Source organism: Vagococcus sp. WN80Y (assembly GCF_059621045.1).
Genome location: NZ_JCAQHY010000159.1, coordinates 1 through 57,671, shown reverse-complemented (window position 1 = coordinate 57,671; position 57,671 = coordinate 1). Strand labels below are relative to the sequence as shown.

The 57,671-nt window shown below is 36.5% G+C and carries 54 protein-coding genes (1 of these 54 running past the window's edge); 7 read left to right on the top strand and 47 right to left on the bottom strand.

What is annotated here, in order from left to right:
- The 10 genes from dnaI to AC5KOD_RS13745 form a co-directional block, all read right to left on the bottom strand.
- Window positions 1–267: the 5' portion of a primosomal protein DnaI gene (gene dnaI, locus AC5KOD_RS13790; RefSeq protein WP_496915145.1), read on the bottom strand. It extends 663 nt beyond the left edge of the window; only the first 267 of its 930 coding nucleotides appear in the window; the start codon lies at window positions 265–267; its stop codon lies beyond the left edge, outside the window.
- A complete protein-coding gene (locus AC5KOD_RS13785; protein WP_496915144.1) occupies window positions 267–1,679 on the bottom strand; it encodes a replication initiation and membrane attachment family protein in 1,413 nt (470 codons plus the stop codon). Before AC5KOD_RS13785 ends, dnaI begins: the two co-directional genes overlap by 1 nt.
- A gap of 20 nt (window positions 1,680–1,699) precedes the next feature.
- Window positions 1,700–2,173, bottom strand: coding sequence for a transcriptional regulator NrdR (nrdR, locus tag AC5KOD_RS13780; protein WP_496915143.1), 474 nt, complete (start codon window positions 2,171–2,173; stop codon window positions 1,700–1,702).
- Between the two features lie 158 nt (window positions 2,174–2,331).
- A complete protein-coding gene (gene coaE, locus AC5KOD_RS13775; RefSeq protein WP_496915142.1) occupies window positions 2,332–2,931 on the bottom strand; it encodes a dephospho-CoA kinase in 600 nt (199 codons plus the stop codon).
- Between the two features lie 5 nt (window positions 2,932–2,936).
- Entirely contained in the window at window positions 2,937–3,779 is an 843-nt protein-coding gene (gene mutM, locus AC5KOD_RS13770; protein ID WP_496915141.1) for a DNA-formamidopyrimidine glycosylase, read from the bottom strand.
- 114 nt (window positions 3,780–3,893) lie between these two features.
- Window positions 3,894–6,542 (bottom strand): DNA polymerase I, encoded by a 2,649-nt coding sequence (gene polA / locus AC5KOD_RS13765; RefSeq protein WP_496915140.1) that lies wholly within the window; start codon window positions 6,540–6,542, stop codon window positions 3,894–3,896.
- A gap of 164 nt (window positions 6,543–6,706) precedes the next feature.
- Window positions 6,707–7,408, bottom strand: a complete 702-nt coding sequence (locus tag AC5KOD_RS13760; RefSeq protein WP_496915139.1) for a Bax inhibitor-1/YccA family protein — start codon at window positions 7,406–7,408, stop codon at window positions 6,707–6,709.
- Between the two features lie 2 nt (window positions 7,409–7,410).
- Window positions 7,411–7,875 (bottom strand): MaoC family dehydratase, encoded by a 465-nt coding sequence (locus AC5KOD_RS13755; protein ID WP_496915138.1) that lies wholly within the window; start codon window positions 7,873–7,875, stop codon window positions 7,411–7,413.
- A 143-nt stretch (window positions 7,876–8,018) separates the two neighbouring features.
- Window positions 8,019–9,356 (bottom strand): UDP-N-acetylmuramate--L-alanine ligase, encoded by a 1,338-nt coding sequence (gene murC, locus AC5KOD_RS13750; protein WP_496915137.1) that lies wholly within the window; start codon window positions 9,354–9,356, stop codon window positions 8,019–8,021.
- A 187-nt stretch (window positions 9,357–9,543) separates the two neighbouring features.
- Complete coding sequence (locus AC5KOD_RS13745) at window positions 9,544–10,380, bottom strand: hypothetical protein (RefSeq protein WP_496915136.1); 837 nt, start codon at window positions 10,378–10,380, stop codon at window positions 9,544–9,546.
- 165 nt (window positions 10,381–10,545) lie between these two features.
- Here AC5KOD_RS13745 and AC5KOD_RS13740 point away from each other — a divergent pair, with 165 nt between their 5' ends.
- Entirely contained in the window at window positions 10,546–11,361 is an 816-nt protein-coding gene (locus AC5KOD_RS13740; RefSeq protein WP_496915135.1) for a Cof-type HAD-IIB family hydrolase, read from the top strand.
- Window positions 11,362–11,418: 57 nt separating this feature from the next.
- Here AC5KOD_RS13740 and AC5KOD_RS13735 read toward each other — a convergent pair whose 3' ends face one another.
- Window positions 11,419–11,949, bottom strand: coding sequence for a GNAT family N-acetyltransferase (locus tag AC5KOD_RS13735; RefSeq protein WP_496915134.1), 531 nt, complete (start codon window positions 11,947–11,949; stop codon window positions 11,419–11,421).
- A 188-nt stretch (window positions 11,950–12,137) separates the two neighbouring features.
- Entirely contained in the window at window positions 12,138–14,774 is a 2,637-nt protein-coding gene (alaS, locus tag AC5KOD_RS13730) for an alanine--tRNA ligase (protein ID WP_496915133.1), read from the bottom strand.
- Between the two features lie 384 nt (window positions 14,775–15,158).
- Between alaS and AC5KOD_RS13725 the strand changes: the two genes are divergently transcribed.
- Window positions 15,159–15,515 (top strand): iron chaperone, encoded by a 357-nt coding sequence (locus tag AC5KOD_RS13725; RefSeq protein ID WP_496915132.1) that lies wholly within the window; start codon window positions 15,159–15,161, stop codon window positions 15,513–15,515.
- Window positions 15,516–15,557: 42 nt separating this feature from the next.
- Here AC5KOD_RS13725 and AC5KOD_RS13720 read toward each other — a convergent pair whose 3' ends face one another.
- Both AC5KOD_RS13720 and AC5KOD_RS13715 read right to left on the bottom strand, forming a co-directional pair.
- The gene (locus AC5KOD_RS13720) at window positions 15,558–16,679 is read right to left on the bottom strand and encodes a DUF7278 family profilin-like fold-containing protein (RefSeq protein WP_496915131.1); all 1,122 of its coding nucleotides are present in this window, start codon (window positions 16,677–16,679) and stop codon (window positions 15,558–15,560) included.
- Between the two features lie 13 nt (window positions 16,680–16,692).
- Window positions 16,693–17,625 (bottom strand): alpha/beta hydrolase, encoded by a 933-nt coding sequence (locus AC5KOD_RS13715; protein ID WP_496915130.1) that lies wholly within the window; start codon window positions 17,623–17,625, stop codon window positions 16,693–16,695.
- Window positions 17,626–17,700: 75 nt separating this feature from the next.
- On the opposite strand from AC5KOD_RS13715, the gene AC5KOD_RS13710 reads away from it, so the two are divergent.
- The gene (locus AC5KOD_RS13710; protein WP_496915129.1) at window positions 17,701–18,144 is read left to right on the top strand and encodes a GNAT family N-acetyltransferase; all 444 of its coding nucleotides are present in this window, start codon (window positions 17,701–17,703) and stop codon (window positions 18,142–18,144) included.
- Window positions 18,145–18,166: 22 nt separating this feature from the next.
- Here the strand turns inward: AC5KOD_RS13710 and AC5KOD_RS13705 are convergent, their stop codons facing one another.
- From AC5KOD_RS13705 to nox, 7 genes are all read right to left on the bottom strand, one after another.
- Window positions 18,167–19,516: a DEAD/DEAH box helicase gene (locus AC5KOD_RS13705; protein ID WP_496915128.1), complete on the bottom strand. Its 1,350-nt coding sequence runs from the start codon at window positions 19,514–19,516 to the stop codon at window positions 18,167–18,169.
- 101 nt (window positions 19,517–19,617) lie between these two features.
- Complete coding sequence (locus AC5KOD_RS13700; RefSeq protein ID WP_496915155.1) at window positions 19,618–20,559, bottom strand: AEC family transporter; 942 nt, start codon at window positions 20,557–20,559, stop codon at window positions 19,618–19,620.
- 123 nt (window positions 20,560–20,682) lie between these two features.
- The gene (locus AC5KOD_RS13695) at window positions 20,683–21,870 is read right to left on the bottom strand and encodes an amidohydrolase (protein ID WP_496915127.1); all 1,188 of its coding nucleotides are present in this window, start codon (window positions 21,868–21,870) and stop codon (window positions 20,683–20,685) included.
- Window positions 21,871–21,904: 34 nt separating this feature from the next.
- Complete coding sequence (locus AC5KOD_RS13690) at window positions 21,905–22,723, bottom strand: MetQ/NlpA family ABC transporter substrate-binding protein (RefSeq protein ID WP_496915126.1); 819 nt, start codon at window positions 22,721–22,723, stop codon at window positions 21,905–21,907.
- Window positions 22,724–22,776: 53 nt separating this feature from the next.
- Window positions 22,777–23,460, bottom strand: a complete 684-nt coding sequence (locus tag AC5KOD_RS13685; RefSeq protein ID WP_496915125.1) for a methionine ABC transporter permease — start codon at window positions 23,458–23,460, stop codon at window positions 22,777–22,779.
- A 38-nt stretch (window positions 23,461–23,498) separates the two neighbouring features.
- The gene (locus AC5KOD_RS13680) at window positions 23,499–24,572 is read right to left on the bottom strand and encodes a methionine ABC transporter ATP-binding protein (protein WP_496915124.1); all 1,074 of its coding nucleotides are present in this window, start codon (window positions 24,570–24,572) and stop codon (window positions 23,499–23,501) included.
- Between the two features lie 751 nt (window positions 24,573–25,323).
- Complete coding sequence (gene nox / locus AC5KOD_RS13675; protein ID WP_496915123.1) at window positions 25,324–26,658, bottom strand: H2O-forming NADH oxidase; 1,335 nt, start codon at window positions 26,656–26,658, stop codon at window positions 25,324–25,326.
- A gap of 241 nt (window positions 26,659–26,899) precedes the next feature.
- On the opposite strand from nox, the gene AC5KOD_RS13670 reads away from it, so the two are divergent.
- Window positions 26,900–27,655 carry an alpha/beta fold hydrolase gene (locus tag AC5KOD_RS13670; protein ID WP_496915122.1) on the top strand — a complete coding sequence of 252 codons (756 nt, stop codon included), beginning with the start codon at window positions 26,900–26,902 and terminating at the stop codon, window positions 27,653–27,655.
- Window positions 27,656–27,706: 51 nt separating this feature from the next.
- Here AC5KOD_RS13670 and AC5KOD_RS13665 read toward each other — a convergent pair whose 3' ends face one another.
- The 7 genes from AC5KOD_RS13665 to AC5KOD_RS13635 form a co-directional block, all read right to left on the bottom strand.
- A complete protein-coding gene (locus AC5KOD_RS13665) occupies window positions 27,707–29,101 on the bottom strand; it encodes a 6-phospho-beta-glucosidase (protein ID WP_496915121.1) in 1,395 nt (464 codons plus the stop codon).
- Between the two features lie 233 nt (window positions 29,102–29,334).
- Window positions 29,335–30,099 carry a hypothetical protein gene (locus AC5KOD_RS13660; protein WP_496915120.1) on the bottom strand — a complete coding sequence of 255 codons (765 nt, stop codon included), beginning with the start codon at window positions 30,097–30,099 and terminating at the stop codon, window positions 29,335–29,337.
- A 13-nt stretch (window positions 30,100–30,112) separates the two neighbouring features.
- A complete protein-coding gene (locus AC5KOD_RS13655; RefSeq protein ID WP_496915119.1) occupies window positions 30,113–30,979 on the bottom strand; it encodes an ABC transporter ATP-binding protein in 867 nt (288 codons plus the stop codon).
- A gap of 86 nt (window positions 30,980–31,065) precedes the next feature.
- Window positions 31,066–31,512, bottom strand: coding sequence for a class Ib ribonucleoside-diphosphate reductase assembly flavoprotein NrdI (nrdI, locus tag AC5KOD_RS13650; RefSeq protein ID WP_496915154.1), 447 nt, complete (start codon window positions 31,510–31,512; stop codon window positions 31,066–31,068).
- Window positions 31,513–31,623: 111 nt separating this feature from the next.
- Window positions 31,624–33,948 (bottom strand): cation-translocating P-type ATPase, encoded by a 2,325-nt coding sequence (locus AC5KOD_RS13645; RefSeq protein ID WP_496915118.1) that lies wholly within the window; start codon window positions 33,946–33,948, stop codon window positions 31,624–31,626.
- Between the two features lie 35 nt (window positions 33,949–33,983).
- Window positions 33,984–34,616 (bottom strand): lysozyme family protein, encoded by a 633-nt coding sequence (locus AC5KOD_RS13640; RefSeq protein ID WP_496915117.1) that lies wholly within the window; start codon window positions 34,614–34,616, stop codon window positions 33,984–33,986.
- A gap of 200 nt (window positions 34,617–34,816) precedes the next feature.
- Window positions 34,817–35,779 (bottom strand): alpha/beta fold hydrolase, encoded by a 963-nt coding sequence (locus tag AC5KOD_RS13635; RefSeq protein ID WP_496915116.1) that lies wholly within the window; start codon window positions 35,777–35,779, stop codon window positions 34,817–34,819.
- Window positions 35,780–36,125: 346 nt separating this feature from the next.
- On the opposite strand from AC5KOD_RS13635, the gene AC5KOD_RS13630 reads away from it, so the two are divergent.
- Window positions 36,126–36,338: a hypothetical protein gene (locus AC5KOD_RS13630; protein ID WP_496915115.1), complete on the top strand. Its 213-nt coding sequence runs from the start codon at window positions 36,126–36,128 to the stop codon at window positions 36,336–36,338.
- Window positions 36,339–36,600: 262 nt separating this feature from the next.
- Here the strand turns inward: AC5KOD_RS13630 and AC5KOD_RS13625 are convergent, their stop codons facing one another.
- From AC5KOD_RS13625 to AC5KOD_RS13615, 3 genes are read right to left on the bottom strand one after another with little or no spacing between them, the layout of a single operon-like run.
- Window positions 36,601–37,242, bottom strand: coding sequence for an ABC-2 transporter permease (locus AC5KOD_RS13625; RefSeq protein WP_496915114.1), 642 nt, complete (start codon window positions 37,240–37,242; stop codon window positions 36,601–36,603).
- Complete coding sequence (locus AC5KOD_RS13620; protein WP_496915113.1) at window positions 37,239–38,093, bottom strand: ABC transporter ATP-binding protein; 855 nt, start codon at window positions 38,091–38,093, stop codon at window positions 37,239–37,241. Before AC5KOD_RS13620 ends, AC5KOD_RS13625 begins: the two co-directional genes overlap by 4 nt.
- 46 nt (window positions 38,094–38,139) lie before the next feature.
- A complete protein-coding gene (locus AC5KOD_RS13615) occupies window positions 38,140–38,511 on the bottom strand; it encodes a GntR family transcriptional regulator (protein WP_496915112.1) in 372 nt (123 codons plus the stop codon).
- Between the two features lie 187 nt (window positions 38,512–38,698).
- Here AC5KOD_RS13615 and AC5KOD_RS13610 point away from each other — a divergent pair, with 187 nt between their 5' ends.
- The gene (locus AC5KOD_RS13610; RefSeq protein ID WP_496915111.1) at window positions 38,699–39,313 is read left to right on the top strand and encodes an acetate uptake transporter; all 615 of its coding nucleotides are present in this window, start codon (window positions 38,699–38,701) and stop codon (window positions 39,311–39,313) included.
- Between the two features lie 44 nt (window positions 39,314–39,357).
- Here the strand turns inward: AC5KOD_RS13610 and AC5KOD_RS13605 are convergent, their stop codons facing one another.
- The 16 genes from AC5KOD_RS13605 to AC5KOD_RS13530 form a co-directional block, all read right to left on the bottom strand.
- Complete coding sequence (locus AC5KOD_RS13605; RefSeq protein WP_496915110.1) at window positions 39,358–39,831, bottom strand: GNAT family N-acetyltransferase; 474 nt, start codon at window positions 39,829–39,831, stop codon at window positions 39,358–39,360.
- Between the two features lie 79 nt (window positions 39,832–39,910).
- A complete protein-coding gene (locus tag AC5KOD_RS13600) occupies window positions 39,911–40,423 on the bottom strand; it encodes an adenine phosphoribosyltransferase (RefSeq protein WP_496915109.1) in 513 nt (170 codons plus the stop codon).
- The gene (recJ, locus tag AC5KOD_RS13595) at window positions 40,420–42,744 is read right to left on the bottom strand and encodes a single-stranded-DNA-specific exonuclease RecJ (RefSeq protein ID WP_496915108.1); all 2,325 of its coding nucleotides are present in this window, start codon (window positions 42,742–42,744) and stop codon (window positions 40,420–40,422) included. Before recJ ends, AC5KOD_RS13600 begins: the two co-directional genes overlap by 4 nt.
- A 275-nt stretch (window positions 42,745–43,019) precedes the next feature.
- Entirely contained in the window at window positions 43,020–43,439 is a 420-nt protein-coding gene (locus AC5KOD_RS13590) for a LapA family protein (RefSeq protein ID WP_496915107.1), read from the bottom strand.
- Window positions 43,440–43,453: 14 nt separating this feature from the next.
- Entirely contained in the window at window positions 43,454–44,257 is an 804-nt protein-coding gene (locus AC5KOD_RS13585; protein ID WP_496915106.1) for an SDR family NAD(P)-dependent oxidoreductase, read from the bottom strand.
- Window positions 44,258–44,318: 61 nt separating this feature from the next.
- Complete coding sequence (gene rnz, locus AC5KOD_RS13580) at window positions 44,319–45,263, bottom strand: ribonuclease Z (protein WP_496915105.1); 945 nt, start codon at window positions 45,261–45,263, stop codon at window positions 44,319–44,321.
- 70 nt (window positions 45,264–45,333) lie between these two features.
- The gene (locus AC5KOD_RS13575) at window positions 45,334–45,891 is read right to left on the bottom strand and encodes a DUF1269 domain-containing protein (protein ID WP_496915104.1); all 558 of its coding nucleotides are present in this window, start codon (window positions 45,889–45,891) and stop codon (window positions 45,334–45,336) included.
- A gap of 177 nt (window positions 45,892–46,068) precedes the next feature.
- Entirely contained in the window at window positions 46,069–47,382 is a 1,314-nt protein-coding gene (obgE, locus tag AC5KOD_RS13570; RefSeq protein WP_496915103.1) for a GTPase ObgE, read from the bottom strand.
- Window positions 47,383–47,573: 191 nt separating this feature from the next.
- Window positions 47,574–48,239, bottom strand: a complete 666-nt coding sequence (locus tag AC5KOD_RS13565) for a 3D domain-containing protein (protein WP_496915102.1) — start codon at window positions 48,237–48,239, stop codon at window positions 47,574–47,576.
- A 563-nt stretch (window positions 48,240–48,802) separates the two neighbouring features.
- The gene (locus tag AC5KOD_RS13560; RefSeq protein ID WP_496915101.1) at window positions 48,803–49,570 is read right to left on the bottom strand and encodes an ABC transporter ATP-binding protein; all 768 of its coding nucleotides are present in this window, start codon (window positions 49,568–49,570) and stop codon (window positions 48,803–48,805) included.
- Complete coding sequence (locus AC5KOD_RS13555) at window positions 49,571–50,455, bottom strand: ABC transporter permease (protein WP_496915100.1); 885 nt, start codon at window positions 50,453–50,455, stop codon at window positions 49,571–49,573.
- A gap of 6 nt (window positions 50,456–50,461) precedes the next feature.
- A complete protein-coding gene (gene trpX, locus AC5KOD_RS13550) occupies window positions 50,462–51,472 on the bottom strand; it encodes a tryptophan ABC transporter substrate-binding protein (protein WP_496915099.1) in 1,011 nt (336 codons plus the stop codon).
- A gap of 499 nt (window positions 51,473–51,971) precedes the next feature.
- On the bottom strand, window positions 51,972–53,423 hold the full coding sequence (locus AC5KOD_RS13545) for a D-alanyl-D-alanine carboxypeptidase (protein ID WP_496915098.1): 1,452 nt from the start codon (window positions 53,421–53,423) through the stop codon (window positions 51,972–51,974).
- A 456-nt stretch (window positions 53,424–53,879) separates the two neighbouring features.
- Complete coding sequence (locus AC5KOD_RS13540; RefSeq protein ID WP_496915097.1) at window positions 53,880–54,368, bottom strand: AraC family transcriptional regulator; 489 nt, start codon at window positions 54,366–54,368, stop codon at window positions 53,880–53,882.
- Window positions 54,369–54,409: 41 nt separating this feature from the next.
- On the bottom strand, window positions 54,410–54,802 hold the full coding sequence (locus tag AC5KOD_RS13535; protein WP_496915096.1) for a helix-turn-helix domain-containing protein: 393 nt from the start codon (window positions 54,800–54,802) through the stop codon (window positions 54,410–54,412).
- A 77-nt stretch (window positions 54,803–54,879) separates the two neighbouring features.
- Window positions 54,880–55,569 carry a hypothetical protein gene (locus AC5KOD_RS13530; RefSeq protein WP_496915095.1) on the bottom strand — a complete coding sequence of 230 codons (690 nt, stop codon included), beginning with the start codon at window positions 55,567–55,569 and terminating at the stop codon, window positions 54,880–54,882.
- 129 nt (window positions 55,570–55,698) lie between these two features.
- Here AC5KOD_RS13530 and AC5KOD_RS13525 point away from each other — a divergent pair, with 129 nt between their 5' ends.
- On the top strand, window positions 55,699–57,399 hold the full coding sequence (locus tag AC5KOD_RS13525; protein WP_496915094.1) for an NFACT RNA binding domain-containing protein: 1,701 nt from the start codon (window positions 55,699–55,701) through the stop codon (window positions 57,397–57,399).
- Window positions 57,400–57,671 lie beyond the last annotated feature (272 nt).

The window sequence follows — 57,671 nt, the reverse complement described above, 5'->3', positions numbered from 1 at the left end:
ATAATGGAAATTCATAAACAACTTCGGTTCATATCCTGGTGCAATCATTGTTGGATCATTCAATAAAAATTTACGCTTCTCTTGAACAAACTCATAGAGTTTTGAGTAGCTTTTATCAATATCTTCCTTAGTCAACTTATCTTTATGGGCCTCAATAAAGGTAATTACATCAGAATCTTTTAAAACCTCTTGCACCAGTTTATCAAAGCGCTCAGACCAATCCCGTTGATTAATAACTTTGGTCATTTCTTTGCCTACGTCCTCCATTACGATTCACCTTCTTTCCCTTTTTCACGCATCTTGCGCAATTGCTCTTTAAAGTATGCTTCTTCTTCTTGCGATACTTTTGTCTCTACCTTAGTACTTCCTACCCATTCAGGCAAAGTTTCTTTCCGACCAGAATTTTGTTTATGGTAATTAGTCGATTTACGAGGAGTGCTCGCTTGTTTTTGAGCTGCTGCCCCAATTTCTTTCACTTTTGTTAACGCCTCTTCCGGTGAAACTATATGCGCCTGAGCCCAATCGTTCGCAATTGAATTGGCAAACTTCTGATTTAATACGGCGTTACCTTTTCCTACTAATATGTAATGAATTAACACATTAATTACTGCGTCAGGCAAACCTGATTGCTTAACCAAATTTTCGACTGCCCAACGTTCTTCGTTTGCGACAAACCCACCTTTTTGCTTCTTTATGGCACTTAAAAAAATCATGGGTGAAATACTCTCACTAGAAGTAATCACTTGAATTTCACCATCATTGTAACCTTGCAATTTTAGCGTGTTGCGACGACGAATTAGTTGATCATCTAGAGACAATTCTTTCGCTTGCTCTTCCATAGCCATAGGCGCTTGTTTTTTAGCACCATGATACTTTAAGACCACACTTTTTCTAAGTTGGTTTATAGCAACTTTATTAGTGATGAAATCAACTTCATTTTCCACTAAGTTTTTCATATCCAGTTCGTTAATACCGTAAAGCTGATGTAAGGTAAAAACTGTCTCCTTTAACTCCTGTTGAATTTGCTCTTTATCAATGTACAAGCCGTCCAAAAGACTAACAAAATATGGCCAGTCAAAACTGTCTGTCACACTCGAAATTTTCGACTTTGTACTCCCTTGAAATGCTTCCTTCGCCTGATTAATCGTCTCTTCATGGGAAGCTAAACTTTCTTGATTAAGTTGATACACATCTACAAACTTTTTAGTGACTTCTGTAAACTCAGTAACATCTACTTGCGGAATAGCAAATCGCCTGATTAAAGCTTGATAGCGTTGCTCCCCCACACTAGCAAGGAGTAAGAGTGATAAGACATCATCATTAAATAGATCATCAGCTTTTAAAGGCGACTGCAATTCATAAATGAACTGACGATGTCCTGCTTTTTCTTTAGCAAAAACTCGCAATAGCCCTATTCCTTCTAGCTTCACTCGAGCGTTAAACAAGCGAGGTAAATCAATATTTAATTGATTGAATAAATCAGAATGTCGCATCTCATAACTATCATACTCAAACTCATCAACTGCCGTCAAAAAAGTGTGATAAATGCTAAATGCATCCATACCAATAATCGGCTGGTATAAATAACTCAATAAATGTTCATCATGATTAGTAATCGGAGCTGCCAATTTGACAGTAAAACTGTCTTGCGGATGAAGTTGCTTCCACGAACTATTCAAATCGCTACCTCCTTTATTTCTTATGATGCTGGCGGTTCTTCTTCTTTATTCAAAATGTCCTGCATTTCTTTTAAGAAGACCCCCATGTCCTTGAACTGACGATAAACACTTGCAAAACGGATATAAGCTATTTCATCAAAATCAACTAAATACTCCATTACATATTCGCCAATTTTTGTCGTAGACACTTCATTTTCACCTAAACCACGGACTTGATTTTCAACCTGATCCACAATTTGTTCCATTTGTTCCATTGAAACTGGGCGTTTTTCGGCTGATCGAATCAACCCTCTTAATATTTTGTCACGATTAAATTCTTCACGTCCACCATTCTTTTTAATAACTAATAATGGTGCTGCTTCTATCCGTTCAAATGTTGTAAATCGAAACCCACATGACTCACATTCTCTTCTTCTTCTAATGGCACGGCCTTCATCAGCAGGTCTACTATCGACGACACGGGACCCGTTATATTGACACTTTGGACACTGCATCTTTTCCACCTCGTGTATTCTATCTATTTTAATAGGTAAATATCTTTTTTATACAGTTATTATAACATGAAAACTAGTGAATGGTATAGTCCTTATACACTGATTAATACAGAAAGAACGAACCTCTTGGTATTTTTCAAGAGGCTCGTTCTTTTGTTTTATTTTAGCTTAAAGGCGTCCATCCACTTCGCTAGTTGCTTCTCTGTTTCAATCACAGTACCAGAATTATCAATCACATAATCTGCAAGTTGTCGTTTCTCATCAATTGACATTTGACTCGACATCCGTTTTTCGGCTTCTACTTCCGATAACTGATCACGCTTCATTAAACGATTTAACTGAATCTGCTCTGACACATAAACCACCATCACCTTATCAACCTTTTCATCGTATTTAGCTTCATACATTAAAGGGACATCGACAACGACCAGTGGTACCTTCTTATCTACCCACTGAGCTATTTCTTTTGAAATAGCATAATCTAATTCATCATGAAGAATTTGATTCAAAAGCTTCCGTTTCTCCTCATCTGAAAAAACAAGAGCCCCCAATTTTTTTCGATTCAAGCTGCCATCCTCACTTAAGATAGTCTCACCGAAACTCTTACTAATTTTTCTCAAACCAACTGTCCCTGGCTCCACAACTTTCCTGGCAATAATATCTGAATCCACAATTGGAATATTATGACTAGCAAAATAACGAGCAACCGTTGACTTCCCTGTCGCAATACTTCCAGTTAATCCTAATACAACTGTCAACGGTCTCACCTGACCTTTCGTTGATGCAATTTTTGACAATTAGGACAGTAATGAGTTCCCCGTTGCGCCACTTTCGTTTTAATTATAGCAGTACCGCAACGTGGACAAGGGACTCCTGTTTGTCCATATACATTTAGCGACACTTGAAACTTCCCAGCCTCGCCAAGAGCATTTTTATACGTTCTAATGGTTGTTCCACCAGCTTCAACAGCCTGACCTAACACATCGATAATAGCATGATAAAGATCTTGAACCCCTTTCGCTTTCAAGCTAACTGCTGGTTGTTCCGGATGAATCTTCGCTTCATAAAGAGCCTCATCTACATAGATATTTCCTAAACCTGTCACTAGCTTTTGGTCCAATAATAGCGGTTTAATAGCTTTATTAGACTTTTTCAATCCCGCGGCAAATTCCTTTAAGAAAAACGTCTCAGGAACTGGTTCTGGACCCAATTTTAAAATTCCGCCATACTCTGATGCCAGCCCCTTTGGCAAAAGTGCCATCCGACCAAACTTTCGAACATCTAAGTAACGTAACTGAGTGCCATCAGTGAAATCAAACAATACATGAGTATGTTTGGCCAGCTCGTCCTCTTGCTGATGAAACTCATATTTGCCCTCCATTCGCAGATGAGAAATCATTTCATAATGAGTGAAGTGGATAATTAAAAATTTACCACGACGACTAATCCCCTCAACCGTTTCACCAATCAAATTACCTTTAAATGACTCCACCTCAGGACTTTCAATAATACGCGGCCAAAATACCTGTACCTGACTAATCACTTTTCCAACAATTAACTGCTCCAGACCTGTACGAACCGCTTCAACTTCTGGTAATTCAGGCATATGTCTAACCCTCCTTATAAAATAGTCATAAAATTATTGCTTTCGATTAAACGTCACGAAAAGTAGAAAGTTGGGATAAAAGTCACTATCCTCTTATCCCAACTTATCTAACGTCTATTTTGCTTCATACCATGTGTCACCATAGCTGCTGTCAGCTTTTAGTGGCACACTTAGTTCTACGGCGTTTTCCATTACCTCTTTCACAAGTTTCTCTAATTGAGGAATTTCTTCCTTTGGCGCTTCAAAGACTAGCTCATCGTGAACTTGCAATAACATTGTTGCTTCTAATTTTTCTTCTTTCAGACGCTTAGCCATTTTAATCATTGCAATTTTTAAAATGTCTGCTGCGCTCCCTTGAATCGGAGTATTTATTGCTGTTCTTTCAGCAAATGTACGCAAATTAAAATTCCGTGCGTTAATATCAGGTAGGTAACGACGACGATGCCACAGAGTTTCAACATAGCCTTTATCCTTAGCATCACGAACGATAGTTTCCATATACGTTTTAATATCAGGATACTTTTCAAAATAAGTATCAATGAACTGCTGAGCTTCCTTACGAGAAATTCCCAAGTTTTGTGACAAGCCATAATCACTAATGCCATATACAATTCCAAAATTGACCGCTTTGGCTTGTCGTCTGATATTGCCAGTCACTTCATTTTCTGACGAAATACCGAAGACACGCATTGCCGTACTGGCATGAATATCTTGACCTTCAACAAACGCCTCACGCATATGTTGATCTTTCGCTATATCAGCTAACACTCGCAACTCAATTTGAGAATAATCTGATGAAAAAATTTGCCAATCCTTTTTGCGAGGGACGAATGCTTGACGAATTTTTCGTCCCTCTTCTAAACGAATGGGGATATTCTGCAAATTCGGATCAACAGAACTAAGACGACCAGTTTGAGTAAGTGTTTGGACGTAACGAGTGTGGATTTTACCATCAGGTTGGATTACTTTGAGTAGTCCCTCAACATAAGTTGATTGGATTTTCGCTATTTGGCGGTACTCTAAAATATATTCAACAATCGGTGCTTGATCTTTCAATTGTTCCAAAACATCCACAGCTGTTGAATAACCTGTTTTAGTTTTTTTAATTACAGGCAACTGCATTTTTTCAAATAGAATAACACCTAATTGTTTGGGCGAATTAATATTAAATTCTTCTCCAGCTAATTCATAGATTCGTTCCTCAATTCCTTTAAGTTGTATCGCAAACTCTTGTTTCATCTCCTGTAGTCGTTGAGCGTTGACCTTAATGCCTTCAATTTCCATCTCTCCTAAAACATGTGACAACGGCAATTCCATGTCATAAAAAAGCTCATGCTGTTCTTTTTCAACCAACAACTCATCCAACTTAGGTTGCAAACTAGCTAATGCCTTAACTTTTCGCGCTAAATGTTTAAAAAGTAACTCATCGTCCTCTGGCAAACCTTTTTTAGCTCCTTTGCCATAGACGCTTTCATCTGTATCAATATCATAATACTCGTAATTAAAAGCAACCTCTGCTAAGTCTTCACTTTTATCATTCGTATCAATTAGATATGAGGCTAACAAAACGTCAAAAGTCACCCCCTTCAACTCACTATCATAACGCTTAAGTGCCACTTGATTTGCTTTCGCATCATAGACAATTTTAGTCAGGTTCTCATCCTCAAGCCACTCTTTAAATGACGCTTGATGCAAAATTTCATCGCCATAAGACACATACAATTTATCAGCAGTTCCCCAAGAGACACCAGAAATATCCGAAGTATGATAATTAGGTTCAAGCATCTCAACATAAAGACTCATCTGATCACTAAACATACTAGTTTCAGCATCAGTTACTACTTCATACACAACTTCAGCAAGAGGCTCACTCGTTTCAGTTAACCCTGATGTGTCTAACTTATTTAATTGTTGCTTAAATTCCATTTCACGATAAAAAGGCACTAATTTTTCTAAATTCTTACCGTTGTAGACCAATTTATCAACCGTAACCTCAATTGGCGCATCCACGTCAATTGTCGCTAATTTTTTACTTAAAAAAGCTTGCTCTTTATCATTAATTAAATTTTCTTTCATTTTGCTTGGCTTTAGCTCATCAATGTGCTCGTATAGACCTTCGACTGACCCATACTCTGCCAATAATTTTATTGCTGTTTTTTCACCAACTCGAGTGACGCCAGGGATATTATCTGAGTTATCACCAGCAAGACCTTTCATATCAATTATTTGTAAGGGCGATAAGCCGTATTTTTCCTTAATAAATTCTGGTGTATAAGTAACTAACTCACTAACTCCTTTGGCAGTCACCTCTACCCGAATATTCTCATCTGCTAGCTGAGTCAAATCCTTATCGCCAGAGATGACAACTACTTCAAAATCCTCCGCACCCACACGACGTGCTAAAGTTCCTATAATATCATCAGCTTCATAATCTGCTAATTCATAGTGTTCAATACCAAACGCCTCAATTAGTTCGCGAATATAAGGCATTTGCTCCTTAAACTCACCAGGTGTTTTAGCTCTTCCAGCTTTATAATCGTCAAAAAAAGCATGACGGAATGTCGTTTTCCCTGCATCAAACGCAATCAACACATGACTTGGTTCTTCCTTTTGCATGATATTATCTAGCATATTGTTAAAAAAAAGAATCGCGTTTGTATGTAAGCCACTTTTTGTTTTAAAGGACTCAAAGTTTTGAATAGCGTAGAATGCTCTAAAAGCCACACTATTACCATCAATCAATAACAATTTATTTTTCGTCATAACATTTCTCCATTCTTGAAACTCTTCTCTATTTTACCAAAAAACAACTTAGTTTGCGAAGTTAAGTAACTGAAACAACCATTTTTTTAGCTCATACTAATTCCTATTTCTCAAAAAAACTTCCTCTCTGCCAAATGCAAAGAGGAAGTTAATAAGTAAAATAATTAATCTCTACCAAAAATACGTAAGAAAGCTAACAGTAAGTTAATGAAATCTAAGTATAGTTGTAAAGCGCAAAAGACGGCCATCCCTTTAAGCTCTGGAGCGTCCCCTACCTGATTATAAATTGCTTTAATTCTTTGATGATCATAAGCAGTTAGTCCTGCAAAAACAAAGACTGTCACGATTGAGATGAATAACATCAAAGGCTCACTTCGCAAGAAAAAAACATTTAATAGGATTACGACAATCACACCAATCAAAGCCGTTCTCATAGCTTGTCCCATTGCACTAAGATCCTTTTGAGTACGTGTTCCAAAGACTGCCATTACTCCAAATGTTACCGCAGCTGCAATAAATGCAGAGGTTATAGTTTTTTCACTATACATATACAACGTAAAACTTATTGTAATCCCATTAATTATTGAGTAAACAATAAAGCCACCTAAAGCTAGACTTGGATTCTTTACTGCTTTAGCACTTAAAAAGATCACCAATGCTATTTCAGCCACCCATATTAAGGTTAGGCCAAACGGTATTCCACTTATAAATGAATCCACTTGATTATAGAAGACCCCTAAAACCAAATACGATGTAACTGCGCTAATCGCGATTCCCATAGCCAAATATCCATATATTCGTGCAAAAAAGGCACTTAGACCAGCATCTGATCTCTGGGAAACTTGATTAAATTGATTTTGTTCCATAATTATTGCTCCTTACTTTCTTCAACTTCTGTTACTATTGGCGGTTTAACCATCACAACTGCATCTAATACACGATCTTCGGCCTCATTAACCGCTGTAACCGAAAGAGTGACAACATCTTTCATCTTATCAACCTTGATAACTTCAAAGTCAAATGTTAATGTTTCATAATGATACACGGGTTCAATAAAGTTAATCGAGAAATTAACCACATGAGAGCCTGGCCCTGGCAAATGCTTAGAAACGGCACTTGTGATAATTCCCATAAGCATTGCTGATGGGACTATTGGTTTTTGATATTCTGTTGTTTTAGCATAATCATGCTGAATAAATAATGGATTTGCATCATTTGTAAGCCCTAAATAAAGTAACAGTCGATCATCTTCAATCGATTCTGTCACACTTAAGGACTGCCCTTCTTCAATATCCTCTATTGTCTTGCCTATTTTTCTCGGCTTTCCAATCATTTAAAACAGACACCTCCATCTTTTATGTATTAATTGTACCAAAAAAGATAAAAAGCGCAAGTTTTCAACTCGGAGCTAAGCCAAAAAGAAGACTGGAACCCCACTCTTCTTTTTGACTAAAAATTAACAAACGAGTCTATCGTCTACATTTTATTTCTACGCGTTGTCGCTAACAGATTTTCATACGCTTGTTGGAACTTTTGAACATCACCAGCGCCCATAAAGATAATTACTGCATTGTGGTAATCCAATAATGGAGAGACATTATCTTCTTTAACTACTGCGCCACCTTTAGTAATTTTATCACCTAGATCCTCAATTCGAACGTCACCTTGTTGCTCACGAGCCGAGCCGAAAATATCACATAGATACACTTCATCAGCTAGGTCTAGCGCCTCTGCAAATTCATCCAAAAGAGCGACTGTTCGTGTAAAGGTGTGAGGTTGGAAAACAGCTATTACCTCTTTATCGGGGTATTTTTGACGTGCCCCATCAATCGTTGCCCGGATCTCAGCTGGATGGTGAGCATAGTCATCAACGATGATCATGTCACTCACTTTCTTTTCACTAAATCGACGTTTCACTCCACCAAAAGTCAACATTTCTTCCGCTACTTGCTTCATGTCCAGTTCTTCTAAATACGTAATGGCAATAACACTTAATGCATTGTATACATTGTGCATACCATAAGATGGTACCGAAAATTGACCAATTAACTCACCTTGATGATAAACATCGAATTTTGAACCTGATGTAGTTCTCTCAATATTTTTAGCCTGAAAATCATCATTATCATTAATACCATAATAATAGATTGGTACATCAGTCTTTAATTTACGTAAATACTCATCATCTCCGAAAGCAATTAACCCTTTCCCAACCTGCGTAGAAAATGTTTGAAATGCATCAAAAACATCATCGATACTCTTATAGTAATCTGGATGATCAAAATCAACATTAGTAATAATTGCATAATCTGGGGCATAAGATAAGAAATGACGACGGTATTCACAGGCTTCAAAACTGAAAAATCTCGCATCGGATACCCCGTGACCAGTTCCATCACCAATTAAATAGCTAGTTGGTTCAATCCCACTCAAAACATGTGATAGTAAACCTGTCGTACTCGTTTTTCCGTGAGATCCCGTAACAGCAATACTTGTAAAACTTTTAATAAAATCTCCAATAAAGCGGTGGTAGCGAATAACTTGCAACCCTTTTTTTAATGCCTCTTGAATTTCTCTGTGACTGTCTGGAAAGGCATTACCTGCGATAATAATCATGCCATCCTTAATGTTTGCCTCGTCAAATGGCAGTATTGTCACATTGGCTTTTTCCAATTCACGTTGAGTAAATGTGTATTGCTCAATATCCGAGCCTTGGACTCGATATCCTTTTTCATGAAGAACGAGAGCTAAAGCACTCATCCCTGCACCTTTAATTCCTACAAAATGATACAATGGTTTATCTTGATTTTGCATGAAAATCCTCTTTTCTAATTGTTAAACTTTTATGTTAGGTTAGTTGTCGTTAATAAGTTTAAAGTATGAAGTAAATTGTTTTTTTACTTCACTAATCATTTTTATACCGATTACCATTATCGTACATTCTCGCCGATATTTCAACCAAAAAAACTTCCTCTGCATAGAAACAGCGGAAGCTTAATAATTAATCAAAGTATTTACTCTTTCTCATCTGAGAGGTCTCTTCTTCCATTATCCCAGATAAAGACTTCTCTAAACGCGCATTTTTACTAGATACATCTGTCTGCTCATGCTGTTTACGGGTAATTGCAGGAATCAAGTCTTCGTTTTCAGGTTTCCTTGTTCCTTTTTTCAATTGTTTAAACTCACGACGAGTAAAAGGAATTTTAACGTCTTCTTCACGAGTTTCAAATTCACTAATATCACGCTTCTCAATTTCATCATACTGAAAGCTTCTATCCTCATCGTCATCCAAAATTAAATAACTTGATTTAGGCTTTTTCATCCGCTCAATTATCTCTTGCTTAGTGTAGGTTGGTTCGACACCCACAGGCGCAACAGAGGCCGGAATATGTTTTGGCACAAAATATGAACGACCTTTATATTTTCCAGGCTGGGTATTAGTGGCACTTCGCGGATCCACTTTCTTTTCACGAGTCAATTTTTTTTCTAAGCTAGCACGATGATCGCTATAAAAAACTGGTTTTTTCACCTCAACAATTTGATCTTCAATTGGAGGACCTTGATAAGAAAAATCGGGATGACTCTCTCTATTTAAGCGCTCTGGTTTAGCAGGCACATAAGGTTCTGGCATCACTGGATCTGCTACTTCCATTTCTTGATGGTACCGTTCTTCATAAGTCGCTTCAACAGTTTCGCCTATTGATTCTGGATCAGTAAAAGGTGTATCAAACTCATCACCAAATAAATTACGGCTATTAGAGGTAGGTAATTTTACCCCCTCATTATCATCAAAAGCTGGAAACCTAAAATTTTTACGTTTATCTGCAAATTCAAGCATCAATCATCAGTCCTTTAAAGTTCTCTCTTATACAGTGTAGCATATTTCCCAAATATAAAAAACAGTTGTGTTTCTTTTCAATCGAAAGTTATGGTAATCTATATTAAATAAAGGTGAAATTTATTTAATTCTTTCACTTATTAACTAATAGAATGGATGACTCACATGTATAAACTACTCGTTAGCGATTTAGATGAAACTTTAATAGGTCTGCAAGGAACAGTCTCTCAAGAAAATTTAACCGCCATTAGCCTAGCGCAAGAACTGGGTATTAAATTTGTTCCTGCAACTGGCCGCAGTTTTAATGATTTTCAACATATTCTCAAAATGACTAATGTCCACAATAGTGAAAACGATTATTCTATTTCCTATAATGGCGGAGTAATTACTAATAATAAAGACAATCGTCTACTGACTACCACTGCTTTACCTTTTGATTTAGTACAAGAAATTTTTCAAGTGGGCGTCAAGCACGACGTGTTAATTCATCTTTTTACTCTCACTGACATTCATACTTTAAATATGAATTCTAATGAACAAAATTATCTTGATGGGCACATTAAATTAAATTTATTAAATGAACCCTGTATTAAACATTTGGCTGACTCTCCTATTCTAAAAATTAACTTTCAACACCTTAACTCAGATTTTTTACAAGAGATTGAAGCTAGTTTTTCTCCAACAATTGCTAATAGTCTTGATATTAATTACTCTTCTAATCGCTATTTGGAGTTCAATCCTCATGGAGTCAACAAAGGTAATGCTCTTCAACAGTTGATGGAACGATTAAACATTCTACCTGAAGAGGTCTTGGCAATTGGTGACAATATGAACGATCGAACAATGATTCAACTTGCTGGCACCGGGGTTGCTGTAGCGAATGCCGTACCAGAGCTAAAAGAAAAAGCCACTTTTATTTGTCGTAACGATCATAATAATCACGCAGTTGCAGAAATGATTAACCACTTTATCTTAAATTAGCTCACAAAACAGGCCGAGACAATGTAATAAACTATTGTCTCAGCCTGTTTTACCTTTTCAAACGTCAGATTCTTCAATCGTATTAACTAGGAGTTTGTCATAACCAACTCTAAGACTCCCATCTTCCAAAAATAAACGTCCCGTATTACGAAAACCAGTTTTTGTTAAAATATAGCGCATACCATCGTTAGCTTCATGAGTATCCGTGCGAATCACTTGTCGCCCATGATCAAGTGTCATTTTTTCTGCATAAGCCAATAACTCAAGAGATGTCCCTTGTCCTTGATAATCATTATTAATCGCTAAACGGTGGATTACCGTATAAGGTTCTTGGCTATTCCAAGCGCCAGCAATTAATGAGCCGTAGCTTATTTCAGGCTGTAAACTAAGTACAATAACACCGATAATAACATCTTTATTAATTGCAACATAGCACTGCTCTAATTCTATATCCTTTAATATCTCTGGAATACCTGGATACTCCCCTTGCCATTGGTCTATCTTTAATTTCTTAAAATAAGCTTTTGTCTGAGTAAAAATAGTTAAAATTTCCAATACATCGGTTTGTTTAGCTAGTCTAATAGTCACGATTATTCAGCCCCTATTAATAAATTTTCTCTCCTAATTTTATACATACCTAGCTTTCCAAGTTGAAGTAAGCTAAGTCTGTCAATAGAACTACACCCATTAACAACAATACGACAGAGAAAACCATCGAATAACCGACTGTTTATCTCTGCCTTAAACTATCCCCTTTTATCTACATGCTCATTTTACTATGCCAACCAGTTAGCAACCTCTTTTAGCGCATCTGGAATCCCAGCAGGGTTCTTACCACCGGCTTGAGCCATATTTGGGCGTCCGCCTCCGCCTCCGCCAACTTTAGGTGCAATTGATTTGATTAAATCTCCAGCTTTAAGCCCTTTTTCGTTCGCCTTTTTAGTCATCGCAACAAGTAAATTAGCTTTTTCACCTTGAGCAGTCCCTAATACAAGAACATCAGACAGATTCTTTTGCTTCCACTGATCCGCTAATTGACGCAATTGATTCATATCCTTGACATTGACTTGAGCTGCAATGAATGTAATCCCATTTACTTCTTTAATCTCTTTAAAGACATCTCCCGCTTGTTGATTAGCCAATTTAGCATTCAAGCTCTCATTCTCTTTTTGAATTTCTTTTAGCTGCTTCTGTAATTGCTCAACTTTAGTTGTAACTTCTTTAAGTTGTGGTGTTTTAAGCAGAGTCGCAACATGTTTTAATTGAGACTCTTCTTGATTTAACAATTCGTACGCTTCTTGGCTTGTTACAGCCTCAATTCGTCGGACACCAGCTCCAATACCTGATTCTGACACAATTTTAAATATCCCAATGTCAGACGTATTCGTAACATGGGTTCCCCCACATAATTCAATCGAATAATCTGCTATTTTAACTACACGTACATCATGCCCATACTTTTCACCAAAGAGAGCCATCGCTCCCATTCCTTTAGCTGTGTCAATATCCGTTTCTATTGTTTCAACTGCAATCCCTGCCCATACTTTCTCATTTACAAGTTGCTCCATCTGGACTAATTCTTCACTCATAACTTGCCCAAAATGAGTAAAGTCAAAACGTAAGTGAGTTGGAGTTACTAACGATCCTGCTTGATTCGCATGGTCGCCTAAAACATCTTTTAATGCACGATGTAATAAATGAGTTGCAGTATGATTTTTTAGAATCTTATTACGACGGACTTGATCCACAACTAACTCATAAACTTGACCTGTCACAATATTGCCTAGAACGTCTACTTTATGTAATGGCTGACCATTTGGTGCCTTTTGAACATCGACCACTTTAGCAACAATGTCACCTGTCGCAGACTTAATTACGCCCATATCATACGTTTGACCGCCCATTTCAGCATAAAAAGGGGTCTCTTTAAAAATCAACTGAGCATCGCCTTTATCAAGTTCAGGGACAATTGTTTCTTCACTAATAATTACTGTTAGCTCACTCTTTATGATGGTTTGAGTATACCCATCAAAAGCACTCGTCTCCTTGATGTCAGTTAACAACGCTGATTGAACATTCATAGATTGATCATTGCTACGAGCAGCACGGGCTCTCTCTCGTTGCGCCGTCATTTCTGTTTCAAACCCAGCATGATCAACCGTCAATCCTTCATCTTCAGCAATTTCTTCAGTCAATTCTACAGGGAAACCAAATGTGTCATACAATTTAAATATGTCTTTTCCATTTAAAATAGTCTCATTTTTTGTCTTCATTGACGTAATTAAATCAGTTAAAATTTGTAACCCTTCATTAATGGTTTCATGGAATCGTTCTTCTTCCGTACGAATCACTTTCTCAATGAAAGTCTGTTGTTCAGAAATCTCTGGATAATAACTTGCCATAATCTCTCCTACAACTGACACTAATTGATACATAAATGGTTTGTCTATCCCTAGCTTTTTGCCATGCATGACAGCACGGCGAAGTAACCGACGCAATACATATCCACGACCTTCATTAGAAGGCAATGCACCATCACCAATTGCAAATGAAACAGCACGTGTATGATCAGCAATAACCTTGAATGACGTATCTGTTACCGCATCACTTCCATATACTTTCCCAACACTTAGTTTAGCTGTCGCTTCAATAATTGGCATAAACAAGTCTGTTTCAAAGTTAGTCGGAGCATCTTGGATAATAGAAACCACACGTTCTAATCCCATTCCCGTATCAATATTCTTATTAGGTAATGGTTCATACGTGCCTTCTAAGGTATGATTGAATTCAGAAAACACTAAGTTCCAAATTTCCAAGTAACGTTCATTTTCTCCTCCTGCATAGTTCTCAGGATCATCTTCAGCCACATCATTATATGCTTGCCCACGATCATAAAATATTTCCGAATTTGGGCCACAAGGTCCAGCACCAATATCCCAAAAATTATCAGCAATATCAATAACACGATCTGTCGATAACCCCACTTCTTCTTCCCAAATACGACGAGCCTCTTTGTCCTCCGGATAAACTGTTACGTACAATTTATCTGCAGAAAAACTCAGCCACTTTTCATCTGTTAAAAACTCCCAAGCCCAATGAATCGCTTCTTTCTTTTGGTAGTTACCAATTGAAAAATTACCAAGCATTTCAAACATTGTATGATGACGAGCTGTTTTTCCTACATTTTCAATATCATTGGTACGAATACTTTTTTGAGCATTAACAATTCTAGGATTATCTGGCACAACACTGCCATCAAAGTATTTTTTCAAAGTTGCGACACCTGAGTTAATCCAAAGTAATGTCGGGTCGTTAATTGGCACAAGTGATGCACTTGGCTCGATTGAGTGCATTTTTTCTTTAAAGAAATCTAAAAACAATTGACGTACCTGACTACTGCTTAATTTTTTCATTATCTATTATTCTTCCTTTCTATTTTGAGCAGAGATTTTTGCGACAAAAAGACACCATGCAAGACAAGGACGTCGCCACGCGGTACCACCTTGTTTGCAATGATGTCACTCATTACCTCTTAAGCTCGTTAACGCAGAGTTGCGTGATAATTTCTTATCAATATCCGTTAAAGGGAGCATTTTAATAGGGATGGCTCTTCTTTCAGCTATGTGAAAAGCTCTCTAAAACATCACTCATCATTAAAATATATCCTTTTCCATCTCAAAGTATAATAAATTTGGTGACAAAAGTCAATTTTATTAGGAGACTTATGAAGTTAATATTAGCCACAACAATGAAAATAGAGTAAACTATCAATAAGACATGAGAACGGAGGTAAGACCATGGTAATCTCTCAAGAAATAACTGATTATATCACACGCTATCCAAAAGATATTCAAGCTATTCTAACTAAAACCCGCTCAACTATTCAGAGCGTCGCTCCCGAAAGTATTGAAAAAATCAGCTACCAGATGCCGACATTTTATTTGAATGAAAACCTGGTTCACTTTGCTGCAGCAAAACAACATCTAGGCTTTTATCCAACACCTAGTGCGATAACAAAATTCGCTACCGAGTTGACTCCGTACAAAACATCAAAAGGAGCTGTTCAATTTCCTTATGACAAAGAAGTCCCCTATGAACTCATCGCTGAAATGGTTAAATTTCGAGTTATAGAGGTACTTGAAAAAAGAAAATAAAAGAAAGCAGTCATCCCGCCAAGGAAAATGACTGCTTTCTTTTTAACTAGGATCAATTACAATACTTTTGCGATAATGATAGAATCGAGGATCCAACTTTTCAGTCACAGATACTTGATGGGTAGGCTGGTAGTAACTAGAAAAGGGTAAAATTTGCTCAATTAAATGACGCCCTTTTGTAGAACATACTTCAAGTTTAACCACATCGTTATTATCAGTCAGCTCATAGTGACTCAAACCATTCGCCTGAACTAGACCAAACATATTTTCTTGATTTAATTTTTTTTCAGCTGATTGAAAAGGGTGTACGTTATTTCGTTTAATTTCATTTCCCCAGCGAAATAGTCGTCGGGTTCCTCCACCAACTGCAAACTCCCAAGCATCCTCGGATAGCAATTGGAAGCCACGACGATGCAATGCTAACCAAAGTTCACCATAATCACAATCCTGATGATCATACAGATAATAACTATCCAAATCATCTTGACGTTGTTTGAGGTAATAATGATTCACCTTAAAAAGACTCACTGGACAAACCCAAGAAAGGCTTTCTGTCAGAGTCAGATCGGGATTAAAGGCACGCCAAATTTCTTCACTAAACTCACCATAAAACGCTTGATCTCCCACAAAGCCACCCGATACAACGTTGTAAGTACCTCGTAGATTAGTTCCGACTGGCTGACTATTTTTAGCAACAATCATCGGTGGTATATCAACTTTACGCAAGCGACTTGTGTGCTGATTAATGTACGCATCAATATCTTCAAGGAATCGAAAATCATAACTCGAATTGTCCTGACCAATTTGCTCAGATAAAAAAGATAAATCTGCCTCTGTTAATGATGTTCCGTAAAGTGAATCAGAAAGTCCTGTCAACCTATTTTCTTCATCTAGCAATTCATGACTCTTTAATCCTTGACTACCGAAATCCCAACCTAAAATCGCGTCTCTTTGTCCAGGTATAAAGACAAAGGCTTCACCATTAATCATCAATTCAAAAGTCCGACATTTCATCCCACACATCTCAAAAGAAACAAGCCGTTGCCAATCGAGAGTCAATCTCGGATTTAAAAAAAATTTAATAACCCCTGCAAACAGTTCTGTCTTTTCATCATCGGCAAATTGTTTCCAGTTATGCAACTGTAAACAGTCATAAAATTCCATTGTTATTAGCTCCTTACTTCATGTATTTATCCAGAAATTCTGTTACTACTTGACGGTATCCTTCTCGATCGTCCTTAAAACTAGTTCCATGCTTAGCTCCTTTGACAACGTATTTTTCCTTTGGCCCCTGAGTAGCTTCATAATTTTTTGCTAACATATCAAATGGAACAAATTTATCTTCATCGCCATGAATAAACAACATAGGCAGCTTATTCTTCTTTAATTGAGCTACTGAACTCGCTTCTTTAAAATTATAACCTGCTTTGAAGCCAGAATATACTGATGTCAACGGAATCAGTGGAAAGCTTGGCAAATTAAACATATCTTTTAATTGATAAGCTAGCTCATTATCAACAGAATCATAACCACAATCCTCAATTATCACTTTAACATTAGCAGGTAGCTCTTCACCAGAAGTCATCATAACTGTCGCTCCGCCCATGCTAATACCGTAAAGAATTATATCGACTCCTTTAGGATAGCTAGCACTTATTTGCTCAATCCATTTAACATAATCAAGTCGATCAGGCCACCCGAACCCAATATAGGCGCCCTCGCTTTTACCATGCGCGCGAGCATCTGGCACTAACAAATCATAACCAAGTCCATAAAACAATTCACCAAAGTCTTGCATGTGCTCTCCATCACTACCATATCCATGAGCAAGTATTGCTAACTTCGGAGTTCCTTTTTGAGGCTGCTTAAAATGAGCGGCTACTAGATTTAAAGCATCAAAACTCGTTTGCTTCAAGATGGTCGGTTCTTCTTTTATAAATTTCCACTGGCCGTAAGCTCCCCCTTCACTTCCGCTTGCTTCACTAGCAGTAATGAAATCTTTATCACCTCTTACAACCGCATAATTAAAAAGATAATTGACACCCCATCCTAAACCGACTATTATTAAAAGAGAGATAATAATACCTATAGTAGTTCCAACCTTTTTCACACTTTTGCTCCGTTCGTTAAAAAAATAGTAATTTTTATTAAGTCTTAGCTTCAATTATAAAGGAGTTTGATATAAATGAAAACTTATTTCTCTAATGAAGAGTGGGTACATACCTACGCCTCTTATCTTCGAACATTGGTGTTTGTTCAAGAAATGGAGGTTTCACCTCATATTGAATTTAATCACTTAGACACTGAGGAACATCCTTACCTACTGATGCTGAAAAATGGAATACCTGTTGGCACTGTGCGTTATCGAAAACTAGACGAGCACACTATTCAGCCAGATTGTCTTTGCGTTCTAAAAGAGTATCGCAATCAATCAATCGGATTTCGTTTAATGCTGATGATTGAGCAAAAAGCGATAAAGGAAGGCTGCCAGTTATCAATTATCCGATCACATACTTCACTTATCCCTTTTTATCATCAACTAGGTTACAGCGTTATTTCAGATGAATATATTGAGGATGGTAAACTGTATGTTGAAATGCAAAAGAACCTAATCCCCACATTAGTGTGATTAGGCTCTTTTGATTTATCCATTACTTTTTAGTCTTCTTAGCTTTTTTTATAACTCTAGCTTGAGAACGCCGTTCTATTCGGCGTTGCATTTTTTCTTTATCAGCAATTGCCCAATTAATTTTTTTCTTATAACCAGGTTTAATATTTTTCTTTTTCTTTTTAACTAAGCCAATCATTTCAGTATCTAAATTCTTTTGAGATTTATTTCGTTGAGTCCGACGGTTACGATCATAGCTATCAATAATCTCATTGCCTTTAATTTCTTTCGGAACAAAGGTAATTCCGATTTTTTCCAATTCATTGATCGCTTGTTCATCACTCGGATCATATAAAGTGATAGCAGTTCCCTCTAAACCATTGCGTCCAGTTCTACCAACACGATGAATAAAGAAATCTAGCTCATTAGGAATTTCGGCATTAATCACATGGGAAACCCCTTCAATGTCAATCCCTCGAGCTGCTAAATCTGTTGCCACTACGTATTGATACTCCAAATTTTGAACTTGCTTCATAACACGTTTACGTTCACGTGGCAAGATATCTCCATGAATTTTCGCAACTTTCAATCCCTGATTTTTCAAATAACCAGCAATCTCATCCACTCGCTGTTTCGTATTAGCAAAAACAATTGCTAGATAAGGATGACCAACAGTTAATAATTTATGAATTAACTCATTATTATTTTTCCCTTTCGTTGAAATCAACCAATTATCAATTGTGTCAGAAATGATTGACTTTGGCTTAATATGCTCAATCACAGGATTAACCATATATTTTTTTAAGAAGGGTTTTAAACTTTCAGGAATAGTCGCTGAAAAGACTAACATTTGTAAATTGTTAGGTAGCTTACCTGCAATTTTGTCAACCTCTTCTAAAAATCCCATATCTAAGGTCATATCAGCCTCATCCACTACAAATGCCGTAGCTGTATGAGCGCCTAATCCATTCTGTTCGTTCATTAAATCCAAAATCCGCCCTGGTGTTCCCACAGCAATATGCGGTTGTTGTTTCTCAAGTTTAGCCAATTGACGTTTTTTATCCGTCCCACCAACAAAACGCGATACGCGAATCTCAGTCTCGCTCGTCTCAGCTAGTTCTACTGCTGCTTGATAAATTTGATTAGCTAACTCACGACTTGGGGCCGTCACTAAAATTTGAACTTCATTCTTATTTGGGTCAATCCTATCCATTAATGGTAATAAAAATGTATGTGTTTTCCCTGAACCAGTTTGTGACTGACCTACAACGCTTTTGCCTTTTTTAATAACTGGAATTAGTTTTTCTTGAACTTCTGTTGGCTCTACAAACCCTTTAGCTTCTAAAGCTTTTTCTAAATAAGGCTGTAAATTAAATTGTTTAAAAGAACTCAACACCTTCACCTCTTCCTCTTCTTTTGATTGTTTTGCTTTTTATCAGTCGAACTGTTTAAGCACTTTTGCATTATAGCACAATTTTGTCTACATATCTAAATTTAATTCACTAAATAGATTAAAAATGGAATGACAAATAAATAAACTACAAAGGTCAAAGCTTGTGTGGTAGTTGTAAATTCCACATCTGCTTTATACTGTCGTGCTAAAATTGGCATTGAATTTTGAGCTGGCATTGCGGACTGAATTATAAAAACTTTTAGCATGACATCTGGTACCTTAATGATCATGGAAAGTAAAATGACGACTAATGGTGAAATAATATAACGACCAAGTAATACACCAAACGTATCCTTGGTCATTTTCAAATTACGAATGCCCGTTTGAAAAACAATCATGCCAATAACAAGCATTGAAAGAGGTGTTGTCAAGCCACTTAAATGACGAGAAAATTTAGTAACTAATTCAAAACTAGGTATCTCCACTAACATCCATATCAAACCAACAATAAAGCCCAACATCGCTGGAGATAGCAATAACTTAATGACCCCCATAAAATCCATCTTTACTTGTTCAATAGTTGGATCAGCACTATCACCAGAAATCAAATAAATTCCCACTGTCCAAAAGAAAGTTGTATTACAAATGTAGTACAACAACACATACGGAACTGAAATCTCGCCAAAAATCGCTAAATTGATTGGCAATCCCATAAAAATGGTATTGGAAGCTGTAAACATTGTTTGAAACACTCCCCTGCGACTTTTAGACACTTTTGTCACCTTAGCATAAATCAAGCTAATCATAAACGTGATTATTATTGAAGCAATTGGTAGGAGCATTCCGCTAAATAACTGTAGAAACTCTTCCTTGGTAAACCGTTCTGTCATATTTAAAAACATGTTAAATGGTAAGGCAATATTTAACACTAGTTTAGAGAATAAATCAATTGCCTGATTGTTAAACCATTTTTTATAGGATAACCAATAGCCCATTAAAACTAAAGCAAATATAACCAATATATTCAAATAAGACTCTAACATGTAATCTCCTTTTCCTTCACTCATCCTCCAATCTATTGTAGCATCTCTCCTAGCTATTGAGAAATTAAAGTCAACAAAAAATAGCGGTTCAAGACATTAACTCTTTCTCCGCTATTTTTCATATTAAGTTGCTGCTAAATAGGTTAAGGCATACTTGAGATGGTAAGCGCTTGCTAGAGCTAAGCTACGTTCATCGATGTCAAACTTTTCATGATGATGTCCATACTGAGTCTCTGGGTTATCTAAGTTCCGACTACCTACTCGCCCATAAACACCTTCTGCCACAGCTAAAAAGTCAGCAAAATCATCAGCGCCTAAACTTTGAGGATTACTTGTAATCACGTTAGCACTTCCAACCAATTCTATGGCAACAGTTTCGGCTAATTTTGTAGCCTTGGCATCATTAATCAATGGCGCTGCCGCATCGTAGACGTTGAAATCAATCGTTGTTCGATGTGCCTCCGCAACACTTCTAGCAATGCGCTCAACAGCAGCAATCGCATAAGCTCGCGTCTCATGACTAAAAGTCCTAACAGTCCCTTCAATCTTAGCTTCATTCGCGATAATGTTGTAACGCGTACCAGCTTCAAGAACTCCAACTGCTACTACTGCACTTTCTAAAGGATTGACCTCACGAGCCACAATTTTTTGTAATTCAACAACAATACTTGCAGCAGATAAAACAGCATCCCTACCTAAATCTGGACGTGCCGCATGTCCGCTTTCGCCATGTACATGTATTTTAAAAATATCGCACGAGGCATTTGTAGGTCCTGGTGTTGCGACTAACTGACCAACAGGAATACTGGAATCCAGATGAATCCCAAAAACTTGATCCACATCCTCTACAAAACCACCTTCAACAAATTGACGCGCGCCAGCGCCAATCTCCTCAGCTTGTTGAAAGGCCAACAAAATAGTTCCAGCAAACTCTGTTTGATGTTTTCTCAAAATTTTGGCTACTCCTAGCAATGAGGCGGTATGCCCATCGTGACCACAAGCATGATTCAAGCCTTTGTTCTTAGATGCATAATCTTTACCCGTCTCATCAGGTAGCTCCAACGCATCAATATCTGCCCTTAGTAGAATAGCTCTCCCTTCACCCTCACCAGGAATGGTCGCTAAGGTTCCTGTTTCTCCGACACTAACAAACTCAATGTCAAATTCCTTTAGCTTAGATTGAATCCATTTTTGAGTCTCATATTCTTTCAAACTGGCCTCTGGATGCTGATGCAAATAACGTCTCCAATGAATAATTTGCGGCTCTAGTTCAGATAGTTCCTCTTGAATTGTGTCCCATTTAATTGACATATTTTTTCCTCCCTGTACTCATTCATTTTTTATTTTACCAAGCAGGAATTGAACTTCCTTTTGATGTTTCCTCAATAATTTTTTTAGTGTCCTCTGTTTGATAAGCTTTCACAATTTTTTGATAAATATCATTATCTTTATCTTCTTTATTTGCTACAATAATATTAATATATGGTTTTGATGTTTCATCAATTGGTTCTAAAAATATAGCATCTTTTTGTGGCAATAACCCTGCGTCAATAGCCAAGCCATTATTGATAATAGCTATATCCACATCTTTCAATGATCGAGCGACTTGAGCTGCATCTAGTTCACTAATATCCAACTCCAGTTTATTTTCTGTAATATCTTTAGGCGTCGGCGTTGATTTTGCAGCAGGATCAACCTTTATTAATCCAGCTGTTTGCAACAATAATAAAGCCCGTCCACCATTAGTTACATCATTGGGAATAGAAACTTTCGCTCCTTCTTTTAGCTCTTTAATCTCCTTAATTTTCTCAGAGTAAATACCTAATGGAGCCGTTACAGTATTGCCAATCGTGACTAAATCTGTGCCATGTTCCTCATTGTAATTATCCAAAAAGATTTGATGTTGAAATGAGTTAAGTTGTATTTCCCCTTCTGCTAAGGCGGCATTTGGTTGATTATAATCTGTAAAACTGACAATTTCTAGCTCAATCCCTTCTTTCTTAAGACGCCCCTGAACATCTTCCCATACCTCATTATTTTCACCAATCACGCCTAATTTAACCTTTTCTGTCCCTGTATCTCCTTCTGCCTTTTTCCCACATCCCACACTCAACAAGCTTACTGCTACTAAACCAATCAAACCAACTAATATACGTTTTTTCATAAATAATCTTCCTTTTCTATTTTAATAGTCTGTATTCTTTTGTTCATTGCTAATTACGTATGCTCTGTTTTACGAATAAAATAATTCCCGATCATTTGACTAATGAAAACTAAAATCAAAATAATCAATGTTGCAACAATTGTCACATCAGGTTGAAATCGATTATAACCTCTAGCAATTGCTAAGTTGCCAAGACCACCACCACCGACCGCTCCTGCCATTGCTGTTAAACCAATTAAATTGATAACAGTCAACGCACTGGCTCTAACAATTCCAGGTAACCCTTCTTTGAGATAAACACGAAAGATGATTTCTAGTGTACTTGAACCCATTGCTTGAGCTGCTTCTATCACACCACCATTTACCTCTAACAAAGCATTTTGAATTTGTCTTGAAAAAAATGGCACGGTTCCAATAACTAATGGAACAATTGATGCGGTCGTTCCAATGGTCGTTCCGACAATTAGTCGCGTTAGTGGCGCAATGGCCGCTAACATGATGATAAATGGTATCGATCGGAAGGTATTGATAAATTTGTCTAAAAGTTCATAAACGATCTTATTGGGGGCAATGCCCTGCCGATCGGATACCACCATAATTACACCAAGAATAATTCCCAGTGTTCCTGCAATAACGGCTGTAACTAAAGTCATATAAAGTGTCTCAAGTATACTTTTAATAACTTCATCGGGTATTTCCACCACATTAGGTAAATACTGATTTACAAAATTTTGCATCTTTTTTCCTCCATTTCCCTTTTTACAAAGGGGGTTAATTAAATAGCTACTTTCTTGACAAACGGAAGGGTCTGATTAGGCTCAATCAACAATTGGTCGACCGAAACCCCTTGTTCAATCAAGTAAACCTTTGCTCTTTCAATCTGCTTCGTATCGCCAGCTAAGATAACAATTAAATTGCCAATAGGTGTTTGATTTAGGACATCAATATCACCATATAAAATATTAGCTTCAATTTGATATTTACTATACAAATGAGCGATTAGTGGTTGACTCGTTTGGCTACCAACATAAGATAAGTGAACCAATTGGTCATTCTTTTTTAGTTGAACGATTGCTGGATGATCACCAATCGTTTCTAACGCTTTATTTAAATGATTGGCTGTTTGAATAAAATCACGTGTTAACTCATTTTTAGGTTGGCTAAACAGTGAGACAATATCGCCTGATTCAATCACTCGTCCATTTTCCATCACGGCTACTTTGTGACAGATTTCCTTCACAACTTGCATTTCATGAGTAATCAAAACAATTGTCAAATTTAGACGCTGATTTAATTCTTTGAGTAAATCCAGTATCGCCACAGTTGTTTTCGGATCAAGTGCACTTGTTGCTTCATCACAAAGAAGAACTTCTGGATCATTTGCTAAAGCTCTCGCGATGGCAACCCGTTGTTTTTGTCCTCCCGAAAGCTGACTTGGGTACTGATTGGCTTTATCCGAAATCCCAACCAATTCCAGCAACGAGTTTACCTTCTGCTGCTTCTCACTTTTGGATAAATTTGCTCCTCTGAGGGGATAGGCAACATTATCAAAAACAGTTCTAGCTTCCATCAAGTTAAAATGCTGAAATATCATACCGATTTTTTTTCGTGCTTGTCGAAGCTCTTTAGTCGTCAATGTTCCCAACTCTTGATTATTAACTATAACTTGTCCGCTGGTTGGTGCTTGTAAGTAATTGATAACTCGAACAAGGGTACTCTTCCCTGCTCCACTGTACCCAACAATACCAAAAACTTCACCTTTTTTTACGTTAAGGGAAACTTCCTTAACCGCATGAACTATTTTTTCCTTTCCATTAAATGTTACGTCAATATTTTCTAATTTAATCATTATTGCTCCTCCTCATTATGTGTCGCTAGACAAAAAATCGCCCCTCTAATCAGCCAATACATACTTAACTGATTAGAAGGACGATTCAACTCGCGCTACCACCTTCATTTGACAAAAGCTCACGCTCTTATCCTTTTCAAGTACCAAATTTCAATACTCTAGCACAATAATGGGTGCTCCCATCGTAGCCTTATGATTTCTCACTCGGTACGCCTGCTCCAAGACCATTTTCTGTTGTTCGCTTTCTTTATCCGCTCTCAGCTGTTTACCGGATTCTCTGTAAAAGTGCGTCCTACTTACTTTTCTTTTCATTGCATTTAATTATTCAATTTATTTAAACAAAAAAACTTTCGCCTACTAGACACCATAAAAGCATCTAGCAAGGACGAAAGTTTGACAATCGTGTTACCACCTTGATTCATTCCTTTATCACTAAAGAAATCTTTACCAGTACACAAAGACTATTCAGCTTTGTAAACTGTGACACGCTATCGGGTGTCCTCACCGTAACTGGCTAAAAATAATTTCTCACCAATTGCTCATCCAAGACCATCTTCAACTTAATCATCATTACCCATTCTCACCAACCAGGGTTCTCTTTACAATAATTCTTAAATCTACTCTTCTCTTCTTCTGAGACAGTTAATTCAGTTGTTGATATTGACTATACACAACAAAAAAAAGAATGTCAACCCTTTTTTACACTTAACAAAAAAAGCGCTGGAAGAAACTAACCTCCAACGCTTATGAGTTATTCTGCAGACAGCGCTGCCATCGTAATATAATTATACGGTTGATTAAAATGAGGTAAGAAGAAAATATCAAGCAACTTCAATTTATCAATTGTTACTTTTTCTTCAATAGCTAATGAAAACATGTGAATTCCCATTGAGATATCTTCTGTTGACGCCATCTGAGCGCCTAGAACACGGCGCGTCTCAGCCTCATAAATAATCCGAATTTTGACGTTACCATTTTCTTTCATAAAAGCTGGCTTTTGTAAATCCTCAAATTCCGTGTATTTCGCATTAATGCCTGCTTTTTCAGCTGCAGCCATGTTTAATCCAGTGGACACCATATTGTAGCCAAATATTGAAATACCATTAGATCCCTGTACACCAATTGATTCTAACGGTGTACCTCCAACATTATGCCCTGCAACAATTCCACTACGAACCGCATTTGTAGCCAAAGCGATATACGTAGTAGCCTCAAGCGCATTGCTATAAATTGTTGCACAGTCACCGATTGCATATACATCTGGTAAGCTTGTTTCTTGTTTCAAATTAACTCTATAAGCCCCATTAGTAAATGTTTTCAATTGTTCTTTACCAAGGATATTATTTGGTGCAAAACCAATTGCCATCAAGACTAAATCAGCTTCATATTCTCCCTTATCAGTAACAACTGTCGTAACTTTTCCATCTACGCCTCGATATTCTTGAACTAATTCTCCAAAATGATTATGAATACCATTATCTTCAAGGATTTTATCCATGTCTTTAGTAAACCAAGCATCATAATACGTACTTAAAGAGGTATCAGCTGCATCAAAAAGACGAACATTTTTCCCTCTGCGTTTAGCTGCCTCAGCAATTTCAACACCTATATATCCAGCTCCAATGACAGCTACTTCTTTTACATTATGATCTGCTAAGGCTTGGTCAGCTGTTTGTCCATCTTGAAATAATTTGACAAATTGAACGTTTTCCAAATCACTCCCAATAATATTAGGCGCAATTGGCACAGAACCGGTTGCCAAGATTAATTTATCATAGCTCTCAACAATGTCTTCGCCCTCTTTAGTTTTTGCCTTCACAATTTTTTTTTCAAAATCAACTGAATTAACCGTCGTCTCCATGTGAACCTTCGCACGTTTTTCTTCAAAAGCTTCTTTATTTGTGTAAAATAGATGCTCATATGAGTTAATCTGCCGACCTACCCAAAGAGCTGTTCCACAACCAAGATAACTTAAGTTAGTATTACGATCAAAAATAACTAATTCATTTTCTGGATAGCTATCCAAAAGGGTATTTGCTGCAGCGATACCGGCATGATTGGCACCAATTAAAACAATTTTACTCATAAAGTTTGCTCCTTCGATTTTCAGTTTTTCGCCCACACACGAAACGCTCGTATTGTAAACGATATCATAACCTTACCTCATTCAATTTTAAATATCAAGATAATATTCAATATTTCACAATTTTAATAAATCAAAAGAACAAAATTATTTGAAAACGATCATTTATTTTGCTATTTTGAACCAAAAAGCATAAACTTACCTTTAGTAAGATTTTATTTTATAAACAAGGAATGAGCTAGTTATGAAACTAATTATCAGAGAACGATCTATTCATACAATCCCAACTTTAGAAATTGTAGCAGAAACACTGTCTAATCAACCTTTACCATTAATTATCTACTACCACGGTTGGCGTAATAATAAAGAATTGATGTTAACTCAAGCGAGGCGGCTTGCTAACAAAGGCTTTCGAGTCATTTTACCAGATTCAATGAATCATGGTGAACGAAAAACAGTCGAGATTTCATCAATTCCGGGTGTCACCTTCTGGTCAAGTATCCAGTATAATATCATTGAATTTGATCTGATTGTCAACTATTTTGATGAGCGAGATTGGATTTTAGATAAACGAATTGGTGTTGGTGGCTATTCAATGGGAGGTATCACGACTGCCGCTCTTTTGAGTCATCACCCAGAAATTAGAGTTGTTACGAGTATCATGGGAACCCCTAAGCCTTTCGATTATTTACGATTAATTCAAACAAAAGTTCGGCAAAATAATCTATTTTTGCCAAGTGATTTAGGCTTAATTTTAAGCTGGATTCCTCAATTTGATTTATCCTTGCAACCAGAAAAAATGGCCAATCGGCCTATTCTTTTTTGGCATGGGACTGAAGATGAAAAAATCCCGTTTAACCAAGCATACGATTTTTATCTTGATAATAAGAATCAAGCATACAGTCAAAATACGACTTTCTTAACTGGAAAAGGTGAAGGCCATCTAGTGACTATAGAGTTAATGGACACAATTGCTGATTATTTTGCCACTCATTTATAAAGCAAAAACCTTGCTACAAGAACTAGTCCGTAGCAAGGTTTTAATATTATTCTAGTTACTCTTCATTAACTCGCTAACATATGTAACTGTTTCAGGTTGAGTTTCCTTAATTTTTTGAATTGCTTCAGCGAATTGTGGCAAGAAAGCTTCATGAGCAAGTAATAATTCATCAAGTAACATTTTCGCCATTTTCCCACCAGGAACCAATGGATTAATAGTGAATGCATGTAAAGCCGCACCGTAATCACCAGTAATCGCTGCGCGAATAGTCGTTTCTTCCATCCCCTTCATTCCCTGAATTAAACCACGAGCAGCTGGTGGAAACATTCCCCAGTTATACGGTTCTGGACCATGACTCGTCACCGGACCTGAAACTTCAACCACACAATCATAAGGCAAATCAACAATCGTACCATTATTTTCAGTAGACACGACCATATCGGTACGCTTATCATTTTGAATAGAAGCAATCAACTCACATGCTGCATCGCTATAGTGGGTTCCTCCACGTTGTTCTAATTCCTTTGGCTTATAGTCTAATTTAGGATCCTTATATAGCTCAAACAAACGAGCTTCTGTTGCCTTAACCACTTGAGCACGTGTTTCCCCTTTTTTAAACTCTTCCACAGAATGAGCTAACATTTCATCTTCAATATAATAATAGCGATGATAACCACAAGGCAACATCCCTAAATCTTTAATTTGTTCATAATGGAATGGTGCTGAATGAATATTCTTCAAATGACTGTCAGCCTCTTCCTGTGGCCCATAAATTAGATCAATTAGCTCATCTGTCCGTTCATTTCCTTCTTTATCCCAAACTCGATGCCAATGAAAATGATTAATACCAGCGTATTTAATAAATAATTCTTCTTCCGGTACACCTAATTTCTCAGCGGCTTGTTTTGAGTGACCAATTGGCACATTACATAAACCTGCTGTTTTTTTCCAACCGCCATGTTTAATCGCAGCTTCTGTCACCATTCCCGCTGGATTGGTAAAATTGACTAACCAAGCATTCGGACAAAGCTCTTCCATATCCTTAATGATATCCAAAATAACCGGAATTGTACGAAATGCTTTAAACATCCCACCAGCTCCATTTGTTTCTTGACCAAGTACCCCATGTGAAAGTGGCACTCGTTCATCTTTAATACGAGCATCCAATAATCCCACACGGAACTGAGTAGAAACATAGTCTGCATCTTTTAGAGCAGCTCGTCGATCCAAGGTCAAATGAACCTCCCAATCAAGACCAGCGGCAGCAACCATTCGTTTCGCCATTGCTCCCACTATCTCAAGCTTTTCTTTCCCAGCTTCAATATCGACTAGCCAAATTTCTTTGATTGGCAATTGATCTTGACGCTTAATGTACCCTTCGATTAGTTCTGGCGTGTAACTTGATCCGCCACCAATTGTAACGATTTTCAATGCTTTTCTAGACATAATAACCCTCCATTTGAATATAATTACTACTCTATTATAGCGAGTAGATTAGTACCGCTAAGTTAGTTGAAATAATTATCACTTTTCATGTAAGCCTTTCAACACCTATAGAATACCACATAAAAAAAATAGCTTAAATGCTTAAAGCACCGTTTGAAGGGATAAAAAATGTGTTTTTCAGAAAAAAACACCAACCAATCCCAATTAAATTGAGATAAGTTGGTGTCAAACGCTTATAGATTTTGTGTTTGTAACGCTCTTAGTCCGATAAACGCAAAGATAACCATTGAAATAACAGATGTAACGCCTTGAACCATTGTCAGGCTTTCTGTTGAAATATCTGGTGTAAAGCCAAATACATTAAAAAAATTGCTGACAAAACTATTTATCATAGCAAATCCGACGGATAATAAAATCGCCGTATTCCTTCCCTTCATTAGAATAGTCGCCGCTGTAATCATGACAACACTATTTAAAACTGAGACAAGACCACTTAAAATAATTCCGATCGCATTAAAATCAAAATTCAACCACTTGATTAATTGAAGGAAAGTGTCAAAAAAATCATTAATTTGACCACCGACGGTCATTTGAATCATGACTACGACAAACGGCCCTACCATCACTACAAGAAAAACAGCAATTGTTAATAAAATAACTGCCCCGATTTTGGCAAAAAACAACTTCGACCGATTAACTCCCGAAGCAATCATCATTGCCATCACATTATTTTTATAATCAATTGATAAAACATGAAAAGGAAATAAAAATAAGAAGATTCCATTTGAAAAAATCAACAATACTAAAATAACCGTCATAACGGATGAAAACCGCATCAGTAAACTCTCACTGCCCAAGTACTCTGTCGTGGTCAATAAGATTGAATAAAATAACGTTGTTAAGGTATTTAAAGCCGCTAAAATCACCACAGCTAATAAATATTTTTTTTCTCGTACGAACTTATATAGCTCCATCTTAAAAATTAATCCACCTGTCATCGACTCACCCCTCTTATTTTAATTTATCTGCTAAAACTGGTACTTTACTCATTTCAGTAATCATAATTTCTTCACTGTACAATTGATGATAGACATCATCCCACTTATTATCCGCTGTATCAACTTTAATAATTCCTTCTGGATTCATTTGAAACGGAACATTTAACTCTTTCAGAATCGCCGCAAACATTGAATTATTACTAGTGGTTATGACGCGAATTGCAGTTTTTCGTTCACGTATAAGATCTATTTTCTCAATAATGCGTCCTTTGTCAATTACAATTACCTCATCACAAAGAGTCTCCAAATCGTTTTGAACATGGCTAGAAATTAATAACGTTTGTCCTTGCTTAGTCAATTTTTTTAAATACGTTTTAAACCAAGCAACAGTTTTTACATCTAATCCTCGAAAAGGTTCATCTAATATCAAGATTTTAGGGTTGTGAAGCAACGCAATTAATAAAATAAGTTTCTTTTGCATACCATAAGAATAACGTGAAACTTTTTCATCCAAGGCTTCCAATAAATCAAGTTCCATCGCTAATTTTCTAGCTTCCTCAGTACTACTTTCGCCACGTAGTCCTGAAAAGTACTCAATATTAAACCACCCAGTATGATCCTGATAAACTGACATTCCATCCAGAACAATGCCGACATTTAGTAAAACCTTGTTGTCTTCTTTCACATTTGCCTCACCAATAAAAATATCACCAGAATAAGTTGCGATAATGTTTGTTAAGCATTTAAATAAGGTCGTTTTTCCCGCCCCATTGTGTCCAACTAACCCATAAGTCTTCCCTTGTTCCAAGCGTAAATGATCAATACTTAAGACTTCTTTAACACCGTAGCGCATTTGCAAGTCTTCAACTCTTATTTCCATAAACTCACCTTCCTTTGTACCAACTATAGAAAAACTAACTTAAACTATTTACTAACACTTTCATTTTTTCAAATTTAAGTGCTCCATCACTTTCCTACCTCTAATAATTTTTCATAAATTTGAGAAATATCTGTCGGCGTTCCACGAAGTTCATAATCAGCCAATAAAGGACAATTAAATTTCTCAGCGTATTGTTTAGCAGTCAAACAATACTGCCAATTAAAATTTTTATTACCACTACCAACTACTCCAAGACAATGCTGTTGATTATGATGGTACTCAATGTATTCTCCTAAAGTATTTGTCATAATCTCTGTTGTACCGTTATCCATCCCATTTCCCCCATCTAAATAGGTCGGAACAAACGCCACAAAAGGCTCTGTTTCATCTTCAAAATGACTTTGATCAGTAATTTCTTTTAATTGAATTAACGGCTTGTTTTCATCCTTTGAATGCTGCTCATCTCCGTAGGCTTGTAATTTTTTCACAAAAGCCCGTGTATTTCCTGACACTGAAAAAAATAGAACTTTAATTACCATGATTTCCCTCCTACTTCCCTTTGTCTATTTCTATTATACCTTTTCTGTAGAAAAAATGGATATTTGATTTCCATTTTTTCAGGAAATTCAAATACCCTTTATCGGCTAACCTATTTTCAGTTCATCTCGTTGACGAAAATAACTAATGATTAATCTTAAAACAATAATGATAACCAATAATATCATGAAAAATGGCAGTGTTTCGGCTGTTAAAAAGTCAATAAATAACAGTGAGTGAAACAGCATAGCTGCCGCGTAAACACCGACAGAAGTACTAATAATTAAGAATAGACGCAATGGATTAAGTGGTAAACACGCTCTGATAACAGCTAATAAACTAACAGCTATTAACAAATAATACATCAAAGTTGTTGTTTCAACATCTGACCATCCTCTATTCGCACCAATCAAGTAAACTACAACGATTGTCATCAAAACAAGTAAAGCATTGGGCAAAGCATTTCTTAAAACTGTAGGTAAAAATTTGCCATTTATCTTTCGCCTGTCTCCTTCAAAAGATAAGAAAAAGGCAGGGTATCCTTCAATTGCCAAATCAATCAATGTGATTTGAATCGGCACAAAAGGAAAAGCAATAGCCGTTATTGCGCAAATAATTGATAGAAAAAATGAATAGATAGTTTTAATAAAGAAAACACTAGCAACCTTCGTAACATTATTGACAACCCGACGTCCTTCAAACAATACATCAGGAAGAGTTGTAAAATCAGAATCTAATAAAACTAAGTTGGCAATTTGGCGGGTTGCGCTATCTCCTTCAGCCATTGCAATACTGCAATCAGCCTCTCTTAAGGCAAGTACATCATTAACTCCATCTCCAGTCATAGCCACAACATGATCTTGTTTTTTTAGCTCATTAACTAACAATCGTTTTTGTTGCGGAGATACTCGACCAAATACTGTATACTCATTCACAGCTCGCCTTACTTTCTCCTCTGTCTCAAATGATGATAAATCTACATATGATTGATAATTAGGCAAGCCCGCTCGGCGAGCGACATTAGAAACAGTAACCGGGTTATCTCCAGAGATAACTTTTAGCTGAACACCTTCCGCATGCAGATACGCTAATGTTTCATCTGCATTTTGACGAATTGGATCATCTATTTCAAAGATGGCTAAAGCTTGGAGCTGAGGCAATACCATTTCTACGACTGGCTTTACACTAAAGGCCAACATTAGGACACGAAAGCCCTCTTTTTGTGCTTTAAAAACTGATGACGGCAACATCTCTTCCTTTACTAACCGTTCTGGTGCGCCTAGTACAATAGTTCCAAACCCAGCAAAATTAACAGCTCCCCATTTACGCTCCGATGAAAATGCAATAACGTCTTCTGGAATATACTGATCATTTTCTTGATAATAATCGCGAATAGCTTGCATGGTAATGTTATTATCAGTAGATGCTCTCAAGTAACTACCAACAATTGCTTCAATACTTTCATTATAGGTGGAGTCAAGGACTTCAACCTGTTGAATTTTCATTTTTCCTTCTGTAATTGTCCCTGTTTTATCTAGGCACAAGGTATCAACATGGGCCAGTGTTTCAACGGAATACATATCTTGTACTAAAATTCGTTTATTAGCTAATTTTGTCACTGCTGTAGCTAAAGCGATGCTGATTAATAGTACTAGCCCTTTTGGTAGCATCCCTAAAAGCGCCGCTGCCGCTGCAACAACCGCCACTTTTGGCTCACTGTGGCGCAAAAATAACCCTTCTAACAATAATATTATCCCTAAAGGAACAATAATAAAACTGGTAAACTTAGAAACCTTTCGAATCGAATTAATGAGTTCAGATTGAATTGGCTTGTGAATCTTTGCCTCATTTGCAATCTTAGTTGCATAATTATCTTTTCCTATTCGATTTACCTTTGCCAGACATTGACCGCTAACCAAAAAACTACCTGACAGTAATTCATCAGTTATTCTTTTGTCGATTAAATCCGATTCTCCTGTTAAAAGTGACTCATTAACTTCCGCTTGTCCAGCCACAAGAATCATATCTGATTGTATCTGCTCACCTGCAGTCAAACAAACTAAGTCATCAATTACTAAATCAGTGGCATCAATTACGTGTTCTTTTCCTGAACGAAAAACCGTTGCCTGTTCTTTCGATACCAGTGACAACTTAGCAACCATGTTACGCGCATGTATCTCCTGATAGATGCCAATACTAATATTAACAGCGATAATAGCTAAATATGCCATATTACTATAAGCACCAACAACTGCCAAGCATATGCCAATAATCACATTTAATAAGTTAAATAAAGTTAAAATATTATCTCTAAAAATATCTTTTGTTGTTTTTGCAACTGTTTCTTCATAGTTATTTTGTTGTCCATCCAAGCGACGTTGTTCAACCTCCGCTAACGTCAGCCCCTGCTCTGTTTTTAAGTAACTCTTCATGTCAGTCTCCTTTTCCTACTCGATTATGTCAGTATCTAGAATGGTAACCTGTCAATTTTCTTCATAATCGACATATTCCATTTCACAATATCAGCATAGAAAAAGTTCCCACCATTTTCATATAAATACCCACGATTTCGAATAAACGCCTGCGGATTCATGTATCGGTACTGCTTTCCTGTGTTATTACCAAGCATTGGGGCAAGGATATCTCTAGAATAAATTTCCGCTAACTCAATTGTATTCTTATTACCATTTTTTCCAACATAACTGATATAATTACTACCGAAATTATAAGCCTGAACAGCTGTCCAAACATCGGTTCCTTGACTATCACTTTCTGTAATTACTTCTGCTAAATGTTCCACACCAGAATGAATACTCTCTTCCGAAGTTGTAATTTGATTTGTTGTGCCATACTTACTTTCACTACTTTGCATTAAATCGATATGATTGCCTTTAGTTTCAGTCAAAATAATCGCCATTATAATATCCTCATATTGACCAATTCCATATTCTTTAGCAGTTTGACTAACAATATCTCGCCACTTATTGACCTCAGTGACTTGTCTTTTGATGTTGTAAACATATCTAATTCCAATAATCAATACAATTAAAAGAAAAAGCACGACCAACTTACCAAAGATACTCTTTCTTTTTTTTCTCATGAAATTTTCAAACCTTTCATTCTCACTTAAAACCTGAGACTAGCTAAAATTCTCAGTTCGAATTATCATCATACTACTAATAGAATCAAATTCCTAGCGTGAGAGAGGTTCTTAAAAAATAATTAATAGACTTAAGGATTGTGATTTAATAGAAAAAAACTATCCGTTTCATGTTACTAAAAAGAGCGACCGAGTTTACCTTACTTCTCCACATCCACTGATTGAGCCAAAAAGTCAGTCATCACAGTGACTATTTCATTAGACTGAGTATGATGCAGATAATGTGAGCCTTCAAGTAATACTAACTTTCCTTGATCGACACTATCTGCTTGCTCTTGGTGAAGTGGAGTCCAGTTTTTCACCTCCGAATTTTTATCAGCAAATAATAACACAGGTAATGTCTTTGGAAAACTAAGCATTTTAGCATCTTCAAAGCTCTGGCTTAAAGAAGTCGCTTCTTTTGCCAACGTTTTATTTCCTGTTATTCTCATTGAGATCATGTGAAATTGTTGATCACGGTAACTATCATACTGATTGTTAGATGACTCCCTAGGCATCACTTTTAAAGCTGCTCTGATTATGCCAGCATTAGCAAAAAAATCAAAAGGAGCTGAGTTATAACCAGGCCACGGTTGTTTAGGAACACTACTATCAATTCCAACAAATGCTGTAGCTTCCCCTGGGTATTTATTAACATAAGCCAAACTATATAACCCCGAAATCGAATGCCCCATCAAAATATATGACTTCACCTTTAATTTAGTAAGTACTTCATGGATTTCTTCAGCCATATTTTCCAAATTACGCTCTCGCTTTGTCTCACCACTTAAACCATATCCAAAGGGTTCAATTGTCACCACTTTATAAGTATTTTTTAAATGATCAATCAAAGGAGCGAAATCCAACCATGGACTGGCGGTTCCAAAACCTGTCAATAAAACCACTGTCTCAGGACCTTTACCTTCAATAACTACATTCATCGTACTATCAAATATAGTCATTTTTTGACCATAATCATCAATCTTCCCTGCTTCACTTGCCAAACTTAAGCGATGAATCGCATAAATACCTATAAAAAGCAAAATAATAATGATCATACAACCTATCAGCCCTTTCACAAAAATGGCCCTCACTTTGTTTAGTAATCTTGATTTTCTTTTCATTACCTCTCCCCTTTTCATTATTACTTGGTGTTTAGCTCTATTCTTATATACTGCTATACAAGCTAGATAACTACATTTTTCTTCAACAAATAATAAATTTTCCGCCCAAAACATTCAATCGGTATGTTTTAAGTTACATGTTATTATTTAAATTGTCAATTACTTTTACTTAGATTATTAGGTAGCGTAGAAAAAAACGCTAGAAGTGGTCATTGAATTAACCCTTTGGTTGAGACAAAAATAAAGCACCCCTGTTGAACTCATGTAAAAAATGAAGAAAATGGAGGTGTTTTTTATGATTAACCAAGTTTTATACGTATTGGCAGTTAAAGAAGAAGACATATAAATGAAGTTAGAAGGAAAAACTACTAGAAATGAAAACGTGGTGGCAGCGATGGTACAGAAAAGGAGAATCTTATCAATTCTCACAAGGCATAGATATGGTAAAGGAAAGCTTTCAATTACTTGGTTATGTGATTATTTAGTATTCCTAGAAACACGTATTATCGTTGGGTTAAGAGAAGTGACAAAAACATTATCAGAAGTATATCCTGTATAGTGACACCCATTGATAACGCTCCAATAAAATCATTTCACTCCACTCTAAAGTCTGAAGTGTTCTCAATACAGCCAGAGCTTAAACACTCTACTACTAGTGTAATCAATTATTATAATGAAAAAAGAATTCAACAAAAATACGGTTACTTATCTCCGATAAATTATCGAAAACACGCAACCGCATAGGTACTTTTATTCCCGTCTCATTTTACGAGTTCAGTTCAATACAATCTACTAACCGTTTTTTAACTATTCTGTACTAGCTAACTATATTTTTGTTTAAAAAAATAATACGACAATAAATAAGAGAAAAAGACAATAATAAGTGTAACAACAATCACTAATCCAATAAATTGGCTTGCCGTAACCATCGCTAACTTGGGTAAAATTTCAAATCCCACTTTTTTGGCCACATAATTAATTCCTAAACCACTAACAGTAATCACCATAATTGTCCCCATAACTGTAAATCTGGCCTTCTCTACTGGATACTTAAATAATATAGGTAATGAAATGGTTGTAAGAGCATAGCTACCAAATAATGAAACAACCACACTAAGAAGCACCAATTCCCCATCAAAGGAGGAATAAACAAGCATTTTAGCAATTAACAACAGCACGACTATCAACGTACCAATCAAGCTAAGTATCCCTCCTAGGACATACTTACTATTCACATAAATTCTTTTACTAATTGGCATCGTTAAAGCATAAGTTTCCCAATGACTAAACTCATCATAACTGAATGATGACATGACATTCATACTTAATACAAAAGCAATAGCAAGCATCATCCCATTTGATTCGTCAAACCAACCGGATAAGCTAAAAATCACTATTATTGCAAACATGTTTTTAACCATCCGCTTTAATATAATTAAATCCTTCACTAAAAGTCCTGTCATCTTGCCTCACCTTTCTTCATCATTAATAGAGCTTCTTCAATTGTCGCTTTTTCCACAACTATATCTGGGTATTCTTTTGTAAACCACATGCGATTATTAATTAAAAATTTAGTGGATACGGATGTCCGTACACAATATAAATATGACATCTCTCCCATATCTATCACTTGTCTTTCGGTAAGTTGAGCAACCCCATAATTATCTTGAAAATCAGCCTGATCCGTCTTCAAGACTACCTCTCCCTTATTAAGGAAAATAACTGAATCAGCAATTTTTTCTACATCAGATGTAATGTGTGATGAAAATAAAATTGACTTGTCATCATCGATAAAATCATAAAAAATATCAAGAATCTCATCGCGAGAAATCGGATCCAATCCAGTGGTAGGCTCATCTAAAATCAGTAACTGAGGGTGATGTGCGAGAGCCGAAAATATCTTAACTTTGGCCTTCATCCCTTTAGACAATTCCTTAATTTGTTTCTTTGACGAGATTGAATGCTCCCTGAGTAACCGATCAAAATAACTTTGATCCCAGTTATCAAAACTATTTTCCAATACACTTGATACTTCTGTCATTGTAAAATCATCATAGAAAAAAGCATCATCTAAAACAATTCCTGATAAACGTTTTATTGAGATTTCTTCCGCTTTATTATCTAAGTCATAGACATTGATTGAACCAGTATGGGGAATTAAATTTAATATAGCTTTGATCGTCGTCGTTTTCCCCGCACCATTTTCTCCTACAAAACCAACAATCGATCCCGCAGGAACAGAAAAATCAATCTGTTTCAAACAAAAATCTGGGTATTTTACTGTTAAATTTTTCACATCAATTGCATTACTCATACCACTTACATCCTTTCGATATATTCAAAATAATAGTGATAACCTTCTAGTTTTCATAGCACTCTTTCAATACTATCATCAAGCTCTCCAAAGAAATATCAGCAATTTTTGCTTGATCACTAACCAACTTTAATTGTTTTCGAAGCGCTTTAATCATTTCTTCTTGAACAAATATTTTATCTATTTCCGCTACATAAGTTCCTTTTCCCTTAATACTGTGAGCAAACCTATCTTGAATCAACATTTCATACGACTTTTTTATCGTAATAACACTTACTTTCAATTCTTTAGCTAGACCTCTTATAGAGGGGAGTTCTTCACCATTTTTAAGTGTATGATCTATTATCTGACTTTTTATTTGATCATATACCTGCTCATAAATGGGCTGTTCTGAGTGCGCACTCAAAATTATTTCCATTTCCTCACTCCTAACATCTGTATATATACAGTATATACAGTTAATTTTTTTCTGTCAATAAAAATTTATAATCTAAACCAGATCCCTTTATCCATAAGCGATCTCTCATAATTTTTATTGACATTCCTAACTCTAAATGATACTTTTAATTAGTTGTGTATTAACTATTTTTAAAGGAGATTTTATATTGGAAAAAAAAGAAATTACAGTGAAACATCAATTGATTGATCCCTCAGCAATTGGATTATTTGGGCTAGCAATGGTAACTTTAGTGGCCTCATCACAAAAATTAGGCTGGACTGAAGGTGTAGGAGGCGTAATCCCATGGGCGCTTTTCCTAGGTGGAGCAGCACAATTAGTTGCTGGAGCTTACGATGCCAAATGCAATAATGTCTTTGGTGCAACAGCATTTTTCGGTTTTGGTTTTTTCTGGTTAGGCGTGGCATCCTCATGGATGATTCAAAATGGATTGTTAGGTGAGCAATTAGCTTCTAGTTATGATCCCAAACAGTTAGGCTTTGCTTTTATTGGTTATTTGATTTTTTCTATCTTTATGACCATTGGCGCTGCTGAAACACATAAAGTGCTGTTCACAATCTTTGTTTTAATCGATTTTCTTTTTATTGGCTTGGCTTTATCAACTCTGGGAATTGCAGTAGACTTTTTCCATATGTTAGCGGCCATTGCAGAATTCTTAATTGCTATTATGTCATTTTATGGGAGTGCAGCCGCAGTTTTAAATAAGCATTTTGGCTATATCTTCTTACCAGTTGGCAAACCACTTGGAATTTTTAAAAAGTAAGAAAAAAGACAACCGTTTTTCTTAGGGAAAACGGCTGTCTTTTCTTATTCTGATAAGGCCTCTAATTGCGCACCCGTTAGACGGTAAACAGTCCAATCCACCATTGATCTTGCACCTAAAGAACGATAAAAAGAAATACTTGGATGATTCTCATCAAGACACCACCACTCTAATCGTCCACAACCTCTTTCTATAGCCAATCTCGCTAACTCTTTCATAAATCTTGTGCCTAGTCCTCGACCTCGAAAGCTTGGCCTCACGTAAAGATCCTCTAAATAATTACCTGAGCGACCAAGAAACGTTGAAAAATTATGAAAAAACAGCGCAAACCCAATTACCTCATCAGCTACCTCACCAAAAATAACCTCTGCTGTCTCCTTCTCAAACAACCATTCATCTAGTACCTCCTCAGTTGCTACAACTTCATGGAGTAATCCTTCGTAATCTGCTAACTCTTTAATAAAGTCTAAAATCAGCGGTAATTCGTGACATTCGGCTTTTCTAAATTCAATTGTCATGTTATTAAAAACTCCTTTCAAAAATAAAAATGATGGAACAAAAGTAATCTACTCTCGTTCCACCTAATTTTGAGCTCAATTAAAAATCCATCAAAGCCAGTATGTCATACCCTTTAATCTTATCACGACCATGTAAATCAATTAATTCAACTAAGAATGCACAACCAACAACAATCCCACCAAGCTTTTCAATTAATTGTATCGTCGCTTCAATTGTCCCACCAGTTGCTAATAGATCATCACAAATCATAACCCGTTGGCCAGGCTTAATCGCATCTTTATGAAGAGTTAAAGTTGCCTCACCATACTCTAATCCATAGTCTACTTCAATTGTCTCACGAGGTAGTTTTCCCTTTTTCCGAGCAGGTGCAAAACCAATCCCCAATTCATACGCAACTGGACAACCAATAATAAACCCTCGAGCCTCTGGTCCAACAATCATATCTACATGTTTTTCTTTAGCATAATCAACGATTTGCTTTGTTGCTTCACGATAAGCAGCACCATCGCCCATTAATGGAGAGATGTCTCTAAAAATAACACCTTTAGCTGGATAATCTGGAATACTTGCAATATAGTCTTTTAAATTCACTGTTCTTCCTCCTGTAGCAACAGCCAGTCACGTAACTCACTCGCATTACTATATAATAAAAATTTTTCAGCTTCAATTTTCAATTCCCGTTCTTGATAGCTTTTACTTTCACTTAAAGCACGACTCATCGGCTCTTGAACCTTATTCATCACGCCACTTTCTATTGTAACAAATTCTAAGTCAAAAAACACTTGAATCATAAAAATTAGCACACTTTCATCAATTCTCAAATAGCGTGCAATTTCCTTCGTCTTGTAACGAACATCAACCTTTTGGTGTTGATCAATAAATTTAAACAATTTACCAAATTGTTCACGACTTGGCATTCCATTTAAATAGCATTGCTCAGAAGATTCGGCATAAAAATAGACCCGAGATACCCCAAGCTGTTGGACAGCACTCTTAACATCCTCGATCCTAAGCCCACAATCAACAATAACTGCTTCTTGCCAGCATTGCGCCTCCTCCGCACTTACCTTTCCTTCTTCAATCAACAATACAGAATGAGAAGTCTCCTTACTCAACCTTTGAAAAGTTTTATTATTAAAGGTTAGTAAAACCGTTGATTTTACGGAATAATCATTTGCAGTAAATGACTTACCTCTTAAATCGAATAACTGAAAATCTGTCACTCGGTAATCTTTAACAAAAACTTGTGGTTTTCGATTCCCGTTCCATTCATTAATTGATAACTGTCCCACAAGTTGTAAATCTTCAGCAGTCGCCATTTCTTCTATGTCCTTACCAAAATCAAATCCAATACAATCGAGTAAATCTTTCTCTTGCTTCAATTGAAATTTTAGATGATTTTGTCCAGCACCAATTTGTTTTAAATTGACCGCTTGCACATCTTCAAACATAAAATGCGGAGAGGGATTGTCTGTACCAAAAGGAGCTAATAAATTCAATTGTTGGATAAATTCAACTGTGCCTTTTGCAATCGGTAAAACGGACTCTACTTGTAATTCAGGTCCTGCTGAAAAATCAATATTAGCCTGGGCTACAAACTGATCCAAAGCAACCTGTAAATCACTCAAACGATCCATCGGAAGTGACATTCCTGCGGCCATATGATGTCCACCAAACTTAATAAACAAATCCGCTGACAAGCTCATTGCATCAAATAAATTAACTTGATCGACACTGCGACCTGATCCTTTGGCAACCTGCGTCTCCTCATCAATCCCCAAAACTAGGGCAGGACGTCCAGTCTCCTGAACAATCCGACTGGCAACAATTCCCAAAACCCCTTCATGCCATCCAGATTTTGCCAAAACATAAATATCATGACTTGGCATTTTTTTAACCATTGCCAAGGCGTCTTCAGTAATTTCCTTAACAATTGTTTGCCGTTCACTATTTTTAATTTGAATAAAATCAGCCAACTTAACTGCTTCCACTTCATCAAAAGTGCTTAAAAGAGTAACCCCTGGCGAAGCATCACCTAATCGCCCAATGGCATTTAATCGAGGTCCAATACCAAATCCTATATTCTCTTCTGTAATCGTCTCTTGAACTAAATCAGCCTTTTGACACAAGGCCTGAATACCTACCCGATCACTTTGCTTAAAAATATCTAAGCCCAGTTTAACTAATGCTCGATTTTCACCCGTCACGGAGACTAGATCAGCAATAGTACCGATTGCAACTAAATCAAGCATTTCGACTGGAGCATCATCGAGTAACGCTGTCGCCACTTTGAAAGCAACACCTACCCCAGCCAAATCTGCAAAGGGATATTTTCCATCTGGATGACGGGGGTGAATAATAGCATAGGCTTCTGGTAATTCTTCTGGTAGTTCATGATGATCTGTCACGATGACATCCACACCAAGAGAAGTCGCATACTCAATTGCATCATGCCCCGCCACGCCATTATCCACAGTGATAATTAACTGAATCCCAAATTCTTGAATTAACCGCTCATAAGCCGCCTTATTTGGACCATAACCATCCTTAAATCGATCTGGTAAATAAAAGAAAGCCTCACCACCAAGTAGCTCAATCGCCTCCTTCATTACAGTTGTACTTGTTATGCCATCAGCATCATAATCACCGTAAATTAAGATTGGTTGACCTTCACTCACTGCAAGTTGAATCCGTTCCACAGCTCGACGCATCTCATGCATTAAAAATGGATCATGAAGCTGATTAAGGCTTGGAGAAAAGAATGCCTCTAATTGCTCCTCAGTCCGAATCTCTCTATGCCATAACATATTAGCGAAAAAATTGGGTAGCTGATGCTCTTCTAGCCAAGGAATCAACCCCTCCGCATCAGGATTATCTTGATGTATTTTCCATGAAAAATTAGCTTGTTTCAATCTATCCACTCCTTTACTTACGCATATCAACTTTTTATTAAAAATAAGCTTAGCTCCGAGCGCTTATTTAACTGCTATTATTCTTTTTTCGCAAACAAAGAGCAGCCACTCAAAGTTCAGTGACTTTCTTTAGGGTTTCTACTTACTAAAAAGGAACTCTCAACAGATTTATTATACCAAAAAATTAACGTCAACGCTCGAATAAATCAGAAAATAAAATAACCCACCCCTAATTGATATCATTAATTACTCAACTAAAGTATGGATTATTTTCTTTAGGTCTCTTCTTCTGTTTCTTCTAGAGCTGATGTCTCAAGAAACACTTCACCAGATAGCTCTCTAAATTGTTGTTCAAGTTCATCAATTCGTAATTGCTTACCAGAAATTACTTGCTCCATCTCAACTCGCTCGGCAGCAACTGCTTGTTCAACCCGCTCATCAATTTCATCTTGATAAGTGGCAATTGTTGCCTTCATCTCTTTGATGTCTTTGCGCTGTTTCCAAAAACTAGAAAACCAAGTAATAAAAACAATTAACGCTCCAATGACTGTTGAACCTAATATAATGAAAATTAAAGGAGATTGAACAGTGACAAAACCAAAATTCACTGAAACTTTATCTGTATTAATGACTGAAAAAATTGCAACAATGAAAACGAGGATAAACCCTATAATAAGTTTACTTTGATTTTTCATAACTACTCCTTTTCTTACTTCGTATTAAACATATTACCAGCCAAATAATCGCCCAATCGTGGAAATAACATGTATGCTTTACTCGCTACTTCCAAAATTCCAGGTGCATTTATTTCTCGTCGGGAGGTATTAAAACTATTAACAATCCTTTCAGCTAAAGGTTGTGGTTGCAAAACAAGCCAATTCACATTTGACAAATACTCACCAGATTCATCTGCAATATCAAAAAATTCCGTTGCAATTGGACCTGGATTCACTGTAGTAACTTTAACTCCAAATGGTTTCAGTTCAAGTCTCAAAGCGTTCGAAAACCCTAAAACAGCAAATTTAGTAGCTGAATAAACCGTTGACTTAACAGTTGCCATCTTAGCAGCTTGGGAGGCAATATTAATAATGTGGCCTGTCTGACGCTCAGCCATATCAATTGCAATTTTTTGTGTTAAATACATCAAACCTAAAACATTTACGCGAAACATTTCTTCAGCAATAGATAAATCAAAATCAGTAAAACTCCGGAATAAGCCAAACCCTGCACAATTGACTAACACATCTACTGAACCGACCGTCTCAGAAATTTTTAAATAAACCTCCTCAACATTTTCTGGATTTCCAATATCTAATTGAAAAGAATGGGCTTCATAATTCGATAAATCACTGCATACCTCACGGACTTTACCAATTAAATTAATCCGACGAGCACACACAACCACTATTGCATTCCGTTTTGCCGCTTCATAAGCAATCTGTTCTCCCAATCCAGCTGAGCCACCAGTGATCACTACTACTTTTCCAGTCAGGTCTACTTTCGGTAAAAACATTTTTATTACCCCTTTCGTTGAAGGTTATCCATAATCTCAGTTATCAAATAATCTTCGTTGTTCAGTCTATTTCATCCTTACCCAAAAAAGGCACATCAATACAATCAAAATCTCTTACAAGACGCGTATTAGGAAAGACAGCCTGAGCCTCACGCTCTAAATTTTTAGCCTCATTTCCAATATAACGGGCACTTATGTGGGTTAATAGCAACTGTCGAGCACCGGCCTCCATAGCAACCTCCGCAGCCTGCCTAGTAGTTGAATGAAAATAAGCTCTAGCTAACTTGCTTTCGTCTTGATTAAAGGTACTCTCATGGACAAGAACATCTGCTCCTTCACCCAGAATCACACTATTAGGATGCTTACGAGTATCTCCCAAAATCGTTACTGTTCGCCCTTTTTGAGCATGACCAATAAAATCACGACCATCAATAACGCGACCATCTGGCAGTTCCACTATCTCCCCTCTTTTTAACCGACCATACAAAGGCCCCGCTGGAATTTGCGCTGCCTTTAATTTTTCAACTTGCAATTCTCCTTCATGTGCTGCCTCTTCAACACGATAACCATAACATTCAATACGATGATCCAGAGGTAGGCAGGTAACCGTAAATTGATGATCTTTAAAAATCACTCCAGTCTCATCAATCTCATTATAAATAATTGGGTATTTCACATGAGAATCAGATAATTGAAGACTTGTTTCAACAAATCGCTTAATTCCCTTAGGTCCAATAATCGTAAGAGGTGATTCCCCTCCTTGAAAAGATCGACTACTTAGAAAGCCAGGTAATCCAAAAATGTGATCGCCATGAAGATGTGTAATAAATATTTTTTCCACTTTCCGTGGTCGAATTGATGTTCTTAAAATCTGTTGTTGAGTCCCTTCACCACAATCAAATAGCCAAATTGCATTTCGCTCATCTAATAGTTTTAACGCAATACTCGTGACATTTCGTTGCTTGGCTGGCACACCAGCGCCAGTCCCTAAAAATTGTAAGTCCATATCTACCCTTGCTTTCTATAATGAATTTCTCACTAATTGTATGAGAAATTCTCCCGACACGCAACCTTTTTTAATTTGATTCAGGCTGTTTCTCTGAATTTGTCGGTTCTTCATTTTTTTTTGTTTCTTCTTCTAACTTATGAGCATCTGAAATCTCTTCTTCAACGTCATCAAAATCAAGACGAGTAATCTGACCACCTAATTGATTAAAAATCAACTCATTAAGAGGTCGATTATCTTCTTCTTCAGCAATCAGCACGACCCCTGTTTCACCTTCTCCAATTTGATCAGCGACAAATTCAAAAATACTTTTAGCATCTGTAATCTCTTTAGCATCCTTGACTCCACCGATCATGCTACCCGAAAACCAACCTAACATCATTGACAACGGTCCACCAAAAAGGCCCACTAGCAGACCAATTGTACTACCTTTAGCGGTATTATTACTCCCTGTAAAATCAATGAAATCCTTAATATCAAACTTATGTGTCCCATCCTTACGATGCGTAACGACAGCCATTTGTTCACCTTTAATTGCTCGTTTCATATGCATCTTTTTGATTTCTGAAAAAACTTGATAAGATATACTCTCTAAATCAAAGGTTAAAATAATTACTTTTTTATTCATCCAAACTTCCACTCCTTTTTCGTTGTCATCTCAGCATGATTAGGGTCATTTTTCCAACCTTTACATACAACTATTGTACCAATAATTGTTAAAATACCAAAATTATAAAGGCGTAAAATGCAAAAAAATGGTAATCAACCTTCGCTGATCACCATTTCTTATTGATTCTTTTTCTATTTAGTCAACAAATTCAAAGACAAATGATTCAATCCTTACCAAATCGCCATCAACCGCGCCTCTTGCACGTAATGCTTCATCTACACCCATGCCACGTAATTGACGAGCAAAACGCATAGTACTTTCATCACGATCAAAGTTTGTCATCTTGAATAACCTTTCTAATCCAGCACCTGACAGTACCCATGTGGAGTCATCATCACGCGTAATTTCAAACTGCTTCTCATCTGGCGTAAATTCATAACGCACAGTTTCTTCTTCCAACTCCTCATCATATAAAGGAAATTCTGGCGTTGTTTCAATTAAATCAACTGCCGCACTTAACAGTGGCTCAATTCCTTTATTAGACAAACTTGAAATTGGAAATATCGGAACTTTATCGGCAAATTCATCTTCAATACCTGCGTATAATTTTTCTTTAAAGACTTCTAAGTTCTCTTCTGCATCCGGCATATCCATTTTATTAGCAACAATGATCTGTGGTCGCTCTAGGAGACGCATATTGTGAGACTCCAGTTCTTTATTGATCGCAAGATAATCATCATAAGGATCTCGGCCTTCCATGCCACTCATATCAATGACATGCAAAATAACACGTGTCCGCTCAATATGACGCAAGAATTGTGTACCTAAACCTATCCCTTGGGATGCCCCTTCAATTAAACCAGGTAAATCAGCCATTACAAAACTGCGTCCATCTGCAACTGAAACTAAACCTAAATTGGGTACAAGCGTCGTAAAATGATAAGCACCAATCTTTGGTCGAGCCTTAGAAACAATTGAAAGTAAGGTTGATTTCCCTACTGACGGAAACCCAACTAAACCAGCATCTGCTAATACTTTCAATTCTAACTCAATCACTCGTTCTTGTCCCGGCTCACCATTTTCAGCGATTTCTGGAGCAGGGTTTCGAGGAGAAGCAAATCGAATATTGCCACGCCCTCCACGACCACCTTTAGCCACAATTAATTCTTGACCATGACTAATTAAATCGCCTAGTAACGCCCCCGTCTCAGCATCCCTAACTGTTGTACCAGGAGGCACTGAGACATAAGTATCTTTCGCCCCACGACCGTGCATCCCTTTACTCATACCATTTTCCCCTGGAGTTGAACGGAAATGACGATTAAAACGAAAATCCATTAACGTACGTAAACCTTCTTCAACAACTAAAATAACATCACCACCACGACCACCATCACCACCAGCAGGTCCGCCGTCTGGTACATATTTTTCTCTTCTAAAAGCAACCATTCCGTCGCCACCTTTGCCAGCGCGAACATCAATTGTTACCTGATCTAAAAACATGGACATTTTTTGTCCTCCTAATCCTCTATCTACATTCTGATCTATACATCTACAAAATTCTCAGAGAAATTAAGTAACTTGTATATTTCGAAATCTCTTTCCATTTTACGGGTTATCAAGTCGTTTGTCCAACAAATCCTTTGGAATAAGCAAAAAAAAAACTGCAGAGTACTTAATTCCACAGTTTTTTCTCATTTTTATGATAATACAGTGACAGTAACCGTGCGACGTCCCCACTGAATTGCATCAGCTGTACTCATGTTCAAATCAATGATATTGCCTTGAATCGCGCCACCAGTATCAGCAGCAATTGCTGTTCCATAGCCTGGAACATAAACAGTGCTTCCTAGTGGTATCACACTTGGATCGACCGCAATCACACGGTCAGAAGTACTTGAAATTTGGTAACCGCTGGCAGTCATACCACCTAGACTAACACCATCATATGCTGTTGTTTCAACTGTAATCGTTTGACCTTGTGGAGTAGCTTCCGCTACAGGCTGAGTTTCTTCAAATGGAGCTGCCTCTTGAGTTGGGGCTACAGTTGGCTCAACAGCTACAACTGCTTCTTCAACAGTTGCTACTTCTGGTTGAGTTGCAATATCTTCCTGTGTTGCTGGAGTAATATTCCCGTCAGCTGACAACTTCAATTTTTGTCCAACATAAATCAAGTTGGCATTAACAATATTATTAGAATCAGCAATTGTCATGTACTGATCCGCGGCACCTAAATAGTCATAAGATAGTTGAGACAAAGTGTCTCCCTCTTTTACAGTGTAAATGCTATCTGCAAAAGCTGTACTTCCCATGCCTAATCCGATTGTAGCGACGACTAATCCAATTACTTGTTTCTTTAAGTTCATAATTAAATAACTCTCCTCATTTGGAACCTCATATTGGGTTCAAGTTTGTGTTCTTCACTTGAGAACGAGACAAATCATAACAAGGCTACATTACAAGGCAATATCAGTTCTGTTAACATCACATTAAGCTGAGTCGATTTATGTGTCGAATTATCAGATAATTTAGTAAGCCTTTTATGACAGGGTACGAACGCACGTTTTTTTTGATTTTTTTCTGAAATTTACATTCGATTTGTAATATTAAACAGTGATGTTTACAAAAAATAAGTTTTTTTACTGCTTATGTTACAATCCAACGACAAATATTATCCACTTTTATTGCTTATTTATTGAACAAATGTTGATTTAACAAGCTTTTCATTAAACAATAAAGTCAAACATTCTAAATAAATCGATCAATTTCTTCTACTTATACTAAGAAAAAAAGCTGTCTTAGCCAAACACAGCTAAAACAACTTTCTTATTAATAAGCATGGAAAATGGATACTTCTGCTTCTTCACTGAAAATAAACCAACTATTTCTCTCATAAAAGCCTAGGAAAACTTAACTATAATTTAGCTTCCTACTCTTCTTCGAAAAATAACAAAAGATCTGCTAAACTTAACTTATCTTTTTCTAATTTGCCTAAATCAACTTTAATTTCTCCTTTTTGAAGCACTATCAACCGATTGCCATAGGTTAGAGCATCCTCCATACGATGCGTAATCATCAAACATGTCAACTGGTTTTCTTGAATGCGTTGATTCGTCAATTCCATCAATGAACGAGAAGTCTTAGGATCCAAGGCAGCCGTGTGCTCATCTAATAGTAATAAATCAGGTTTTGAGATTGTCGCCATTAACAAACTAAGCGCTTGTCGTTGACCACCAGATAAATTTCCAGCCGGTGTATCTAAATGCTGTTCAAGACCGTTACCGATTAATTGACACAACTCTTTGAAATAATCTCGATTTTGAGTCAAAGGACGCTTAGTAAAACCTCTTTTTCGTCCACGATACATAGCAAGTAATAAATTCTCGGCGACCGTCATTCGTGGAGCAGTCCCCATTTGGGGATCTTGAAAAACACGTGAAATAAATGTTGCCCGTTCTTCTTCCTTCTTATTAGTAATATCTTGACCTTTTAGAAAAACCTTACCAGATGTTAATGATAAGTTACCTGCTATACTGTTAAACAAAGTTGACTTCCCTGCACCATTTCCACCAAGAACTGTTATAAAATCCCCGGCCTCAATCGTCAGATTAAGTTGATTCATAATAATCTTGGATTCATTTAAACCGTTAGAAATTGTCTTGACTCCATCTCTAATCTCTAAAATTATCTCTGACATCTATATATCCCTCTTTTCAGGTAAAAAATTTAAATTCAATTTACTTTTAATTTGGGGGATCATTAAACAAAGTGCTAATATAACCGCCGAGATAATTTTCAAATAATTCGTATTAAACCCTAGACGAATTACCACCAAAATAAGTAATTGATACAAAATACTTCCCACAACAATTGCTATTAATCGTTCGGACAATGTTAATTCACCAAAGATAACTTCACCAATAATAATCGACGCTAATCCGATAACAATTACGCCTATCCCCTTATCAACACTCGCATAGCCATCATTTTGAGCCAATAATGCCCCGGCTAAAGCAATAACACCATTTGATAAGGTTAAACCTAATATCTTCATTCGATCTGTTTTGATCCCCAAAGACCGAGCCATTATTTCATTGTCACCAGTAGCAATATAAGCTTGACCCAAATTAGTATTAAAAAACACAAGTAAGAGTACAATAATAATAATTACCGCAAGTAAGCCAATTAAAACAGTATCAAAATAATTAGGTAAATTTAAGGCCTTCAAATAGTCATGAATTTTTGATTGATTTAGTAAGGACAAATTAGGTGACTGCATCACGAATAAAATCACTGAATTTAAACCAGACATAACCAAAATACCTGATAGAATGATGGGTATTTTTCCCTTTGTATAAAGTAAACCTGTCACCAATCCTGCTAGCATGCCACTCAATACCCCTAAAATGGTTGCAATAATTGGCGATATACCATGAGTAATTGCAGTCACACAAACTGCCGCTCCTAAAGGATATGATCCTTCTGTTGTCATGTCTGGAAAATTCAAAATTCGATATGTCATAAAAATACCCAATCCTAAAATCCCCCACATTAATCCTTGACCTATAACTGATACTATCATCTGCTACTACTCCTTTTCATCCGCAATAACTGCTTTATTCAAGATATCCATTGGAATGGTAATCCCCAATTTCTCTGCTTGACCTTTATTAACTATAATATCACCAGTCGTAAAGGTATAGATTGGTGTCGTTGCAGGATCAGATTTACCTGCCAATATATCCGCTGCCATTCGACCTGTTTGTAAACCTAACTCATATTGATTGATCCCAACCGTTGCCAAGCCGCCCTGCTCAACCATCGTATCAACAGAAGGAATGATCGGTGTCCCATTTTTGTTAGCAATATCTACAACAATTTGCATAGCATTAGCAATCATGTTATCAGTCGGAACATAAATCATATCAACTTCTGACCCCATCACCTGAACCATTTGAGAAATTTCGTTACCTGATGGTACAGGATAATGTTTGACCTTTAACCCTTGTTTCTCAGCTACTTCTTGGACCGCTTTGGCTTGAAATTTAGAATTATCTTCTGCTGACGAGTATAGAATACCAACTGTTTTTGCGCCAGGCAGCAATTCACTCACTAACTCAAATTGAGCCTCGACAGGTGACCTATCACTCACTCCAGTAATATTACCACCCGGTTTTTCATTATCAGCTACCAAGTTGGCGCCTTGAGGATCAGTAATAGCTCCCAAAACAATTGGAATTTCTGTAGTCAAATTTGCTAAAGCCTGCGCGGCTGGAGTAGCAATTCCAATCAATACATCAGATTTTTTATTGATTAGCTGCTGACTCATCGTATTTAATTTGCTTTGGTCAGCTTGACCATTTTGAAACTCTATCTTCAAATTTTTCCCCACTTCATAGCCTTGTTCCCTTAAACCATCTTGAATGCCTCGGTAAATCTCATCTAAAGCTGGATGACTAACAAATTGTAAAACGCCAACAGTCAACACTTTGTCTTTTTTTGAACTAGTTTCGTTCATCTCATTCTTTTGCATAACAAAACTCACTACTAAAAAAATGATAATCAATCCTACTACACTAATAAGTCGTTTATTTTTCATTATTTTTTCCTCCAATAAATCAGCTATTTTTTAAATAAAAAGACGATGACCTATACAGTCATCGCCCACATCAATGTCCAAATGAAACAGTCATAGAATAAGCAAAAAACCACATAGATATCTTAATCTATGTGGTCCGCTTTAATCTTAAGTCCGCCCCATAGATACAAGTTTTAGAAAGTACACTAAAAGCTGTATCTATGAATAAGAATATTCATACACACAACTATCTACGCCAGCCTTGCCATGTTAAATTATGTTGCTTGCTTGTTATTGATAGATGTGTCATGAAAATCCCTCTCTTCTTCTTAATTATACATATTAGTTTACGATGACTCAGACTAGAAGTCAATAAAAAAATGAAACTAGCATACAATTTCCATAAAACCACATAAAAATCCGATACTACATTAAATAACTATCACAGTCGTCATATTACACTAAACTGGTTCTACTGAAGGTAAATCCCCCCTGCAAAACCAGTTATTTACTAGCAACTTCATAAAATATTTAACGCGATTAACAAGGCGGACCCAACCCCGACAATAGTAAAAACTAAGCCAATTACTAGAGTAATACGACCAGCACCAGTCTTACCACTATGACGACTACCACGTCTAGGCTGACGCTGAAGACTAGATATAAGCAGTAGGATTAACCCCAGAATCGCAGTCATTGCAGAAATTCCATAACTACCAATAAGCGATAATAATGACTTTCTTTTACTTTCTTTATCGGAAGCTTTCTTATCCTTCACGTCATTTTGATTAATTCCAGTATCATCACCTTCAACTTGAACAGGTACGCTTGGATTCGGTATCTTATCAGAAACTTGAGGTAAATCAGTCACGATCGACAATTGGTTATTGTCGATCTTAAAGGTTAATTCTTTATTTTTGGGTACCAATGTATAAAAGTCTTCACTAAGAATAACCTTTTGCCCATTAATTGTTTGTTCACCTTTGTCCAATACTTTTTTAAAATCATAACCATTAAAACCACGATCTAGTAAGGCATTCCCAAAAGGGTGACGTTCTTCTTCGCCGATTTGATCAGACCAGTCACCAACTCCCAAAACAACTTCAATAAATCGTGTATCCTGACGCTTCGCAGATCCAACAAAACCAAAAGCCGCAGACGGACTCGATCCTGTCTTGATTCCTTCAAACCCTTCATAAGCATATGTCTTACCTGGCAAAGCAAATAAATAGGATTTAAATGTCTCCTCGTAAGCTGTACCTGGTTTAACTGTGTAAGTAGGATTTTTAGTAAAATCCAAAACTTGTGGGTATTTTTTCACCATATTAAAAGCCAAGATGGCTAAATCACGAGCAGTTGAGACATTATCTCCGTCAGGGTCAATTCCCTTTGGTAAATAGTATCCCTCAAATGAGCTACTAACAGCCCCTGTTGCATTATAATACGTCGTATTAGTCATTCCTAATTCTTTTGCCTTTTCGTTCATTTTATTAACAAATAGCGCTTCATCATCATCGCTTACTAAATTTGCTAACATCACAGTTGCTGCATTAGATGAGGGAATCAATACTAAATGAATAATATCATCCACAGAATAACTAACACCTGACGCCATTTTGTTATTACTCAAACTATAAATTTGCGAAATGTTTAAAACATTTTGCGAGGGCTCTAAAGATGTTTCTAACGAAAATTTTCCTGATTCAATCGCCTCAAAAGCTAAATATAACGTCATCAATTTAGTTAGACTAGCAATATTCCGTTGAGTATCTGAATTATCTTCCCACAAAACTTGACCAGTTTGCGAATCTATCATTATCGATGCTTTCGGTCGATATTTTTCGTCAACTGAATAGCCAGCTTCTCTTGTAATTGTCATTATATCTTCTTGAGCTACGGCCACCCCCCCAGTCACCAAGAAACCGAATCCCACTGCAACACTCATTAACAACCCACTTATTTTTTTCTTCATCCCAAACTCCTTACTCATACTTTTTCACAATTAGCCACTTATTTAAATTGAATCACTAAGATTATTGCCTCACCTATTCATATTACCGTTACTTAAGTTGTAAATCAATCACTTAAATACTTACAAAATAGTCACGATCAAGTAATAGTTCTTTATTTACAGGCACATTGTTTTAAAATGCCCATCATGATCGATTATTCACAGGAAAAAAGTTATTAATCCTTACTTATCTATTATTCCTTTCTTATAGTCATTTAGCAAGTGAATTTTTCAAAAAAAAGATAATTAAGAATTGAATCACTTAATTTCTCTTAGCAATTTAGCTCATCACTATTTCGTTCTGCCTGATTTTACGCACTCACACCACAAAAAATCCTCCAAACGTGTGAGCTCTGTTATCACTCATACGTTTGGAGGTAGTTATTCTATAGCAGCTCTATTACTGTATCATTTGAATTAATTAATTGGGATGTATATATCTGTTAAACTTTTATCCATCATTTTTTTCGGTGGCTCTGTCACATAAAGTTCGAAAGGAATGCCATCTCTTGCCCTTGCTTCATCTTTAAAAAGCCACTCCTTATACATATACTGCCAAGCTGATTGATAGTCTTTAGGAGATAATTCAAAATGCCCTACACCAAATTTCCCCGAGATACTTGTTAAGCATATAGTACCACTCTCCTCTACCCGACTATCTAGGGGAATTGTCATGGCCACAGTAGTTCGAAGGTTTTTATCTTCTGTAATAAAAGGGTTATCGTTATACATTGTCAGAACCTTCGTCACATCAGGAATAATTAAATCATTGATCGTCGCAAATTCAAACAACTCTTTAAAAAGCCGATGACTATTTTTTCTGAAATCTTTGTAACTTCCTCTAAAACGATTATAAATAATTCGTTGATTATCCCATTCTTCAATTGTCACATTAACTGGCTTCATCTCTTCGTCCTCCGATTTAACTAAATTTAACTACCATTTAATTATGTCAGCTTACGCTCAAAAGTTCTTGACTTTTCTTGCTGTTTTCGATATTTAACTGGACTCAAACCAAAATGCTTTTTAAAAGCTCGACTAAATGTACTAACCTCACGATACCCATAATCATAAGCTATATCTGTTATTGACACACTATTATTAACTATCAAATAAACTGCTGATCGCTCTAACTTAATTCTCGTTACAAATTGACTAACTGTTTCAGATGAGTACTTTTTGAAAATTTTATGAAAATGAAATTCTGATAGATAAACATTATCCGCTAATGCCTTTAAAGACAATGGTTTGCAAAGGTTATTTTCTATATAATCTTCAGTTTTATTAACTAGTCGACTATACATCTCTTTAGATGCTTGCTCCTTTGTTGCCTCAATCATTTTTTTCACCTCTCACTTGTCATAATAATAACTAAAAAACAAGTAAAGACGACATATAGAGCCACCTTTACTTGTTTTTATTCGCTAGCAGTTGAGCTATTGACAGTACCTGTACTGGAATCCTTTAGCTCATCAATCAGTTCCTCATTTTCTGCTTGCTCAGCCGCTGCGTCTGCCTCAGCTTGTTTCTTTTCCGCCTCTATTCTATCAAGCTCATCTCCTGAAGGACGAATCAAACTATTTAAATGATCTACTAAATACAACTCAATTTCCTGTTGATTATCAAGACTAATTCGTTCTACTTCTGCCTGATTTTCAAAATAAATCAAGGTAACACCAGTGGTAAGTCGATAAAACTTCTTAACCTTAGTAGCATCATAGAGAACTGGATAAAAATAGAGCGTGCTATTAAATTCTGACATTTTAACTTTGTCATTTAAAATAGCAATTAATTGCTCATAGTTGGCATCATTAGGATCAACAATCGCCACAAGAATCTGATCGTTTTTTCTTATTTCCGTTTCTAATTGATCAAAATCCACTGTTTTAATTTGTTTAACATCAGCTACATCAGCCATCACTAACGAATCAACCTGCTTGACACGAATATTACGACGAGTATTTGGTAATACTACTGTAAAAATCAATATGACTAAAATAAATGACAACCCTATTACGGCTGATAATTGCCAATTTTCTCGGATGTAATTGATCAAAGATTTGGCCCTTTTTAGAACAAGCTCTTTTATATTTTCAAATTTATCCATTTACTTACCCCTTACTCTGTTATAATAATAGTATACTCATTGCCGAATGAAAATGGAAGTTAATTTCCTAAATCTCTCACTCTTTTTTGGCAGATGAGCTAAATCAAGATAGAAACGAGGATACAAACCATGTCATTTGACGGCGTTTTTACGCGTGCTATGACGGCTGAATTAAGTCAAAAAGTCGTTAATGGGCGCCTTTCAAAAATTCATCAGCCTTACGATAATGAAATCATTTTAGTTATTCGTAACCAAGGAAAAAATCATAAATTATTGTTATCTGCTCATCCAGCGTATGCGCGCATGCAATTAACTAATATTGAATATCAAAATCCAACAACGCCACCTAATTTTTGTATGATGTTACGTAAATACCTAGAAGGGGCAATTCTTTTAAAAATTGAACAAATTGAGAATGATCGAATCATTCACTTTTCTTTTTCAAAACGTAATGAACTGGGCGATTTAGAAAATATTGTCCTTATCGTCGAATTAATGGGACGACACAGCACCATTGTTTTAGTTAACCATGAATCAAAAAAAATTCTGGACTGTATCAAACATATTGGACCAAGTCAAAATACCTATCGAACCTTATTACCTGGGGCACTTTATATCCATCCCCCACTCAATGATACGCAATATAACCCATTTACAATTAATCAAACACGACTTTTTGATCTTCTCGCAACAGCTGAAGAAATATCTGGTAAATTTTTACAACAACAGTTTCAAGGACTAGGATTTGATACAGCCGCCGAACTGGCCACTCGCTTAAATGCACAGCCAACTGAACGCATGAAAGCCTGGTATACCTTCTGGAAAGCAATCGATCTTTATCCTGAACCTTGTCTCACACTCTTTAAAGAGAAAAGCTACTTTACACCTGTTGCTTATTATTATTTAGGCTCTGACCGAACCAACTACCCTACGCTTAGCGAATTATTAGAAAATTATTATGCAGGAAAAGCTGAACGCGAACGAGTCAAGCAACAAGCTGGGGAATTGATTCGCAAAATTGAGAATGAATATAAAAAAACAAAGTCAAAAATCAAAAAATTAGAACAGTCCTTAGCTGAAACTGAAAATGCAGAAATTTATCGTCAAAAAGGAGAACTTCTAACTACTTTTTTACATCAGGTTGAACGCGGTGCTAAAGAAGTCACATTAGAAAATTATTACGAAGAAAATGCCCCGATCAAAATCAAGCTACGTGAAGATCTATCGCCTGCTCAAAATGCTCAAAAATTTTTCCAAAAATACTCTAAACTAAAAAATGGTGTTAAGATTATTTCAGCTCAAATAGAGGCTGCAAAAAAAGAAGCAGCTTATTTGGAATCTGTGTTGTCACAACTTGAAAATGCCACGCCATTGGATATTGATGTGATTAGAGAAGAACTAATCGAAGGGAAATATGTTCGACTTAAGCAAAAAGCGGCTCAACGAAAAAAAATAACTAAAAGTAAACCAGAAAAATATCAAGCGACAGACGGTACGCTTATATTAGTAGGAAAAAATAACTTACAGAATGATCAACTTACTTTAAAAACAGCCAATAAAAATGACATTTGGCTTCATGCTAAAGACATTCCTGGTTCTCATGTTATTATTCAAGACAGCAATCCTAGCGAAGAAACAATTGCAGAAGCTGCTAATCTGGCAGGGTATTTTTCAAAATTCCGCTTATCTAGTTCCGTTCCAATTGATTACGTGGCTGTTCGCCATGTTAAAAAACCAAATGGCGCAAAACCTGGTTATGTTATTTATGAAAATCAAAAAACTATTTTTGTGACACCCAATCAAAAATTAGTTGAACAATTAAAACTATAAGTTAAGAAGTAGAGACTTATGTCGCAGTCTCTACTTCCTATTTTCAACCTCTGCTACGGCCGTTCCCCACTTATCAGTTTAATTGATTCAGTTTAAAAACTAGACGCATTGTTCATTTAACAGTATAATAAAAATGAGATTGGCAGTATGATGTAACTCTTACAATTTTGCAATCATTTATTGCTAGTCATTAGAGGGTGAGACAAAACTTTCTTAAAACAGAAAAATATCTTGGTGACAATCAGAATAACTGATAATCGCCAAGATATTTT

Excerpts from the sequence above, each read along its gene's own strand:
- AC5KOD_RS13645 (WP_496915118.1), bottom strand. The coding sequence starts at position 33,948 with ATGAAGAGTTACTTAAAAACAGAGCAGGGGCTGACGTTAGCGGAGGTT.
- AC5KOD_RS13690 (WP_496915126.1), bottom strand. The coding sequence starts at position 22,723 with ATGAAAAAACGTATATTAGTTGGTTTGATTGGTTTAGTAGCAGTAAGC.
- AC5KOD_RS13630 (WP_496915115.1), top strand. The coding sequence starts at position 36,126 with ATGAAGTTAGAAGGAAAAACTACTAGAAATGAAAACGTGGTGGCAGCG.
- AC5KOD_RS13720 (WP_496915131.1), bottom strand. The coding sequence starts at position 16,679 with ATGGAATTTTATGACTGTTTACAGTTGCATAACTGGAAACAATTTGCC.
- AC5KOD_RS13555 (WP_496915100.1), bottom strand. The coding sequence starts at position 50,455 with ATGATAGTATCAGTTATAGGTCAAGGATTAATGTGGGGGATTTTAGGA.
- AC5KOD_RS13545 (WP_496915098.1), bottom strand. The coding sequence starts at position 53,423 with ATGAAGAAAAAAATAAGTGGGTTGTTAATGAGTGTTGCAGTGGGATTC.
- AC5KOD_RS13565 (WP_496915102.1), bottom strand. The coding sequence starts at position 48,239 with ATGAACTTAAAGAAACAAGTAATTGGATTAGTCGTCGCTACAATCGGA.
- AC5KOD_RS13530 (WP_496915095.1), bottom strand. The coding sequence starts at position 55,569 with ATGGATAAATTTGAAAATATAAAAGAGCTTGTTCTAAAAAGGGCCAAA.
- alaS (WP_496915133.1), bottom strand. The coding sequence starts at position 14,774 with ATGAAAAAATTAAGCAGTAGTCAGGTACGTCAATTGTTTTTAGATTTC.
- AC5KOD_RS13695 (WP_496915127.1), bottom strand. The coding sequence starts at position 21,870 with ATGTCAATTAAATGGGACACAATTCAAGAGGAACTATCTGAACTAGAG.
- AC5KOD_RS13745 (WP_496915136.1), bottom strand. The coding sequence starts at position 10,380 with ATGCTTGAATTTGCAGATAAACGTAAAAATTTTAGGTTTCCAGCTTTT.
- AC5KOD_RS13525 (WP_496915094.1), top strand. The coding sequence starts at position 55,699 with ATGTCATTTGACGGCGTTTTTACGCGTGCTATGACGGCTGAATTAAGT.
- AC5KOD_RS13725 (WP_496915132.1), top strand. The coding sequence starts at position 15,159 with ATGGTAATCTCTCAAGAAATAACTGATTATATCACACGCTATCCAAAA.
- AC5KOD_RS13535 (WP_496915096.1), bottom strand. The coding sequence starts at position 54,802 with ATGATTGAGGCAACAAAGGAGCAAGCATCTAAAGAGATGTATAGTCGA.
- AC5KOD_RS13605 (WP_496915110.1), bottom strand. The coding sequence starts at position 39,831 with ATGACAATTGAATTTAGAAAAGCCGAATGTCACGAATTACCGCTGATT.
- mutM (WP_496915141.1), bottom strand. The coding sequence starts at position 3,779 with ATGCCTGAATTACCAGAAGTTGAAGCGGTTCGTACAGGTCTGGAGCAG.
- nox (WP_496915123.1), bottom strand. The coding sequence starts at position 26,658 with ATGAGTAAAATTGTTTTAATTGGTGCCAATCATGCCGGTATCGCTGCA.
- murC (WP_496915137.1), bottom strand. The coding sequence starts at position 9,356 with ATGCAAAATCAAGATAAACCATTGTATCATTTTGTAGGAATTAAAGGT.
- AC5KOD_RS13665 (WP_496915121.1), bottom strand. The coding sequence starts at position 29,101 with ATGTCTAGAAAAGCATTGAAAATCGTTACAATTGGTGGCGGATCAAGT.
- AC5KOD_RS13540 (WP_496915097.1), bottom strand. The coding sequence starts at position 54,368 with ATGAAGCCAGTTAATGTGACAATTGAAGAATGGGATAATCAACGAATT.
- AC5KOD_RS13760 (WP_496915139.1), bottom strand. The coding sequence starts at position 7,408 with ATGGAACAAAATCAATTTAATCAAGTTTCCCAGAGATCAGATGCTGGT.
- AC5KOD_RS13585 (WP_496915106.1), bottom strand. The coding sequence starts at position 44,257 with ATGTTTTTACCGAAAGTAGACCTGACTGGAAAAGTAGTAGTGATCACT.
- AC5KOD_RS13755 (WP_496915138.1), bottom strand. The coding sequence starts at position 7,875 with ATGATTGGAAAGCCGAGAAAAATAGGCAAGACAATAGAGGATATTGAA.
- AC5KOD_RS13740 (WP_496915135.1), top strand. The coding sequence starts at position 10,546 with ATGTATAAACTACTCGTTAGCGATTTAGATGAAACTTTAATAGGTCTG.
- AC5KOD_RS13635 (WP_496915116.1), bottom strand. The coding sequence starts at position 35,779 with ATGAAAAGAAAATCAAGATTACTAAACAAAGTGAGGGCCATTTTTGTG.
- AC5KOD_RS13655 (WP_496915119.1), bottom strand. The coding sequence starts at position 30,979 with ATGGAAATAAGAGTTGAAGACTTGCAAATGCGCTACGGTGTTAAAGAA.
- AC5KOD_RS13590 (WP_496915107.1), bottom strand. The coding sequence starts at position 43,439 with ATGAAAAATCAAAGTAAACTTATTATAGGGTTTATCCTCGTTTTCATT.
- AC5KOD_RS13685 (WP_496915125.1), bottom strand. The coding sequence starts at position 23,460 with ATGCAAAATTTTGTAAATCAGTATTTACCTAATGTGGTGGAAATACCC.
- AC5KOD_RS13575 (WP_496915104.1), bottom strand. The coding sequence starts at position 45,891 with ATGAATAAAAAAGTAATTATTTTAACCTTTGATTTAGAGAGTATATCT.
- nrdR (WP_496915143.1), bottom strand. The coding sequence starts at position 2,173 with ATGCAGTGTCCAAAGTGTCAATATAACGGGTCCCGTGTCGTCGATAGT.
- AC5KOD_RS13700 (WP_496915155.1), bottom strand. The coding sequence starts at position 20,559 with ATGTTAGAGTCTTATTTGAATATATTGGTTATATTTGCTTTAGTTTTA.
- AC5KOD_RS13680 (WP_496915124.1), bottom strand. The coding sequence starts at position 24,572 with ATGATTAAATTAGAAAATATTGACGTAACATTTAATGGAAAGGAAAAA.
- obgE (WP_496915103.1), bottom strand. The coding sequence starts at position 47,382 with ATGTCCATGTTTTTAGATCAGGTAACAATTGATGTTCGCGCTGGCAAA.
- AC5KOD_RS13560 (WP_496915101.1), bottom strand. The coding sequence starts at position 49,570 with ATGTCAGAGATAATTTTAGAGATTAGAGATGGAGTCAAGACAATTTCT.
- AC5KOD_RS13640 (WP_496915117.1), bottom strand. The coding sequence starts at position 34,616 with ATGAGAAAAAAAAGAAAGAGTATCTTTGGTAAGTTGGTCGTGCTTTTT.
- trpX (WP_496915099.1), bottom strand. The coding sequence starts at position 51,472 with ATGAAAAATAAACGACTTATTAGTGTAGTAGGATTGATTATCATTTTT.
- AC5KOD_RS13620 (WP_496915113.1), bottom strand. The coding sequence starts at position 38,093 with ATGAGTAATGCAATTGATGTGAAAAATTTAACAGTAAAATACCCAGAT.
- AC5KOD_RS13625 (WP_496915114.1), bottom strand. The coding sequence starts at position 37,242 with ATGACAGGACTTTTAGTGAAGGATTTAATTATATTAAAGCGGATGGTT.
- AC5KOD_RS13615 (WP_496915112.1), bottom strand. The coding sequence starts at position 38,511 with ATGGAAATAATTTTGAGTGCGCACTCAGAACAGCCCATTTATGAGCAG.
- AC5KOD_RS13710 (WP_496915129.1), top strand. The coding sequence starts at position 17,701 with ATGAAAACTTATTTCTCTAATGAAGAGTGGGTACATACCTACGCCTCT.
- rnz (WP_496915105.1), bottom strand. The coding sequence starts at position 45,263 with ATGGACTTACAATTTTTAGGGACTGGCGCTGGTGTGCCAGCCAAGCAA.
- AC5KOD_RS13670 (WP_496915122.1), top strand. The coding sequence starts at position 26,900 with ATGAAACTAATTATCAGAGAACGATCTATTCATACAATCCCAACTTTA.
- polA (WP_496915140.1), bottom strand. The coding sequence starts at position 6,542 with ATGACGAAAAATAAATTGTTATTGATTGATGGTAATAGTGTGGCTTTT.
- AC5KOD_RS13660 (WP_496915120.1), bottom strand. The coding sequence starts at position 30,099 with ATGACAGGTGGATTAATTTTTAAGATGGAGCTATATAAGTTCGTACGA.